At 64.1% G+C, this 56,695-nt stretch carries 56 protein-coding genes and 1 tRNA gene (1 of these 57 cut by a window edge); 19 read left to right on the top strand and 38 right to left on the bottom strand.

Annotated elements, in window-relative coordinates:
- The 3 genes in view from Q0O40_RS01955 to Q0O40_RS01945 are tightly spaced (at most 49 nt apart) and all read right to left on the bottom strand, a layout consistent with a single transcriptional unit that may run on beyond the window.
- A protein-coding gene (locus tag Q0O40_RS01955) for a DHA2 family efflux MFS transporter permease subunit (RefSeq protein ID WP_295525506.1) crosses the window boundary here: on the bottom strand, positions 1–728 show its 5' portion. 808 nt of this gene lie to the left of the window's left edge; only the first 728 of its 1,536 coding nucleotides appear in the window; its start codon is at positions 726–728; its stop codon lies off the left edge, out of view.
- 49 nt (positions 729–777) lie between these two features.
- Entirely contained in the window at positions 778–1,848 is a 1,071-nt protein-coding gene (locus tag Q0O40_RS01950) for an HlyD family secretion protein (protein WP_295525504.1), read from the bottom strand.
- Entirely contained in the window at positions 1,841–2,290 is a 450-nt protein-coding gene (locus Q0O40_RS01945; RefSeq protein WP_295525502.1) for a MarR family winged helix-turn-helix transcriptional regulator, read from the bottom strand. The genes Q0O40_RS01950 and Q0O40_RS01945 overlap by 8 nt, the downstream gene beginning before the upstream one ends.
- 169 nt (positions 2,291–2,459) lie before the next feature.
- On the opposite strand from Q0O40_RS01945, the gene Q0O40_RS01940 reads away from it, so the two are divergent.
- Positions 2,460–3,884, top strand: a complete 1,425-nt coding sequence (locus Q0O40_RS01940; protein WP_295525500.1) for an aldehyde dehydrogenase family protein — start codon at positions 2,460–2,462, stop codon at positions 3,882–3,884.
- A 198-nt stretch (positions 3,885–4,082) separates the two neighbouring features.
- Entirely contained in the window at positions 4,083–4,499 is a 417-nt protein-coding gene (locus tag Q0O40_RS01935) for a hypothetical protein (RefSeq protein WP_295525498.1), read from the top strand.
- Between the two features lie 4 nt (positions 4,500–4,503).
- On the opposite strand, the gene queF is transcribed toward Q0O40_RS01935, so the two are convergent.
- Positions 4,504–4,962, bottom strand: coding sequence for a preQ(1) synthase (gene queF / locus Q0O40_RS01930; RefSeq protein ID WP_295525496.1), 459 nt, complete (start codon positions 4,960–4,962; stop codon positions 4,504–4,506).
- Between the two features lie 231 nt (positions 4,963–5,193).
- Here queF and sseA point away from each other — a divergent pair, with 231 nt between their 5' ends.
- The 10 genes from sseA (at position 5,194) to Q0O40_RS01880 (ending at position 14,044) form a co-directional block, all read left to right on the top strand.
- Positions 5,194–6,039 carry a 3-mercaptopyruvate sulfurtransferase gene (sseA, locus tag Q0O40_RS01925; protein WP_295525494.1) on the top strand — a complete coding sequence of 282 codons (846 nt, stop codon included), beginning with the start codon at positions 5,194–5,196 and terminating at the stop codon, positions 6,037–6,039.
- Positions 6,040–6,096: 57 nt separating this feature from the next.
- Positions 6,097–7,326 (top strand): cystathionine beta-lyase, encoded by a 1,230-nt coding sequence (gene metC, locus Q0O40_RS01920; RefSeq protein ID WP_295525492.1) that lies wholly within the window; start codon positions 6,097–6,099, stop codon positions 7,324–7,326.
- Positions 7,323–8,279, top strand: a complete 957-nt coding sequence (locus tag Q0O40_RS01915) for a mechanosensitive ion channel domain-containing protein (protein WP_295525491.1) — start codon at positions 7,323–7,325, stop codon at positions 8,277–8,279. The genes metC and Q0O40_RS01915 overlap by 4 nt, the downstream gene beginning before the upstream one ends.
- 68 nt (positions 8,280–8,347) lie before the next feature.
- Positions 8,348–9,118, top strand: coding sequence for a uroporphyrinogen-III C-methyltransferase (cobA, locus tag Q0O40_RS01910; protein ID WP_295525488.1), 771 nt, complete (start codon positions 8,348–8,350; stop codon positions 9,116–9,118).
- Positions 9,115–9,411: a DUF2849 domain-containing protein gene (locus Q0O40_RS01905; RefSeq protein WP_295525486.1), complete on the top strand. Its 297-nt coding sequence runs from the start codon at positions 9,115–9,117 to the stop codon at positions 9,409–9,411. The genes cobA and Q0O40_RS01905 overlap by 4 nt, the downstream gene beginning before the upstream one ends.
- Position 9,412: 1 nt before the next feature.
- Entirely contained in the window at positions 9,413–11,047 is a 1,635-nt protein-coding gene (locus tag Q0O40_RS01900; RefSeq protein WP_295525484.1) for a nitrite/sulfite reductase, read from the top strand.
- The gene (locus tag Q0O40_RS01895) at positions 11,040–11,483 is read left to right on the top strand and encodes a DUF934 domain-containing protein (protein WP_295525482.1); all 444 of its coding nucleotides are present in this window, start codon (positions 11,040–11,042) and stop codon (positions 11,481–11,483) included. The genes Q0O40_RS01900 and Q0O40_RS01895 overlap by 8 nt, the downstream gene beginning before the upstream one ends.
- Positions 11,476–12,279: a phosphoadenylyl-sulfate reductase gene (locus tag Q0O40_RS01890; RefSeq protein ID WP_295525481.1), complete on the top strand. Its 804-nt coding sequence runs from the start codon at positions 11,476–11,478 to the stop codon at positions 12,277–12,279. The genes Q0O40_RS01895 and Q0O40_RS01890 overlap by 8 nt, the downstream gene beginning before the upstream one ends.
- A 95-nt stretch (positions 12,280–12,374) precedes the next feature.
- A complete protein-coding gene (locus tag Q0O40_RS01885; protein WP_295525479.1) occupies positions 12,375–12,722 on the top strand; it encodes a thiol-disulfide oxidoreductase DCC family protein in 348 nt (115 codons plus the stop codon).
- Entirely contained in the window at positions 12,719–14,044 is a 1,326-nt protein-coding gene (locus Q0O40_RS01880) for an AarF/ABC1/UbiB kinase family protein (protein ID WP_295525478.1), read from the top strand. The genes Q0O40_RS01885 and Q0O40_RS01880 overlap by 4 nt, the downstream gene beginning before the upstream one ends.
- Here the strand turns inward: Q0O40_RS01880 and Q0O40_RS01875 are convergent.
- From Q0O40_RS01875 to ccmA, 30 genes are all read right to left on the bottom strand, one after another.
- A complete protein-coding gene (locus Q0O40_RS01875) occupies positions 14,037–14,972 on the bottom strand; it encodes an NAD(P)-dependent oxidoreductase (RefSeq protein ID WP_295525476.1) in 936 nt (311 codons plus the stop codon). The two genes, Q0O40_RS01880 and Q0O40_RS01875, sit on opposite strands and share 8 nt — an antisense overlap.
- Complete coding sequence (gene proB / locus Q0O40_RS01870) at positions 14,972–16,105, bottom strand: glutamate 5-kinase (RefSeq protein ID WP_295525474.1); 1,134 nt, start codon at positions 16,103–16,105, stop codon at positions 14,972–14,974. Before proB ends, Q0O40_RS01875 begins: the two co-directional genes overlap by 1 nt.
- An 84-nt stretch (positions 16,106–16,189) precedes the next feature.
- A complete protein-coding gene (obgE, locus tag Q0O40_RS01865) occupies positions 16,190–17,245 on the bottom strand; it encodes a GTPase ObgE (RefSeq protein WP_295525472.1) in 1,056 nt (351 codons plus the stop codon).
- 116 nt (positions 17,246–17,361) lie between these two features.
- Positions 17,362–17,437: transfer RNA gene (locus Q0O40_RS01860), tRNA-Ala, on the bottom strand.
- 103 nt (positions 17,438–17,540) lie between these two features.
- A complete protein-coding gene (locus tag Q0O40_RS01855) occupies positions 17,541–18,242 on the bottom strand; it encodes a hypothetical protein (protein ID WP_295525470.1) in 702 nt (233 codons plus the stop codon).
- Between the two features lie 183 nt (positions 18,243–18,425).
- Entirely contained in the window at positions 18,426–19,187 is a 762-nt protein-coding gene (locus tag Q0O40_RS01850) for a Bax inhibitor-1/YccA family protein (RefSeq protein WP_295525467.1), read from the bottom strand.
- Positions 19,188–19,337: 150 nt separating this feature from the next.
- On the bottom strand, positions 19,338–20,147 hold the full coding sequence (locus tag Q0O40_RS01845) for a pyrroline-5-carboxylate reductase (protein ID WP_295525464.1): 810 nt from the start codon (positions 20,145–20,147) through the stop codon (positions 19,338–19,340).
- Positions 20,144–20,647 carry a YbjN domain-containing protein gene (locus tag Q0O40_RS01840; RefSeq protein WP_295525463.1) on the bottom strand — a complete coding sequence of 168 codons (504 nt, stop codon included), beginning with the start codon at positions 20,645–20,647 and terminating at the stop codon, positions 20,144–20,146. Before Q0O40_RS01840 ends, Q0O40_RS01845 begins: the two co-directional genes overlap by 4 nt.
- 173 nt (positions 20,648–20,820) lie before the next feature.
- Positions 20,821–22,953 carry a hypothetical protein gene (locus Q0O40_RS01835; RefSeq protein ID WP_295525461.1) on the bottom strand — a complete coding sequence of 711 codons (2,133 nt, stop codon included), beginning with the start codon at positions 22,951–22,953 and terminating at the stop codon, positions 20,821–20,823.
- Positions 22,954–23,128: 175 nt separating this feature from the next.
- A complete protein-coding gene (ftsZ, locus tag Q0O40_RS01830; RefSeq protein WP_295525458.1) occupies positions 23,129–24,652 on the bottom strand; it encodes a cell division protein FtsZ in 1,524 nt (507 codons plus the stop codon).
- A 178-nt stretch (positions 24,653–24,830) separates the two neighbouring features.
- Positions 24,831–26,114, bottom strand: coding sequence for a cell division protein FtsA (gene ftsA, locus Q0O40_RS01825; protein ID WP_295525456.1), 1,284 nt, complete (start codon positions 26,112–26,114; stop codon positions 24,831–24,833).
- Between the two features lie 4 nt (positions 26,115–26,118).
- Entirely contained in the window at positions 26,119–27,111 is a 993-nt protein-coding gene (locus Q0O40_RS01820; RefSeq protein ID WP_295525454.1) for an FtsQ-type POTRA domain-containing protein, read from the bottom strand.
- Positions 27,112–27,113: 2 nt separating this feature from the next.
- Positions 27,114–28,085, bottom strand: a complete 972-nt coding sequence (locus Q0O40_RS01815) for a D-alanine--D-alanine ligase (RefSeq protein WP_295525451.1) — start codon at positions 28,083–28,085, stop codon at positions 27,114–27,116.
- Positions 28,082–28,975 (bottom strand): UDP-N-acetylmuramate dehydrogenase, encoded by an 894-nt coding sequence (murB, locus tag Q0O40_RS01810; protein WP_295525449.1) that lies wholly within the window; start codon positions 28,973–28,975, stop codon positions 28,082–28,084. Before murB ends, Q0O40_RS01815 begins: the two co-directional genes overlap by 4 nt.
- The gene (murC, locus tag Q0O40_RS01805) at positions 28,972–30,384 is read right to left on the bottom strand and encodes a UDP-N-acetylmuramate--L-alanine ligase (protein ID WP_295525447.1); all 1,413 of its coding nucleotides are present in this window, start codon (positions 30,382–30,384) and stop codon (positions 28,972–28,974) included. Before murC ends, murB begins: the two co-directional genes overlap by 4 nt.
- A complete protein-coding gene (gene murG / locus Q0O40_RS01800; RefSeq protein ID WP_295525445.1) occupies positions 30,381–31,565 on the bottom strand; it encodes an undecaprenyldiphospho-muramoylpentapeptide beta-N-acetylglucosaminyltransferase in 1,185 nt (394 codons plus the stop codon). Before murG ends, murC begins: the two co-directional genes overlap by 4 nt.
- On the bottom strand, positions 31,562–32,773 hold the full coding sequence (locus Q0O40_RS01795) for an FtsW/RodA/SpoVE family cell cycle protein (protein WP_295525443.1): 1,212 nt from the start codon (positions 32,771–32,773) through the stop codon (positions 31,562–31,564). Before Q0O40_RS01795 ends, murG begins: the two co-directional genes overlap by 4 nt.
- A gap of 2 nt (positions 32,774–32,775) precedes the next feature.
- A complete protein-coding gene (gene murD / locus Q0O40_RS01790) occupies positions 32,776–34,110 on the bottom strand; it encodes a UDP-N-acetylmuramoyl-L-alanine--D-glutamate ligase (RefSeq protein ID WP_295525441.1) in 1,335 nt (444 codons plus the stop codon).
- Positions 34,111–34,117: 7 nt separating this feature from the next.
- The gene (gene mraY / locus Q0O40_RS01785) at positions 34,118–35,182 is read right to left on the bottom strand and encodes a phospho-N-acetylmuramoyl-pentapeptide-transferase (protein ID WP_295525438.1); all 1,065 of its coding nucleotides are present in this window, start codon (positions 35,180–35,182) and stop codon (positions 34,118–34,120) included.
- Positions 35,183–36,679: a UDP-N-acetylmuramoyl-tripeptide--D-alanyl-D-alanine ligase gene (gene murF / locus Q0O40_RS01780; protein ID WP_295525436.1), complete on the bottom strand. Its 1,497-nt coding sequence runs from the start codon at positions 36,677–36,679 to the stop codon at positions 35,183–35,185.
- The gene (locus tag Q0O40_RS01775; protein ID WP_295525433.1) at positions 36,676–38,127 is read right to left on the bottom strand and encodes a UDP-N-acetylmuramoyl-L-alanyl-D-glutamate--2,6-diaminopimelate ligase; all 1,452 of its coding nucleotides are present in this window, start codon (positions 38,125–38,127) and stop codon (positions 36,676–36,678) included. Before Q0O40_RS01775 ends, murF begins: the two co-directional genes overlap by 4 nt.
- Positions 38,124–39,863, bottom strand: coding sequence for a penicillin-binding protein 2 (locus Q0O40_RS01770; RefSeq protein ID WP_295525430.1), 1,740 nt, complete (start codon positions 39,861–39,863; stop codon positions 38,124–38,126). Before Q0O40_RS01770 ends, Q0O40_RS01775 begins: the two co-directional genes overlap by 4 nt.
- Positions 39,860–40,531, bottom strand: a complete 672-nt coding sequence (locus Q0O40_RS01765; RefSeq protein WP_295525428.1) for a hypothetical protein — start codon at positions 40,529–40,531, stop codon at positions 39,860–39,862. Before Q0O40_RS01765 ends, Q0O40_RS01770 begins: the two co-directional genes overlap by 4 nt.
- Positions 40,528–41,499, bottom strand: a complete 972-nt coding sequence (gene rsmH, locus Q0O40_RS01760) for a 16S rRNA (cytosine(1402)-N(4))-methyltransferase RsmH (protein WP_295525425.1) — start codon at positions 41,497–41,499, stop codon at positions 40,528–40,530. Before rsmH ends, Q0O40_RS01765 begins: the two co-directional genes overlap by 4 nt.
- Positions 41,496–41,996, bottom strand: a complete 501-nt coding sequence (locus tag Q0O40_RS01755; protein ID WP_295525422.1) for a division/cell wall cluster transcriptional repressor MraZ — start codon at positions 41,994–41,996, stop codon at positions 41,496–41,498. Before Q0O40_RS01755 ends, rsmH begins: the two co-directional genes overlap by 4 nt.
- Positions 41,997–42,330: 334 nt before the next feature.
- Positions 42,331–43,023 carry an ABC transporter gene (locus Q0O40_RS01750; RefSeq protein ID WP_295525419.1) on the bottom strand — a complete coding sequence of 231 codons (693 nt, stop codon included), beginning with the start codon at positions 43,021–43,023 and terminating at the stop codon, positions 42,331–42,333.
- Positions 43,024–43,076: 53 nt separating this feature from the next.
- Complete coding sequence (locus Q0O40_RS01745; RefSeq protein ID WP_295525416.1) at positions 43,077–43,481, bottom strand: hypothetical protein; 405 nt, start codon at positions 43,479–43,481, stop codon at positions 43,077–43,079.
- Positions 43,482–43,502: 21 nt separating this feature from the next.
- On the bottom strand, positions 43,503–44,513 hold the full coding sequence (locus tag Q0O40_RS01740; protein ID WP_295525414.1) for a cysteine synthase A: 1,011 nt from the start codon (positions 44,511–44,513) through the stop codon (positions 43,503–43,505).
- A gap of 78 nt (positions 44,514–44,591) precedes the next feature.
- On the bottom strand, positions 44,592–45,254 hold the full coding sequence (gene ccmB, locus Q0O40_RS01735) for a heme exporter protein CcmB (protein ID WP_295525412.1): 663 nt from the start codon (positions 45,252–45,254) through the stop codon (positions 44,592–44,594).
- Entirely contained in the window at positions 45,251–45,826 is a 576-nt protein-coding gene (gene ccmA, locus Q0O40_RS01730; protein ID WP_295525410.1) for a heme ABC exporter ATP-binding protein CcmA, read from the bottom strand. Before ccmA ends, ccmB begins: the two co-directional genes overlap by 4 nt.
- Before the next feature lie 49 nt (positions 45,827–45,875).
- Between ccmA and Q0O40_RS01725 the strand changes: the two genes are divergently transcribed.
- On the top strand, positions 45,876–46,169 hold the full coding sequence (locus Q0O40_RS01725) for a 4a-hydroxytetrahydrobiopterin dehydratase (RefSeq protein WP_295525408.1): 294 nt from the start codon (positions 45,876–45,878) through the stop codon (positions 46,167–46,169).
- 34 nt (positions 46,170–46,203) lie between these two features.
- Here Q0O40_RS01725 and Q0O40_RS01720 read toward each other — a convergent pair whose 3' ends face one another.
- A complete protein-coding gene (locus tag Q0O40_RS01720; RefSeq protein ID WP_295525405.1) occupies positions 46,204–46,821 on the bottom strand; it encodes a DNA-3-methyladenine glycosylase 2 family protein in 618 nt (205 codons plus the stop codon).
- 135 nt (positions 46,822–46,956) lie between these two features.
- Between Q0O40_RS01720 and Q0O40_RS01715 the strand changes: the two genes are divergently transcribed.
- From Q0O40_RS01715 to Q0O40_RS01705, 3 genes are all read left to right on the top strand, one after another.
- A complete protein-coding gene (locus tag Q0O40_RS01715; RefSeq protein WP_295525403.1) occupies positions 46,957–47,274 on the top strand; it encodes a 2Fe-2S iron-sulfur cluster-binding protein in 318 nt (105 codons plus the stop codon).
- A gap of 213 nt (positions 47,275–47,487) precedes the next feature.
- On the top strand, positions 47,488–49,779 hold the full coding sequence (locus Q0O40_RS01710) for a TonB-dependent receptor (RefSeq protein ID WP_295525400.1): 2,292 nt from the start codon (positions 47,488–47,490) through the stop codon (positions 49,777–49,779).
- A 65-nt stretch (positions 49,780–49,844) separates the two neighbouring features.
- Entirely contained in the window at positions 49,845–51,176 is a 1,332-nt protein-coding gene (locus Q0O40_RS01705; protein WP_295525529.1) for an alkaline phosphatase family protein, read from the top strand.
- Here the strand turns inward: Q0O40_RS01705 and argC are convergent, their stop codons facing one another.
- The 3 genes from argC to Q0O40_RS01690 form a co-directional block, all read right to left on the bottom strand.
- Positions 51,177–52,115 (bottom strand): N-acetyl-gamma-glutamyl-phosphate reductase, encoded by a 939-nt coding sequence (argC, locus tag Q0O40_RS01700; RefSeq protein WP_295525397.1) that lies wholly within the window; start codon positions 52,113–52,115, stop codon positions 51,177–51,179.
- A complete protein-coding gene (locus Q0O40_RS01695; RefSeq protein WP_295525394.1) occupies positions 52,112–52,477 on the bottom strand; it encodes an SH3 domain-containing protein in 366 nt (121 codons plus the stop codon). Before Q0O40_RS01695 ends, argC begins: the two co-directional genes overlap by 4 nt.
- A gap of 82 nt (positions 52,478–52,559) precedes the next feature.
- Complete coding sequence (locus Q0O40_RS01690) at positions 52,560–53,942, bottom strand: M17 family metallopeptidase (RefSeq protein ID WP_295525526.1); 1,383 nt, start codon at positions 53,940–53,942, stop codon at positions 52,560–52,562.
- Between the two features lie 98 nt (positions 53,943–54,040).
- On the opposite strand from Q0O40_RS01690, the gene map reads away from it, so the two are divergent.
- The 3 genes from map to glnA form a co-directional block, all read left to right on the top strand.
- Entirely contained in the window at positions 54,041–54,874 is an 834-nt protein-coding gene (map, locus tag Q0O40_RS01685; protein ID WP_295525392.1) for a type I methionyl aminopeptidase, read from the top strand.
- A gap of 252 nt (positions 54,875–55,126) precedes the next feature.
- On the top strand, positions 55,127–55,465 hold the full coding sequence (locus Q0O40_RS01680; protein ID WP_295525390.1) for a P-II family nitrogen regulator: 339 nt from the start codon (positions 55,127–55,129) through the stop codon (positions 55,463–55,465).
- A 124-nt stretch (positions 55,466–55,589) separates the two neighbouring features.
- Positions 55,590–56,695 (top strand): type I glutamate--ammonia ligase (gene glnA / locus Q0O40_RS01675; protein WP_295525388.1); only part of this gene is annotated, 1,106 nt, incomplete at its 3' end.

Below are 56,695 nucleotides of genomic sequence, written 5' to 3'. Positions count from 1 at the left end.
GCAAAGTGCACCACCCCCATCCAGAAGCAACTGAGCGAGAGAACCAGGTAAGACACCACCTCACCCGACTCGAACCAATCCTGCGAAGGTCCGCGATCAAGCAACAGTTGCAAACCCGAGACCGCCCCAGCGACCAGCGCCCAGCCCAACAAGTCGATCTTGCGCGCGGGTCCCACTGTCCGGGGCATGCACAGTGCGATGATGACCAGACACGCAATGCCAAGGGGGATGTTAACGAAAAAGACCCAGCGCCAATCGAGATTCTCAGTGAGATAACCACCGAGCATCGGACCGGCGATCGGACCAAGCATGACCCCTTGGGTGAACAGCGCCATCATTTTGGGCCGCTCCGACGGCGTGCTCGTATCGATTGTAACGGTCTGTGCCAGTGGCCCGAGAAAGGCACCGGCAAGCCCTTGGAGCACACGAAACAGCACCATTTGCTCCAGGCTCTGCGCCAATCCGCAAAGGATCGAGGCCAGCGTGAACAAAGTCACCGAACCCAGCAGCATGGTCCGCGTGCCCAGTCTGCTGACCAGCCAGCCCACGAGAGGCAGCGCGACCGCCGAGGCCAATACGTAGCTCGTGAGCACCCAGGTGACCGTATCCTGCGTGGCCGAGAGCGATGACTGCATATGTGGCAGCGCCACATTGGCAATCGTCGTATCGAGCACTTGCATGACCATGGCGCCCATCACGCCGACAAGCAGCCAACCGCGATGCTTCACTACCAACGCCGGCACTTCAACGTTGACCGGTGTTTTGCGGGCCGGGGAATCAGCGCTTGCCGACATGCACCTTTACCTTGGCGCTAAGCCCGGCGATCAGCGGGCGATCAGCCTTCCCATCGATCGTGATGCGCACGGGCACCCGCTGGATCACCTTGACCCAATTGCCGGTGGCGTTTTGCGCAGGCAGCACCGAAAATTCCGAGCCAGTCCCCGCGCCGATGCTCTCGACATGCCCTTTGAGCTTCATGCCCGGGTATGCGTCGATGCTGATGTCCGCCGGTTGCCCCGGCTGCATCCGGCCCAAGTCGGTTTCCTTGAAATTGGCATCGATCCGTGCGCTGCCCGCGCGCACAATGCTCACCATTGGCACGCCGGGAAACACCATCTGCCCGGCCATCATGCGCCCCGATTGCGCGATCCGGCCCGATGCTGGCGCACGCACGACGGTGCGCTCAAGATTGAGCGCGGCGGTGGCGCGCTGCGATTGCGCTGCCGCGATTGCGGGATTGAGGCCGGGAACCTGACTGCCGTTGGCCAACTGGGCGCGCGCCTTGACGACTTCTGCTTCGACCGAGGCCAGCCGGTCGCGCGCCGAGGCGACCGCATGCTCGGCTATATCCATTCGCGCGCGGGTGTTGAAGCCGCGGTCGAGCAGCGCCTTCTCGCGCGCGAGGGTGGATTGCGCGAGCACGAGATCGTCGCGCGCGCCCGCCAGCTCGGCCGCATTCGCGCCCACTTCCGCTTGAAGCCCGGTTATCCGGGCCTGTGCGGCCGCGATCTGTGCGTCGGCCTGTGCCACCGCCACCCGGTAAGGCGAAGGATTGATGGTGAACAACACATCGCCTGCGTTAACCTGCTGGTTTTCCCGCACATTGGCGGATTCAACCAGTCCGGTAACTTCGCCCGCTACCGCCACAATGTCCGCCTTGATGTAGGCATTGTCGGTCGAAACCACGTCCGGACTGCTGAACCAGTACCACAAGCCGCCGCCAACGATCAGTACCGGGCCGATCAGCATCAGCCCGGGCCGCAGCCGGCGGGCCAGAGGTTGGTTCCTAGCTTTCATGGCGGGCGCAGGCGCCGCATTGATCACGGATACGGGATCGGCCTCAGCCATGCGCCTGCTTCCCTTCCAATGGCAGATCGTCTGAGAGATTGCTGCGCAGGCGGCCAAGGAGATCGAGCAACTGGGTGTGCTCGGCCTCGCTAAAGCCATGCAGGACTTCGGCAAACACCTCGTCCGCGCAGCCCCTGAGGCGGTCCATCAAAAGCCCGGCGGCGGGAGTCACATAAAGCAGCCAGGCGCGGCGGTCGGCCGGATCCGATTGGCGCTCGACCAGCCCTGCCTTTTCCAACCGGTCGATCATCCGGCCTGTCGTGATGGTTTCAACCTCAAGCCAGGCGGCCAGCGCCACTTGATTGAGGCCCGGCGTGCGGGTGAGCGCCACGAGCACCCGCCATTGCGGGCCGGTGACGCCAAATCTTCGCGCGGCGATGTCAAAGCGCTTGCGAAACAAGCGCCCAACGTCAGCGGCAATGAACGCGATGTTATCCTGCATTGCAGCAATTTATCTACCATGCTTACTAAATGCAAGATTGTTATAAGCTGCGCGTCCTAAGGGGCAAACACGCGCAATCGATCGATGACTTTCGCCCTCCCAAATTCGCTGCTTGCGGGGGGCCGCCCGGACGGGTTAAGCTATCGGTTAAACACATGGGAGAACCAAAATGGATAGCTACCTGAAGCACTACATCAATGGCAAATGGGTCGACAGCATCGGCGGCACGCGTCACGAAGTGATTTCGCCATCGACCGAAGAGGCCTGCACCGAAATCACGCTCGGCACGAAGGCCGATGTCGATGCCGCCGTTGCCGCCGCGCGCGAAGCGTTCAAGACCTTTCGCAAGACCTCCCGCGAAGAGCGCCTTGCGCTGCTGACGCGGATCGTGGAAGAAATGCAGAAGCGCGCCCCCGATCTGGCCCGCTCGATGGCCAACGAAATGGGCGCGCCGGTCAGCTTTGCCCAAGCAGCGCAAGTAGGCGCGGGCATCAGCGGCTTCCTCGGCACGATTTCCGCGCTCAAGGACTTTTCGTTCAGCGAGCGCATGGGGCCAAACATGGTGGTCTACGAGCCAATGGGCGTGGTCGGCATGATCACCCCGTGGAACTGGCCGCTGAACCAGATCGCACTCAAGGTTGCCCCTTCGATCGCCAGCGGCAATACGATGGTCTTGAAGCCTTCGGAAGAATGCCCCGGCAACGCCGCGATCTTCGCTGAAATCCTCGATGCGGCAGGCGTGCCCCCCGGCGTGTTCAATCTCGTGCAGGGTGATGGCGTCGGGGTCGGTACAGCCATCTCGTCGCACCCTGACATCGAAATGGTGAGCTTCACCGGATCGACCCGCGCCGGCATTCTGGTCGCCAAAGCAGCTGCCGATACGGTCAAGCGCGTCCATCAGGAACTGGGCGGTAAATCGCCCAACATCGTTCTGCCCGATGCCCGCTTTGAAGAAGTTCTGCCGCCCACCGTGCAGGGCGTGCTCATCAACACCGGGCAAAGCTGCATCGCGCCGACCCGCATCCTCGTCCAGAAAGAGCGCACGACCGAAGCTGCCGGGTTCATCAAAGCGATGTTCGAAGGCACCAAGGTCGGCGATCCGATGCTCGAAGGCATGCACATCGGGCCGGTTGTCAACAAGGCTCAGTACGAGAAGATCCAGGGGCTGATCCAGTCCGCCATCGATGAAGGCGCAACGCTTGAAACCGGCGGTACCGATCGCCCAGCCGATCTCAACCGCGGCTTTTACATCAAGCCTACGGTGTTCTCCGGCGTGACGCCCGACATGCGCATCGCGCAAGAGGAAATCTTCGGTCCCGTTGCCACGATCATGGCCTATGACACGATCGAGGAAGCGATCGATATCGCCAATGACACTGCCTACGGTTTGTCGGCGGTGATCTCGGGCGATCCGGCCAAGGCAGCGGAAATCGCACCGGAGCTGCGCGCGGGCATGGTAGCGATCAACAACTGGGGCCCTTCGGCAGGAATGCCGTTTGGCGGATACAAGCAATCGGGCAACGGACGCGAAGGCGGCCTGTTCGGTCTCAAGGACTTCATGGAAATCAAGGCTGTCAGCGGCGCTCCCGCCTGACACCCGAAGGCTGCGCGGTCAGGCGGGGTTGCCCCCTGACCGCCAGCACTTTCACTTTCATTCATAATATAGCCTATAAATCTGAACGACAGCCAACTGTCTATTCAGGCTAAAGCCAGCGCGAATCGCGCATTCTTTGCTCATCGGCCCGTGCTGACCCGCACCGCGCCGACCAACCCCAGAGCAAAGGACATGGCTATGAAGACTTATCTTAAAGCGATCACCAGCGGACTGGTAATGGGCGCGGCGCTGATGATCGGCCCTGCGGCAATCGCTCATGACGAGAGCATCTATGGCGGCTACGGCTTTCGCGGCGATGTGATCGGCGGCGACCGGTGGGGCCAGCGCGCAGGATATCTCGTGCAATCCACCTGTTCGGGCGAGCGCGGCCTTCAGGTCCAAAGGCGCCTCAATCGCGAAATCCGCTTTGGCAACCTCGATCGCTGGAACGCCCGGCGCATTCAAAACGATATTGATCGCCTGCGGTTTCAGGAAGCACGAGAATGCCGCCAGGGCGATTTTCGCTCAGCGCGCAGGATCGGGCGGGAATACAGCCGCATCGATGCGCGGATCGATTCTGTCAGCGGCCACCTCGATCGCGGATGGCACCATTGAGCGCTTACCCGCGACCGCGATACGAAGCGACGCCCTGCTCGGGAAGCCACAGGCCCTCGGGCGGGGCGCCGGATTGCCAGAAAACATCGATCGGGATGCCCCCGCGCGGATACCAGTAACCGCCGATCCGCAGCCAGCGCGGGCTCATTTCGCCAAACAGGCGCTGCCCGATGCCGACCGTCACATCTTCGTGAAACCCGGCGTGATTGCGAAAGGCGCCCAAAAACAGCTTGAGCGCCTTTGATTCGACAATCGTCTCGCCCGGGGCATAATCAATTACGATGTGCGCGAAATCGGGCTGACCGGTGACAGGGCAGAGCGAGGTAAACTCAGGCACGGCAAAGCGCACCAGATAGAGCGCTCCAGGGCGGGGATTGGGCACATAATCAAGCACCGCCGCCTCGGGCGAGGCCGGCATTGCGCTGGCCTTGCCAAGGTAACGCGGGCCGCCAGTATCAGTCATGGACGCAGCACTCCTGCAGAAAATCGGGCCCATGCACCCGCCGCGCGCGCAGGGCAAGACGGTGCGGTGGGCCAGCACGCGCTGGTCAATAGCGCACCGCCTCGCCTGCTCAATCTTTCTAATCGGCATGAGGCGCATTAGGGGGTGACGCCCGCTCAACGGAGGGTTAATCAGGACCGCAAGCGAGCCACGCAAAGCCGGGCCGCACCAAAACGGCAGGAGCTTGATTGCATGGATTTGCTGGTCTCGACGAATTGGCTTGCCCAGGAAATGGGCGCGAGCGATTTGCGCATCGTCGATGCGAGTGCTTTTCTTCCCGAGCATGCCCGCGACGCCGCCCTCGAATATGAGGCATGCCACATCCCGGGCGCGGTATTCATGGATATCGCCAATCTCACCGATCCCGCGCAGCCGGGAATGAATATGCTCCCCTCGCCGGAGAAATTCGCCAGCCGCATGCAAAGCCTCGGTCTTGGCGATGGCAGCCGGATCGTTGTCTATGATGACAGCCCGATCAAGTCGGCGGCGCGCGGGTGGTTCATGCTGACCATGTTCGGTGCAACCAATGTCGCGCTGCTCGATGGCGGTATCGCCAAGTGGAAGGCCGAGGGGCGGCCTTGCGCGCAAGGCAAGCATACCCTGCGTCACCGCCATTTCACCGTCTGGAGCGACAACCGCAGCGTGCGCACCAAGGCGCAGATGCTGGCCAATCTGGCTTCGCGCGACGAGCAAGTGGTCGATGCGCGCGGGGCCGGCCGGTTCACTGGCGATGTCGCGGAAACCAAGCCCGGCCTTGCCAGCGGCCACATCCCCGGCGCGCGCAATGTGCCTTATTCCAGCCTGTTTGAACCCGATGGCACCTGGAAAAAGCCCGAAGCGCTGCGTGCCGCTTTTGGCGAGGCGGGTGTCGACCTTGAAAAGCCGCTTGTGGCTAGCTGCGGATCGGGCATGACCGCCAACGTGCTAATCTTCGCGCTTCATCTGATAGGCAAGGAGGACGTCGCGCTTTATGACGGCAGCTGGAGCGAATGGGGTGCTGATCCCGACGCGCCAAAGGAACTGGGCGCCGCAAGGTAGGCTAAGCGGCCGAACAACGGCTTGCGAGAGCGCGGAAATCCTGCTTTTCCGTCTGGCATGAAAGATCCGCACAACAAAGCGTTGGGCATCGGCACCCGTCTTGTCGGTGCCGGGCGGCGGTCGGCGTGGACCGGCACCGCCGACCATCCGGGTGCCGTGGTCAACCCGCCGGTCTACCGTGCGAGCACGCATCTTTATCCCGACATGGCGGCGTTGCGGGCTCATCCAGCGAATGTCGACGGCCTGTTTTACTATGGCCGGCGCGGCGCTCCCACCCAATGGGCGCTCGCCGAAGCGCTGACCGCGCTGGAGCCCGGCGCAGAGGGAACCGTGCTCTATCCATCTGGCGTTGCCGCAATCATGGGTGCGCTGCTCGCCGTTCTGCGCCCGGGCGACGTTCTGTTGATGACTGACAACGCCTATGAACCCAGCCGCGCGATGGGGCGCGGGCTGCTGCGCGATTTCGGGGTGGAAACGCGCTGGTTCGATCCTCTCGATGCCGCCGCGTTCGAGGCCGCGATCTGCCCGCGTACCAAGGCGGTACTGCTCGAATCGCCCGGTAGCCTGACGATGGAAGTCTGCGATGTTCCCGCTTTTGCAGCGCTCGCCCATGCGCACGGCCTCACTGTGTTGCTCGATAACACCTGGGCTTCGCCGCTGGGCTTCCCGGCGCTGCAAATGGGGGCCGATATCGCGGTGATGAGCCTGACCAAGCATGTCGGCGGACACAGCGATGCGATGATGGGAAGCGCCAGCGCAGGCCCCGCATGGCACCGCAGATTGCGCCTGCGCGCGCAAGGGCTAGGTCAGGTCACTTCGCCCGATGACGCATCGCTGATGCTGCGCGGCCTGCGCACGATGGCGCTGCGGCTGGCGCAGGAAACCGCATCGGCGCTGGCGATTGCCGAGTGGCTGAGCGCGCGGCCCGAAGTGGCGCGGGTGCTGTGCCCGATGCTGCAGGGATCGCCCGGGCATGCGCTATGGCAGCGCGATTTCTCCGGGGGCTGCGGATTGTTCAGCTTTGTGCTGAAAGGCGGCACATCGGCGGCGCGCGATGCGCTTATCGATGCGCTGAAACTGTTCGGGATCGGCTTTTCGTGGGGCGGGTTCGAAAGCCTTGCCACCCCGGTCGATCCTGCTGCTATCCGCACCGCGAGCGTCTGGCCGCTGCCGGGGGCAGACCCAGATGACCGGTTCGCCGTGCGGCTGTCGATCGGGCTGGAGGATCCTGCGGACCTGATCGCTGATCTGGAGCGCGGGCTCGCCGTGTGGGGCGCTGCAGCGTGAGCACCTGGTCGAAGCTGCTCCGGCAGGTAAACACGCAGATCAACGAATGGGCAAGTTCACTCGACGATGTCGGCTTCGATATCGGCCGCACGCATATCTCGCTGTTTAATGCAGTGTGGATGATACTGGTGGTTATCGCGGTGTTCGTCTTCGGCCGCGTGGTGAGCCGGGTCGGACGGCGGCTGGTGCGCAGCATGAAAGGCCTCGACGGAACGCAGCGCGCGCTCGGCGAAAAGCTGATGACGGTGACGGTGTGGAGCATCGCGGTGCTGGTCGGCATCGATGCGATGGGCATTAACCTGACCACCTTGACGGTGTTTTCGGGCGCGTTTGGCCTCGCGGTCGGCTTTGGCCTGCAAAAGACCTTTGGCAACCTGATTGCAGGCGTGATCCTGCTCATGGATCGTTCGATCAAGCCGGGCGACGTGATCGCCTTGACCGATACCAAGGGCAGCACCATCGGCGAAGTGCGGACCATCGGGGTGCGCGCAGTTTCAGTGACAACGCTCGATAACCGCGAGATCCTGATCCCCAACGAGATCTTGATGACCACGCAAGTGGAAAACTGGTCTTACGCCTCGCGCATGGTGGGGATCACCATTCCGATCAACGTCGCCTATGGCAGCGATATTGCGCTGGCCGAGCGGCTGCTGGTGGAAGCCGCGCGGACCGTGCCGCGTGTGCTGGCAGAGCCTCAGCCTTCGGTGCTGCTCCACGCCTTCGGAGCGAGCGGGATCGAGCTCTTGATCTATGTCACGATCGAGGACCCGGAGAACGGCATCGCCAATGTGCGCTCGGATGTGCTCAAAGCAGCATGGCACAGCCTGAAAGCCCACAGCGTGGAAATCCCCCTGCCCCAATCCGACGTGGCCCTGCGCGATTCAGATGGCCTCAAGCGGCTTGCGGCGGCGCTGGCGGAGCGCGGAGTGGGCGAACCTTCCGCCCCGCGCTAAAGTTGATCTAGCCCGCCCCCTAGCTTTCCTCGCTGGCGATTGATGGGCCAAACGACCATCTGCCAGCCATGGACACTACGCCTACCCATATCGGAACAGTCTTCCTTGTCGGCGCGGGTCCGGGCGATCCGGACTTGCTCACGCTGCGCGCGGCACGGCTGGTGATGGGCGCGAAGCTCATCATCCATGATGGTCTGGTTGATCCCGCGATCCTCGCGATGGCGCCTCCCGGCGCGCGGTATATCTCGGTGGCCAAGAGCCGTGCGCGCCATACCTTGCAGCAGGACGATATCAACGCGCTGCTGGTGCGCGAGGCGCGCATGGGGCGCGATGTCGTGCGCCTCAAAGGCGGCGATCCGTTCATTTTCGGTCGCGGCGGTGAAGAGGCTGAGGCATGCCGCGCGGCAGGGGTTCCGGTGGAGATCATTCCCGGCGTCAGCGCCGCGCTGGGTGCTGCCGCCGCCGCGCAGATCCCCCTCACCCACCGCGATAGCGCCTCGATCGTCTCGTTCGTGGCCGGGCAGTGCAAGGGTCTGGCCGAGCAGAACTGGGCCGGTCTGGCCGGAGCTGGCCGCACGCTGGTGATCTACATGGGCGTCGCCACCGGCGATGCGATCGCCGAGAAGCTGATCGCCGATGGCCTTGCCCCCGATATGCCGCTGGCGGTGATCGAAAACGCCTCGCGCCCGCAAATGCGCGTGCTGCGTGGCCCGCTGGCCGGGCTAGGTGCGTTGATCGCGCGCGAGAAGGTTAAGAGCCCGGCGCTGATCGTGATCGGTGACGTAACGGCGCGGGAGGACGCCAAAGCGCTCCTCCAGCTGGCGGAGAACGCGGCATGAAAATTCTCACCGGCAACGACCTCAAAACCGGCGATGTGGTGTGGTGGGACGGCCAAGACTGGTCGCGCGATGTCAACGACGCGGTCGACGTTGGCGCAGAGGCTGACGCCATTCTAGCCCGCGAAGACGCCGCCCTGCGCGTGAACGCAGGCTATGCGATCGATGCCCAGCGCACGGCCGATGGCGTGCGCCCGGCGCATATCAAAGACCGTATTCGTGCGCTCGGCCCTACTGTCCGGCTCGATTTCTCTCTCAAACCCGCTGACACCGACATTAGCGGATGGGTGCTCTGACATGTATCAATATGACCACTATGATCAGGCGATGGTCGATGCGCGCGTCGCGGAATTTCGCGGGCAAGTGGAACGCCGTCTTTCAGGCGAGCTGACCGAAGACCAGTTCAAGCCGCTGCGGCTGAAGAACGGGCTCTATCTTCAATTGCATGCCTATATGCTGCGGGTAGCGATACCATACGGCACACTTAGCAGCCGCCAGATGCGTTTGCTCGGCGATATCGCCGACAAGTATGATCGCGGCTATGGTCACTTCACCACGCGCCAAAATCTCCAGTACAACTGGATAAAGCTGGAACAAACGCCTGATATCCTTGCTGATTTGGCGACTGTTGAGATGCATGCGATCCAGACCAGTGGCAATTGCATCCGCAATATCAGCTCCGATCAGTATGCCGGGGCCGCCGCCGACGAACTCGTCGATCCGCGTCCTTATGCCGAATTGCTGCGCCAATGGTCGAGTTTTCACCCGGAATTCGATTATCTGCCGCGTAAGTTCAAATTCGCGGTGATCGCCAGCGAAACCGACCGCGCAGCGATGCGGCTCCACGATATCGGCATCCAGATCGTCGCCAACGCAGCGGGCGAGATCGGCGCGAAGTTCCATGTCGGCGGCGGCATGGGCCGCACCCCGATGATCGCGCCGGTGATCCGCGAATTTGTGCCCGCGCTGCAGATGATCAGCTACGCCGAGGCGTGCCTGCGCGTTTACAACCGCTACGGCCGCCGCGACAACAAGTACAAGGCGCGCATCAAGATCTTGATCCACGAGATCGGCGCGGACGAATATCGCCGCCAGGTCGAGGAAGAGTTTGCGCACATCCTGACCCTCGGCCTTGAGCCGCCAGCAGCAGAACTCGCCCGCATCCAGAGCTTCTTTGCCGATCCCAGCTTTGAAGCCGAACTGCCGGAGGCCATCGACCGCAGCGACCCCGATTTCGCGGTCTGGCTCGATCAGAACACAGTCGCGCACAAGCATCCGGGCTACACTGTCGTCACGATCAGCCTCAAGCCGATCGGCGGCATCCCGGGCGATGCAAGCGCAGACCAGATGCGGCTGATGGCTGATCTGGCGCGCGATTACAGCTTCGACGAGCTGCGTGTGACCCACACGCAGAACATCGTGCTGCCGCATGTCAAAAAGGCCGATCTCTATGCGCTTTGGCAAATGCTGGAAGGCGCGGGTCTCGGCAGTGCCAATCTCGATCTGATCAGCGATATCATCGCCTGCCCTGGCCTTGATTATTGCAGCCTTGCCAATGCGCGCTCGATCCCGCTGGCGCAGAAAATTTCGGCGCGCTTTGCCGATATGGACCGTCAGCGCGATCTGGGCGAGCTGAAGGTCAAGATTTCAGGTTGCATCAATGCCTGCGGGCATCATCACGCAGGCCACATCGGCATCCTCGGGGTCGACCGCAAAGGCACCGAGAACTACCAACTGTCGTTTGGCGGCTCGGAAGCGGCAGACACATCGCTCGCGCAGATCACTGGCCCCGGCTTCAGCGAAGACGGCGTGGTCGATGCGCTGGAGAAAGCGACCGAAGTCTATCTGGCGCAGCGCAGCGATGGCGAACGCTTCCTCGATACTTACCGCCGCATCGGTATGGCCCCGTTCAAGGAGGCAATCTATGGTTGAGACCCTGCTGCGGTATCGCGGCGATGAAGCCTCGGCCGCCCCGGCGGTAAGCTTCGCCGCATTTGCCGATGCCGGCAATGCCGCGGCGGTGCGGATCGAGCCCGGCGACGACGCGCGCGCGCTCCTGCCGCATCTGTCCCAGCTTGCGCGCATCGACATCGCGTTCCCGTCCTTTGGCGATGGCCGCGGCTATTCGGCGGCGCGCATCTTGCGCGAGAATGGCTATACGGGGGAATTGCGCGCGGTCGGTGATGTGCTGATCGATCAGCTAAGCCACATGCGCCGCTGCGGCTTCGATGCCTTCGCGCCCGACCGGCCGATCAGCGCCGATGCTGCGGCAAAGGCATTCGCCACCTGGCCCGAGGTCTATCAAAAGACCGTCGACGGCCGCACGCCTATCTGGGCGCTTCGTCATCGCGAGACCGACCATGGCTGAAACATCCATCAGGAATGTCGACCGGATCGATGCGACCGCGCGCTTCTCGGAAAGCGACGCAATCCGGCTCAACAACATGTTTCGCGGCACCGAAACGCTCGAAATGCTCCGTTCCGTGCTCCGCGACAGCCTCGCGGGCGAAGTTGCGGTCGTTTCCAGCTTTGGTGCGGAAAGCGCGGTGTTGCTGCATCTGGTGGCCGCAATCGACCCGGCCACGCCGGTCATCTTCCTCGAAACGCACAAACACTTTGCCGAAACGATTGCGTATCGCGACGCATTGATGGCGCGCCTTGGCCTCACCCATCTGATGATCGTTGAGCCCGATGCCGAAGTTTTGGCCAAGAAGGACGACAAGGGCTTGCGCTGGTCGTGGGACCCTGATGGCTGCTGCGAGATCCGCAAGGTCATTCCGCTAGCCATAACGCTGGCGCGCTTCGATGCCTCGATCACCGGGCGCAAGGGCTTTCAATCGGCCACCCGCACTGGCCTGCCGCGCTTCGAGATCGACCGTTCCGATCCGCATGGCCGCCTCAAGATCAACCCGCTGGCCAGCTGGTCGAAGCAGGATATCGAGGCCTATATGGTGCACCACGATCTGCCCCGCCATCCGCTGGTGGCAGAGGGCTATCCCTCCATCGGCTGCGCACCCTGCACCACCAAAGTGGCGCCGGGTGAAGACCCCCGTTCGGGCCGCTGGAAGGGCTGGGACAAAGTCGAGTGCGGCATTCATGCGCCGACCGGCGAGACCAAGGACGGCCCGGGCGAACTCCCCCCGGGATACGATCCGGTTTTCTGACCTGAGCAATGCATAGCCCTGCGCCCCTAAAGCCAGATTGCGTGCCGCGAAGGCGGGGTGAACAGGGGTGGGATGGTTATTCAAAAAGTTTGCCCGTGACCGCAAATCTCACCGTCTGGTTCGATGGCGCATGCCCGCTTTGCACGCGGGAGATCAGCCTCATGCGCAAACTTGACCGGGCGCGGCGCATCGATTTTATCGATGTGGGCGATCCGGGAGCGGCATGTCCGATCGATCGCGCCGCGCTGCTGGCGCGCTTTCATGCCCGCGAGAATGGCCAACTGCTATCGGGCGCAGCGGCCTTTGCCGCAATGTGGCGGGCGATCCCCGTGCTGCGCCCGCTAGGCCTTGCTGCACGCAACCGGCTGGTACTGCGCGTGCTTGAGGCGGCATACTTGCGCTTTCTACGCCTGCGGCCCACTCTTCAAAGGCTCGTCCGATGAGCGACCGCTATCGCAAGGTTCCCTCGGGCCGCCTCGCCCGGCTAGCTTCGTTCGGGCAACTGGCGGGCGGTGTGGCGGGCGGGGTCCTGACCGAAGGCGCGCGCCGCCTTGCACGCGGCGAGCGTCCGCAGATGTCCGAGCTTTTGCTGACACCAGGCAATGCGCTGCGCGTAACCGAGCAGTTATCGAAGCTGCGCGGCGCGGCAATGAAAATGGGGCAGATGATGTCGCTCGATGGCGGCGATCTGCTGCCAGCCGAGCTCACCGCCATTCTTGCGCGGCTGCGGGATTCCGCGCATTTCATGCCGCCACCGCAACTGCAAAAAGTGCTTAGTTCGCAATGGGGTAGCGATTGGCGCCGCCGATTTGCGCAGTTTGACCCGGTGCCGATTGCGGCCGCCTCCATCGGCCAGGTGCACCGGGCCAAGCTGCCCGATGGCCGGTTGGTCGCAGTCAAAGTGCAGTATCCCGGCATTGCCGCCAGCATCGATGCCGATGTCGATAATGTCGCAACATTGCTGCGCGTTTCGGGCCTGCTACCCGGCGATTTCGATATCTCGCCGCTGCTGGACGAGGCCAAACGCCAGCTGCACGAAGAAGCCGATTATGTGCGCGAGGCCGAACAGATGCGCCGCTACGGCCAAATGCTGGCGGGCGAAGGCGCGTTCCTCGTCCCCGCCCCGGTCGATGAGCTGACCGGCGCGCAAGTGCTGACGATGGATTTCATCGCCGCGCGCCCGATCGAGGAACTGGCAAGCGCTACGCAAGAGGTCCGCGATCAGACCATGGGCGCGCTGATGGATCTGGTACTGCGCGAATTGTTCGTGTTCGGCTTCATGCAGACCGATCCCAATTTCGCCAATTACCGCTGGCAGCCCGAAACCGGGCGGATCGTCCTGCTCGATTTCGGGGCGGCGCGGCCCGTGCCCCCGGCCACGATCGCAGCCTATCGTACCTTGATGCGCGCAGGTCTGGAGCAAGACCGTCCCGCCATGCGCAATGCGCTGGTGGAAGTCGGCTTCATTTCGCAAGGCCTGCTCGAAAGCCATGGCCCGGCATTCGATGGCATCATCGAGATCATCCTCGCCCACGGCAACAAGCCGGGCTTATTCAACTTTTCCGATCGCAGCTTTGTCGAGGGCATTCGCGAACTGACCAAACCCATCGCCAAAGACCGCAGCAACTGGCATCTTCCGCCGATGGATACCTTGTTCGTGCAGCGCAAAGTAAGCGGAACCGCGCTGCTGGCGATCAAGATGCAGGCCAGATTGCCGCTGCTCGCCATGGTCGCGGCCCGCCTCACCGAAGCACCAGCTATTTGAGCCAGCCCGCCTCGCGGTACCACGCCGCCGTTGCGCGCAGGCCCAGGCCGGTTTCCACTTGCGCGCGCCACAGCCCCGGCGGCGGAGCCATGCCCAGTTCGGCCATCCAATCGGGATGGCACATATAGTCGACCCGGTCCGGCGTAAGCTTCGCGCCCGCCCCGCGAAACGCCTTGTCGGCCCATGCGATCCAATGGAGCGCGCGCTGCGGCAGCGGCACCAGCGTCACACTGCGACCAACCGCTAGGCCGATCGCTTTGGCCAAAGTCACGTGAGTCCAGCCGCCCGGTTCGCCGTCATCGGGCTCGAAGATGCGGTGTGTCACCTCTTCTCCGCCGGGCATCAGCGCCAGCAGCAACCGGGCGAGATCGACGACATGAATGATCGACAATTGCCCGCGCGGCGGCAGCAGCATCACCCCGCGCTGCGCCAGCTTGAACAGTTCGAACATCTCTGTATCGCGCGGACCATAGACGGCGGGCGGGCGCACCACTGTCCAATCGAGGCTGGACGCTTTGACGATCTGCTCGCCCTTGCGCTTGGAAGCGCCATAGAGCGACAGGCCGGGTTCCCGCGCCGCCAGCGACGAGACATGCACAAGCCGCCCCACGCCCGAAGCCAGCGCGGCATTGACCACATTGAGCGTGCCACGCACATTGCCCTCGTCAAATCCCTCCGCATCGGGCGCATTCACCACCCCGGCGATATGGATCACCACGCTGGCGCGCCCCACCAGCCGTTTCAGCGCGCGTTCGTCGCCCAGATCGCCGCGCACCCATTCCACGCCGGCGCGCGCGCGCTGCGGCCGCCGCGCCAGCGCGCGCACTTCCATCCCGCGCCGCAGCGCCTCATCGAGCACCGCCTGCCCGACAAAGCCGGTCGCGCCGGTAATCGCCAACAAATCGCCGCTGCCATTTTCTTCAAACATCACAGCAATACGAGCTGGTCGCGGTGGATCAGCGCCGAACGAGGGGCATACCCGAGCAATTCCTCATGCGCGCGCGATGGATGCCCCATCAGCCGAGCGCACTCATCGGCATCATACTCGCTAAGCCCACGCGCCAGCACCGCGCCATCGGGTCCGACCACGGCAACCGCATCGCCGCGCGCGAACGCACCTTCGACTTGCGTTACCCCGGCAGCGAGCAAGCTGGACCCCCGCGCCAGCGCCGACGCCGCGCCGGCATCGATATGAACCGCGCCGCGCATGCGCATCCGCCCGCCCAGCCAGGCCTTGCGCGCCGGCTTGCGCCCGCGCGGCAGAAACAGCGTGCCGCGATCCGCTTCGAGCGCGCAGGCGATTGGTGCGCTGGGCCTGCCATCAATGATGCCAAGCGCCATTCCCGCCATTTCTGCGATTTCGGCTGCCTGCAGCTTGGAGGTCATTCCGCCCGAACCGAGCCCTGAGGAAGAACCGCCCGTGGCCATGGCATGTATCGCCGGGGTAACGCCCCTGACCACCGGAATGCGCTGCGCACCTGCCTCGCGCGGATCGCGGTCGTAGAGTCCGTCGATGTCCGAAAGCAGCAACACGCCGCTTGCGCCCGCCGCCTGACCCACCCGCGCGGCCAGCCGGTCGTTGTCGCCAAAGCGGATTTCCTCGGTTGCCACGGTATCGTTCTCGTTGATCACCGGAACAGCGCCTGCCCCCAGCAAAGTGCCCAGCGTGGCGGCGGCATTAAGGTAGCGGCGGCGATCTTCGAGGTCTTCGAGCGTCAGCAAGACTTGCGCAGCAGTCAGGCCGTGGGTGCCGAGCAGCTCAGCCCAAAGCCCGGCCAGTGCGATCTGGCCAACTGCCGCCGCCGCCTGCGCATCGGCCAGACTGCCGCGCCCGCCCTTGGTCAGCCCCAGCTTGCGCGCGCCCAGCGCAATGGCGCCGGATGAAACCACAATGATATCTTGCCCGCGCCCGCGCGCACTGGCGATCTCGCCAACCAGCGCGGCCAGCCAATCGCGCCGTGGCGCGCCATCTGCGCCCACAAGCAGCGCCGATCCGACCTTGATCACCAGCCGCGGGCACAGCGCGGGTTCAGACAGGCTGGAAAGGCGAGTGATCTTCATGGTCCGCGCCGCTTAGGGGAAATACCATGAAACGGGAAGGCCGAGCGGAGTGCTAACCACGCAGATATGCCCCCCGATCGCCGATCAGTAGGGCGACCACGGCTTCTGATCTTCGGCATCCTCAACCTCGCCGGTCGGGCGCTCGGTGATCGTGGCGGCGGGCAAATGATCCAGCACCGCATCAAGCAGCGCATCCATGCCCTTGCCGGTCGCGCCAGAGATCGGGAATACCCGCGTCGCCCCGGCCTCCAGCAGTTCGCGGCTGAACGCGCGAACCAGCTCGGCATCGACCAGATCGATCTTGTTGAGCGCGATCAGGCGCGGCTTGGCATCGAGCCCAGCGCCATATGCGGCCAGTTCATCCTCGACGATCTCCATCGCTTCGACAGGATCGGTGCCATGGATATCGACCAGATGGATCAGCACCCGGCATCGTTCGATATGGCCGAGAAAGCGGTCGCCCACCCCTGCCCCTTCGGCAGCGCCTGCGATCAGGCCAGGAATATCGGCCAGCACGAACTCGCGCGTGCGGTGACGCACCACGCCCAGCTGCGGGCGCAAAGTGGTGAAGGCATAATCCCCCACTTTGGCCTTGGTGTTGGTGATCTTGTTGATAAACGTCGATTTTCCAGCATTGGGCAGACCGACAAGGCCCGCATCGGCCAAAAGTTTCAGCCGCAGCCAGACATACATTTCCTCGCCCGGCCAGCCCGGCCCGGATTGGCGCGGCGCGCGATTGGTCGATGACTTATACGACATGTTTCCGCGTCCACCGTCGCCGCCGCGCAGCAAAACCACCCGCTGGCCCGGCTCGGTCAGATCGAGCAGCACGGTTTCGCGGTCGTCGTCGAGCACCTGCGTGCCAATCGGCACTTTGACCACCAGGTCGTTGCCGCCTGCCCCGGTGCGGTTCTTGCCCATGCCGCCAATGCCGCGCTGCGCCCGGAAATGCTGCGTATAGCGAAAATCGATCAGCGTATTGAGCCCGGTCACCGCCTCGAACACAATGTCTCCGCCCTTGCCGCCATCGCCGCCATCGGGGCCGCCGTATTCCTCATACTTTTCGCGCCGAAAACTGACCGCACCCGGGCCGCCGGCACCGGAGCGAATGAAGATCTTGGCTTGGTCGAGAAAATGCATGTGTTGAGTCCGGCGGTAATGATGGCGTGCGCTTGGCCGCACTGTTCGCTCTGCGCGAGCGAGGATCGACTCCTAAGCCCCGGCCGTCAGACGCCCGTCTTAAAGGATCGCTGAGTTGGTGGAGCCGAGGGGGATCGAACCCCTGACCTCGTCATTGCGAACGACGCGCTCTCCCATCTGAGCTACGGCCCCGATCCCGAACCGTTCCGGCCCGATAAACCGAATATCGCGCCCGCTCGGGATATTTTGCATAGCGCAGCCGCACCGCGGATGCAAAGCGTGAATTGATCGGTTGCTATCCCGCCGGAACGATCTGCGCCTGCGCGGATTGCGGCTGCAACTCGCTTGGCTTGTAGAGAGCCTGCCATGCGGCCAGATCCGCCTGATAGGCCGCATAGCGGCGATAGAAATCGTCAAACACCACCTCGACGCTGGGCAGACTGCGCACCGCGAAGGCCTCAAGCTCGGCAGACTTTACGCCCTGCAAATCGCGCATCACCGCCATCGTGGCATCGCAGAAATGCGTCCGCGTGGGCGGGAGAGCGAAGTGATTGTAGACCGTGGTCATGTAAACATCGCGCGGCCCGGCATAGCGCGCGCCATGCTGCTTCTTGAACTCTGTATCGACTTGCTTGTTCGCCGCTGAGAGCTTCTTACCGTAGGTTTTGAGGAAAGAGCGGTAAGCGGGCACAATTCCGTCGTGCTTTGGCGCGTTGCAATTGAGCGCCGCGACATTGAATGCCGAGCGCAAGTTCCACAACATCTGATTAGGAGAGATTTCGCGGTTGACCGAACGGCGCAGCCCGGTAGCGTCAGCGGGCGGGATCATCAAACCGGCTGCTGCGCCATCGGGCGGCGTAGGCCGCGGCGGGATCGCCACCACCTTGGGCGGCGGCGGGGGCGGCGGCGGCAACTGCTTTGCGGCGCAAGCAGCAATCGTCATGGCGAGCGCCGAAACCACAAGGCGGCGCGGGGCCAAACCCCAGATACGGTGCAACACTCTTTCCCTCCCGAAAATGCTTCGGCCTTCGCTGGCTGCGCTCAGGCTCGGCATAGTGCAACCGACATTAGCTGAGTTAGTTTCATCGGTTCGTCAATAAAATACCCGGCGGGCCAGATGGCCCGCCGGGCAGTGTGATGTGTTCAAGCGCCGCAACAAGCGCCGGAAGAAAATCGCAAGTTAGCGACGATCACCCATGAATTGCAGCAGGAAGGTGAACATGTTGATGAAATCAAGATAGAGCGTCAGCGCGCCAAGCACGACCGCCTTGCCGGCAAAGTCGGTCCCCGCAACATAGGAATACTGCTCTTTGAGCTTCTGCGTGTCATAAGCGGTGAGCCCTGCGAAAATCAGCACACCAAGGAAGCTGATGCCCCAACCGAGGCCCGGCGACTGCAGGAAGATGTTGATCACCGACGCGATCAGGATGCCGACAAGGCCCATGATCAGGAATGTGCCCATGCCCGACAGGTTCTTCTGCGTGGTGTAGCCAAAGAGGCTGAGGCCCGCAAAAGCACCCGCCGTGGCAAAGAAGGTCGCCGCGATCGAAGGGCCGGTGTAGACGAAAAAGATCGACGAGAGCGACAGGCCCATCGCCGCGCTGAATGCCCAGAACATCCCCTGCATCGCCGAGGTGGAGAGCCGGTTCGTGCCAAAGCTCATGATCATCACGAACGCCAGCGGGGCCAGCGCGATCACCCAGCGAAGCGGGGTGCCGAACACCGCTTCGGCCATGCCGCTGCTGGCAAAGCCGAGCGCAATGAGGCCCGAGAGCAATACGCCCGAGGCCATGTAGTTATAAATCGAAAGCATGTGCTGCCGCAGGCCGGCATCAAAGACTTCGCCGCGGCGCGCGTTCGCGCCGCCAAGACCAAGGCCGACAGGGCTTGCAGAGCCACCGAAGCCCCGGTTGGTGGGCTGAGGGTCGTTCCAGTTTGCCATGACTTACCAAACTCCGCTTACGGCCCGGAACGGGCCATGTAGTGCCACTATTGCGCTTGCGACGCGCAGTTTCAAGCAGGATCGCTATAATCGATCTGTCGCAAATTGTAACGCGGCGAATTTGCGGTCAATCCCTACGCGCCAGCGCGTTCAATCCTTGCGCGCCAGCGCGGTCATCTCCGCGCTGCGATCGCGCGCGCCCCGCAGTGTATCTTCCATCAGCCGCACCAATCGGCGCTCTGCATCCAGCACATCGATGCCCACTTGCGTCACCCCGCCCGGGCTCGCCACCCGGCGCGCCAGCTCGCCTGGGGCATGCGGTGATGCTGCCGCCAGTGCCGCTGCGCCCTCCACCATGCTCAGCGCCAGCCGGTCGGCCTGTGCGCGTGGCAGGCCAAGCTTAGCTGCTGCCTCCGCAAGCGCGTCGATAAACCGGTAGACAAACGCAGGGCCGGACCCGGCAAGCGCGGTTACCAGATCCATGTCGGCCTCGTCCGCCAGCCATTCGGCAATGCCCAAAGGCGCCATGAGCCTTTCGGTCAGTTGCCGGGCCTCAACTGCCGCATCGCCGAACAGTGCAATGGGGGATTTGCCGAGCGCAGCGGCCAGATTGGGCATCACCCGCACGATCGCCGCAGCACCGGGAAAGTAGCCGCGCAACGTCCCTAGATCAGCCCCGGCAAGGATCGACAGGACCAAAGTCTGCGGGCCGACATGCAGACCGACAGCGGCAGCGGCGTCGGCCAGCTGCTGCGGCTTGAAACCGAGCATCACCACCTGCGCGGGCGCTTCGCCAATAGGCCCCTCGCGCAGCAACCGCACCCCCGGCGGGGCCGATGCCAGAAACGGATCGACCACCGTAAACGCCGCAGGCGCAAATCCGCCCGCGAGCCATCCGGTGAGCATGGCCCCGCCCATATTGCCGCAGCCAAACTGAAGAACGGAGCCGGGCTGGATCATGCTTCGCCAGCTGCATCCACCAGGGCGCTGGCCAGCGCCTCGGCCGGGCTTTTGTCGCCCCACAGGATGAACTGGAATGCGGGATAGAACCGGTCGCATTCATCGATCGCGGCCTCGATCGTGGATTGCGCCTGCGCCAGGCTGAGCAAGCCATCATCGCCGAGCATCATCCCGTGCCGATAGAGCAGCACCAGCCCATTTGACCACACATCGAAGTGGCCAATCCAAACCTGCTCGTTGATCAGCGCCATTAACTCAAAAACAGACGCCTTCTTGTCGTCGGTGATGCGCACATCGGGCAGACACAAGATTTGCAGGACATGATCCTCGGCACGCCAGATACAACGCAGCTGATAATTGGCCCAGCTGCCTTGAATCTCGCCCTGAATCTCGTCTTCCGAAACAAACTCGCAAGGCCAACGCCGCGCTTCGAACAGCGAGGCGAGCATATCGACGGGCGCTGCATCGTCGCGTTCGCCGTCGTCGTGACCGGTCCGCATCGCAGATCCCCTTAGCACGGTTGGATGATCCTTCCCGTCTGGCTGGGCAGAGCCATCGCGGAGCCAGCGCCATCGGACAATCGAACGAGCGCGCACCGCTGGGCAAAACTCGACAAGCCTGTGCAAAAGCTGTGGAAAGGTACCCTGCCGACCCGCCCGTCTCGCGCCCGAGCCTATTTCAATTGCAGTGTATCGATCGCTTGCCCCGCCGGGCTTGTCCACTGGAACCCGCTGACGCCATCCTTGCGCAGCCCGTTTATGAAGTCCTGCGCAGCAGCGCCGCTCTCGAACGGTCCTGTCAAAAGCCGGAAGTTGCTCCGCCACGCCGTCGTGTAAGGCTTGCGTCCTTTAAGGCCCCCAGCCTCGCGCAACATGGTGCGCCATTCCTTGACCATGACATCGCGATTGGCCCCGGTCAGCACCTGCACCCAGATCCGGCTGGGATGGGTCAATCTCGGCTTGGCATTCTTTCCGCCCTTGGCATCTTTGGAATCCTTGGCGTCTTTGGCGTCCTTGCGGTCCTTCTCGCCTTTTGCGCCTTTGGTGACCTTGACCGTGCGGGCATCGCTCTGATCCTTTTCGGCATCGCTGATGCGCGCCACAGACGTTGGACCATCGGGCCGCTCGCCGCGCGCCGCGCCTTTGGAATTGCTCTTCACATCTGCTGCATCTTTTGCACTTTTGGCCGCTTTGCCGCTCGCAGTCTTGCCATCCTTGGCCGGTACTTCGGTTGTAACTGCCGCTACCTGCGCCGATTTTGCCGAACGCGGCCGGACCGGGTTGATACTGGTGATGTCAACGGCGGCAACTTGGGTTTGCTGCTCCTCGGCTGGCGGCTTGAAGTCCGTAAACGCGCTCATGAACCCGTCCGCTTGCGCGGGCGTTGAAGTGGCTGGCGCCACTAGCTGCGCTGGCGGCAATGAAAGCGTTTGCAGCGGCGCGGCCTGTGGGGGGATCAGTTCGAGCTGGGCCGCGCTGGTTGCGGGCAGCAAGGCAATCGGCGGGCTCGCAACCTCCGCTGTGCGCGGTCCGGCAGGCGGCGCCTGGGTCAATGTCTGCAAGGGCAAAACGGCGACTGGCGCAGGCACCAGAGCGGGCAACGGGGCGACCGGCGCTGCGTTCGCAATCCGGGTCTCGGGCAGCGGCGATGTGACTGGCGGCGGTTTGGGCAAAGCCCGCTCCGCACTGGCCGCACGCGGCGCAGCAGGCGGCAAGTCAAGCTTTGAAAGAACAGTGGGCCGTGCCGCAGAAACCGATGGCGGCGCGCCCGGTGCCGACGTTGCAGCCGTTGCGGCCGGCCGAGGTTGCAGGCCCCACGGCGTCGTCACCATCAGCGGGCTCGGCGCGGGAGACGGCGTAACCGCCGCAATCTGCTTATCTGAGCCGCGCCGCCCTCTTGCCCGATTGGAACGGCTCTCGCGCTCGTTCTGCCGTCCGCGGCCGCCGAGCGCTTCGCCTGCCGGAATAAGCCCGCTATCCATCCGCGGCGCGCGGGGATGAAGCAGCGCATACTGCGCCACGCGCGGCTCATCTCGGCCGATATCGGCCGCACGGGGAAACCTGCCCAGATTGGCCGCAGCGGCCTGCTGTGCCGGCGTCAGGCGGGGCAGGTAGCGCAAATAGGGCGTTATGCCTTGCGCCATCGCGGGCGGCATCGAAGCGTTGGCAATCCCGACGGCTTCATCCGTATCGCCCAGAATGGCCACGATAAACGTGCGCACCCGCCAGGCCGGGCGGTCCTGTCGCTGGATCTGCGGCGCGAGGATCGCTTCGGCACCCCGCCGATCGCCAGCGATGGCGAGACTGAGCGCGTAGCGCCGGGTTGCCTCCTCATCACCGCCCCGGCTGAGCGCGCGCTGGTATTGGCGCTGCGCGGCGGCGTTGTCGCCGATCAAATCATAGGCGAGCCCGCGGTCGCTGGCCATCGCGGCCGCGTCCGCACCCGTCGCCTCTGCCTGATCAAACCAGCCGATGGCTTCAAACGGTTGGCCAGCTTGCAGCATGGCGCGCCCGATCTGCGCCTTGACTGGCCCGTTGCTCGGCGTAACCTGATCGGCGCGCGTAAAAAAACCGACTGCGGCATCGGTATCGCCCAATTGCAGCGCCGCATTGCCAGCATCGACCAACGCCGCCGTGTTTTGCGGATCACGCGAGAGACGCGCCAGCGCGGCGTTCAGGCTTTGCCCGGCGCTTGGCCCGGTCGTCTGAACCGTGGCTTGCGTCCCCGAACTGCCTGCCGATGCGCCGCTGCTTGGGGATGCGCTTTGCTTCGCGGCGTGCGCCGCTGGCACGACAAGCCCGAACACCACCGCTGCTCGCAAAGTTGCAAGCGCAAGCAAGCGTGTTTTCAGCAGTAAACTGCCATGGAGCATAGACCTTGGGGGCTTCATCAAGCCGTCCCTATAGTGGCAAGGTTCCTGCCCGTCGACAGCCAGCGCGGCGGCCCGGCCCATATAGCGAGCCGGACGACCCGAATTGTTGCTACTGGTTGTTCTGCCGGCCCAGAAAACGAGGAATGTTCAGCGCGCTGCCGTCATCGCCATCGTCCGCCGGATCCGCATTGGGTGCGCCGCCGCCGCGCGAGAGATTGGCCATGCGTTCGAACAAGGTGCTTCCGGTGGCTGGAGCCGGCGTTGTCGGCGCGGGCGGATCGCCTGCGCCGGTCTGGATGCGGCCAAAGCGAGGCGGCATCAGCGGCGCGGGGGCGCTATCGGCTTCGTCGTCAACATCTGCAAACGGCTCAGGCGCGCCTTCGCCTTTGCTGAGATGAGGAGTCAGATCGAGCTCGTCCTCCTCAGGCGCAGTCCCCTGGCCGGCTGCGGCAACCGATGCCCCGGCCGCTGAGTGATCAAACTGCCCGCTCGTGTCCGGCGCGTCTGGGCTTTTGCCAAGATTGACGGTCATGGCCGGTTCAGGTGCTGCGGTTGCCGGAGGCGGCGTGAACGGGGGCGCTGACCGGGCATTGCCTGCGCCGGGAAACTGTGGACCACGCGCCGAACCCATGCTGGCCGGACGCTGGATCATTTCGACCATTTCGCCTGCCTGCTCGATCCCGGTGGCGACCACGGAAACGCGGATTTTGCCGCCAAGGTCGGGATTGAACGCCGAACCCCAGATGATGTTGGCATTGGGATCAACCAGTTCGCGGATATGATTGGCCGCCTCATCGACTTCGAGCAGCTTCATGTCGTCGCCGCCGATGATCGAGATGATCACACCCTTGGCCCCCTGCATCGAAACACCATCGAGCAGCGGGTTGGCAATCGCGCGTTCGGCCGCTTCGAGTGCGCGGTTCGGGCCTTCGCCTTCGCCGGTCCCCATCATCGCCTTGCCCATCTCGCCCATTACCGATCGCACATCGGCAAAATCGAGATTGATCAGGCCCGGCATCACCATCAGATCGGTGATCGAACGAACACCTTGCTGCAGCACCTCGTCGGCCAGCTGGAACGCTTCCTTGAAGGTGGTTTCGGCCTTGGCGACGAGGAACAGGTTCTGGTTGGGAATCACGATCAGGGTATCGACATGCTTTTGCAGCTCTTCGATGCCCGCGTCTGCGGCGCGCATGCGGCGCGTGCCTTCAAACAGGAAGGGCTTGGTCACCACGCCCACTGTCAGCACACCTTTGCGGCGCGCGGCCTCGGCAATCACTGGCGCAGCGCCAGTGCCGGTGCCGCCGCCCATGCCCGCCGCGATAAAGCACATGTGCACGCCCTCAAGCGCGCGCTCCAGCTCTGCCAGCGTTTCCTCGGCAGCCGCCCGGCCAACCTCAGCGCGCGCGCCCGCGCCCAGACCTTGCGTGATGTCGGGCCCTAGCTGGATGCGGTTTTCCGCGATCGAATTGTTCAGCGCCTGCGCGTCGGTGTTGACGACAACGAACTCGACACCCTCGATCTTGGCGTTGATCATGTTGCCGATGGCGTTGCCACCTGCTCCGCCAACCCCGATGACCGTGATGCGCGGTCGCAATTCGTCAATTGCCGGCGGTCCGATGTTGATGCTCATGTCGCTCTCCCGTCAGGGTGTGCTTGGGCGCGGATGCGTCCGCCGCAAAATGAATATCTGCAATGCTTTGGCACGGATCGTTTCACCGAATCAAAGGCAAACTGCGCTTTTCCACAGGTTGAGTCCGAGACAGCGCGTGGTTTGCGCGCATCCATCGAGCTACGGGCGATCGGCATGATCAGAAATACTCCCGTACGGCCCGGCAAACCCTGTTGACGAGGCCGAGCCCGGTGTAGGGCCGCCCCGGATCATGCGCCGGACCGATCGAGCGAATATCGATCGGATCGGCTGCGGCATAAAGCACCAGCCCCACCAGCGTGGATGAGCTCGGCGTCGCATGGCCGGGCGGAAGCCCCAGCATCGTGGGCGGGGCGCCGATCCGCACCGGCCGGGCGAGCGCGGCCTGCACATAATCGGCCAGCCCCGGCAATTGCGCGCCGCCGCCGGTCAGCACCACCTGCTGGCCGCGCGTTCCGGCAAAGTTCATGCCTTTGAGCGCCTTGGCCACTTCTTCGGTAAAGTGGCCAAGCTGCTGTGTGATCACCGAAATCAATTCGGCGCGGGGGACCCGGTTCTTGTCATCGGCGTGGCGCGCCATCGGCCCCGCGCCTTCAAGATCGCCGGGGGCGTTCACCGGGATCATCTCGCGGTGATCGGCCGGGCTGGCAATCGCCGAGCCTGACATGCATTTGAGCCGCTCCGCCTGATAGCGGCGAATGCCAAATGCCGAAGCAATCGCATCGGTGATATCGCCAGAGCCATAAGCGATCACCTTCATGCCGCGCAGCATACCTGCAGCATAGAGCGAAACCGTGGTGACCTCGGCCCCGAATTCGACCAGCGTGACGCCCAGTTCACGCTCCTCGGGCGTCAGGCAGGCAAGGCCCGCCGCGATCGGCGAACAGACCACGGCCTCTACCCGCAGATGCGCATTTTCAACCGTTTCCGTAATGTTGCGCAGCGGCGCACCGTCTGCCAGCATGACATGGATGTCGACTGCGAGCCGTTCGGCATGGAGCCCGCGCGGATTGGGGACACCATGCGCGCCGTCCAGCGTATAGTGCGCAGGCTGCGCGTGCAGCACAATCCTTCCATCGGGCTGGATCACCTCGCGGCCTGCCATGAGCAGTTGCTCGATATCGTCCTGTTCGATCCTTCGCCCGCCGATATCAACCTCGACTTGCGCGGTGCTGCTGGCGAGCCCCGCGCCGGCGCAGCCGATCCACACGCTCTGCACGCTGGCATTGGCCATCTTCTCCGCGCGCTCGATCGCATCGCGCACGGAGTGCGTGGCGGCCTGCATATCGGTGACGTAGCCGCGCTTGATGCCCTGCGCCGCGCGGTGGCCAGAGCCCAGCACCAATACTTCGCCGTTTTCAGATAGCCCGGCGATCATCGCCGAGACGCGAAACGAGCCGAGATTGACGGCTGCAAAAACTTTGGTGATGCGCGCAGGTGCCATGCCGTCATTGATCTTTCGCGGCTTTGCCGGAAGGGCTTTCGCTGCGCGTCTTGCTGGTCGCAACTTTGGCTTGCGCAGCCTTGGCATCGGCGATTTCCTGTTGCCGCGCGCCAGCCGCAGCCGCCCGGCCGGGCACCAGCATATAGGTGCGGTCGCGCGCGCGCATGTCGAAACTGGCGACTTTGCCGCCAATCAGCCGGTCGACCCCGTCCATCCGCGCAAAAGTGAGGAGCGCCGCCGCCGCAGTATCCGCGCCTTCGGGCAGCGCGAGGATCTGGCCGGTTTTGAAGGTCAGGTTCCAGCGGCGATGGCCAATCCATTCGGCCTGCGCGACCTGCGGCTTCAGCGCCGGGGCCGCTTCCAACAGCGCGCCCAGATCCTTTGAGCGGGCCCCTGCGCCATCACCGGTCAGGACCAGCATGCCGCGCGCGCGCTTTTCGCTCACCGCTTCGAGTGGATGCCCGGTGTTGTCGATCAGCGTAAACTTATCGCCGGTGCGCAGCACCGCATGCGGTTCGCGCTCGACCACATCGACCACCAGCGTATCGGGAAGCTGGCGCGAGACCCGCGCATCCTTGACCCATGGCAAATCAAGCAGCGTGGTCCGCAACGCCGCCAGATCGAGCCGCGACATCGCTTGATCGCGCTCGCTCAGCACTTTCTCGTAGATCTTGAGCTCGTTCATCCGATTGAGCCCGCGCACTTCCACGCGCTTGACCTCAAATCCCGTTTGCCCAGCCACCACGGCGAGTTGCGCCTCGGCCAGCGCCGGCAGGCCAGCCATGCTCGCGACGATCCATGTCAGAACCGCCGCGCCCGCCAAGATCGCCATCATCAAAACGCGATAGAGCGTATCCTCGCTCACCGGCAGCCACCGCACGGTGGTGTCGATCATCGTGCCCGTTTGCTTGCGCGCGGTATCCATTTTGCGGCGCGTACCGCTCGCCGCCGCTGCGCGGCGCACGCTCTTGCCCCCGCGGCGGATGGTCTGCGCCATGGCTATGCCCCCCCTTGCGCAAGCGCACTGGCGCTGCGGGGATTCCGGCACGCCAGCGCATCGGCGATAATCGCCTCGACAAGATCGCCATAATCCATGCCCAGCGCCTTCGCCTGTTCGGGCACCAGGCTGAGCGGGGTCATCCCCGGCTGGGTGTTGACCTCGAGCAGGAAAAGGCCCTCGACGCCTTGCTCATCATCCCAGCGAAAGTCCGAACGGCTGGTGCCCCGGCAGCCGAGCAGCTGGTGCGCGCGCAGCGCGATGTCCTTGCACGCCTCGGTGATTTCGTCGGGAATCTGCGCCGGGCAGACGTGCTCGGTCATCCCGTCGGTATATTTGGCGTCAAAATCGTAAAAGCCCGACTTGGGGCGCAGTTCGGTCACGAGCAGCGCCCGGTCTCCCAACACGGCCGTGGTCAGCTCGCGCCCCCGAATGAAAGGCTCGGCCAGGAGCGAGGCAAATTCCTGCCAAGGCCCGATGCTGTCGCGGCTGATCGGGTGGCCATAATTGCCCTCGGCGGTCACAATCGCGACGCCCACCGACGATCCTTCGTTGACCGGTTTCAGCACATAGGGGCGCGGCAGCGGATCGCGCAGGTAAAGTTCCTCGCTCGCCACCATACGCCCGCCGGGCATCGGGATGCCGCGCGGCACCAGCGTCTGCTTGGTCAATTCCTTGTCGATCGCGATCACCGAGGTGGCGAGGCCCGAATGCGTGTACGTCAGCCCCATCAAGTCCATCAGGCCCTGCACCGTGCCGTCTTCACCCGGCGTACCGTGCAGCGCGTTGAACACCACGTCGGGCGCGGCCTCCGCCAGCCGCAGCGCCACGTCGCGGCCCATGTCGATCCGCGTGACTCGGTGGCCCTTGGCCTCAAGCGCATCGGCGACACCATTGCCGGACATGAGCGACACAGGCCGCTCGCTCGACCAGCCGCCCATCAAGACGGCGATATGGAGTTTGGGGAGTGTCATGGCTGGCCCACCCGCTGGATTTCCCATTGCAGATCGACGCCCGAAGTCTGGCGCACCTTATCACGGACCATCTCGCCCAGCGCTTCGATGTCGCTGCTGATGGCGGTGCCGGTGTTGATCAGGAAATTGGTGTGCTTTTCGCTCACTTGCGCGCCGCCGAGCGTCATGCCCCGGCATCCGGCGCGATCGACCAGTTCCCACGCCTTATGGCCATCCGGGTTCTTGAAGGTCGAGCCGCCGGTCTTGGAGCGCAAGGGCTGCGAAGCCTCGCGGGCGGCCGCGATGCGGTCCATCTCGGCCTGAATGGACGGCGGATCGCCCGCGCGGCCGCGAAAACGCGCCGCCACCACGATTGCGCCTTCGGGCAGCGCCGAATGGCGATAAGTGTAGCCCATTTCGGCCACCGGCAGGGTCACAAGCTCGCCCGAGCGCAGCACCACATCGCAATCGGTCATCACATCCTTGACCTCAGCGCCATAGGCCCCGCCGTTCATGCGCGCAAAACCGCCGACCGTGCCGGGGATCGAGCGCAGGAACTCCATCCCCGCAATGCCATTGTCGCGCGCGGTGGAAGAAACGAGGATGCCCGAAGCACCCCCACCGCAGGCCAATATCAGATCATCCGCCTTGTCCACTTGCGCAAACGCCTTGCCCAGCCGCACCACCACGCCCGGCACCCCGCCATCGCGCACGATCAGATTGGACCCGAGGCCGAGCGCCATCACCGGCACAGAAGGACCGAGGTCGCGCAGAAAGTCCTGCAAATCAGCCAGATCGGCCGGCTCGAACAGCCACTCAGCGTTGCCGCCGGACTTGAACCACACCAACGGAGCCAATGGCGCGTTAGCCGTGAGTTTGCCGCGAACCCGAGGCATTGTGGCTGTCGTCATGCCGCAGCCCTTCGCGCCGCAATCGCACCGGCCAGCCCGGCGGCCCACTTGGTAATGTCGCCCGCGCCCAGACACACCACCATGTCACCCGGCTCGATCAATCCTGCCAGTTCCTGCGCCAGAGGCTCCGGTCCGGCGATCAGCTGCGCCGAACGGTGCCCGCGTGCTTTCATCCCCTCGACCATCGCGGCGCTGTCGATCCCCGCAATCGGCGCTTCGCCAGCGGGATAGACCGGCGCGGCAAAGACCACGTCGGCATCGTTGAACGCGCCCTGAAACGCTTCAAGATGATCGCGCAGGCGGGTGAAACGATGCGGCTGCACCACGGCAATCACCCGGCCCTTCACCCCTTCGCGCGCGGCAGCGAGCACTGCGCGGATTTCGACCGGGTGGTGGCCATAGTCATCGATGATCTGCGCGCCGCCCACCTCGCCCACTTTGGTAAAGCGCCGCTTGACCCCGCCAAAGCCGCCAAAGCCCGCGCGGATCTGGTCATCGCTGCACCGCAATTCGCGCGCCACGGCAATCGCGGCGAGCGCATTTTGCACATTGTGACGGCCGGGCATCGGCAGCACGATATCCTCAATGCGCCGGAAAGAGCCATCGCGGCGGCGCAGCACGGCGGTGAACCGATTGCCGCCGGGGATCGGCGTGACCCCCTCGCCGCGCACGTCGGCCTGCGCCGAAAAGCCATAGGTCACCACGCGCCGGTCGCGCACTTTGGGGATGATCGCCTGCACTTCGGGATGATCGATGCACAGGATCGCCGCGCCGTAGAACGGCACATTCTCGATGAACTCGACGAACGATTCCTTCACCCGCTCGAACGAGCCATAATGATCGAGATGCTCGGGATCGATATTGGTGACGACCGCAATCGTGCCATCGAGCCGCAGAAAAGACCCGTCGCTTTCGTCCGCCTCGACCACCATCCAATCGCTGTCGCCCAGCCGCGCGTTCGAGCCATAGGAATTGATGATGCCACCGTTGATCACCGTAGGATCAATGCCGCCTGCATCGAGCAGGCAGGCCACCATGGATGTCGTCGTTGTCTTCCCATGCGTGCCCGCCACCGCGACGGTATTCTTGAGCCGCATCAGCTCGGCCAGCATTTCCGCGCGGCGCACCACCGGAACGCGTGCCTCGAGCGCGGCGACAACTTCGGGATTATCGCGCTTCACCGCCGTCGACGTGACCACGACCGAAACGCCTTCGACGTTCTCGGCGCGCTGGCCGATCATCACGGTGATCCCGCGCGACCGCAGGCCCTCAACGACATAACTATCTGCCATGTCAGAGCCTTGGACGGCATAGCCCATATTGTGCATCACCTCGGCAATGCCCGACATGCCGATGCCGCCGATCCCGACAAAGTGGATCGTGCCGATGTCGATGCCCACGCCCCTCATTCGGCGTTTTCCCTTGCCAGCGCCTGCTTCGTCGCAGCCGCGGCAGCAGGCGCGCCGTCCATGCGGATGACATCCATCAGCGGCTCACCGCCAAAGCTCTCCACCAGATCGGCCAGATCGGACACGGCATTGGGCAATCCGCAATTCCACGCCGCGTGGGCAGCATTGGTCAGCGCCTTGGGATGCAGCGACATCGCCTGAATCTGCTTGGCCAGTTCCTTGGCGTTGAAACCATCCTGACGGATGGCGCGCGCGCCGCCGGCTTTGACCATCTCCGCGGTATTGGCCGCCTGATGATCATCGGTCGCTATCGGCAGCGGCACGAGTATCGCCGGGCGGCCCACCGCCGTCAGTTCGGCAATGGTCGATGCGCCGGCGCGGCCGACAAACAGGTGCGCCTCAGCCAGCCGCTCGGCCATGTTCTCGAAATATGCGCCCAGTTCCGCCGTTATTTGATGCCCCGCATAGCGCGCGCGCACCGCGTCAAGGTCTTCGGGCCGGCATTGCTGCGTCACTTGCAAACGGTGGCGAAGCGCCGGGGGCAGCATAGCAAGACCGTCGGGCACGACCTCGGACAAGATCGAGGCCCCCTGGCTTCCCCCGGTCACAAGCACACGAAACAGGCTGTCTTCGGTAAACTCGGGAAATGGCTCGCCGCGCAGCGCCAGCACTTCCGCGCGCACCGGATTGCCGACAAGGCGCACCTTTCCCCACAGTTTGGGATCGAGCCGTTCAACTTCGTGATACGATGTCGCGATCAGATCAACGCGCCCCGCCAGCAGGCGGTTGACCCTGCCCAGCACTGCGTTCTGCTCATGAATGATGGTGGGCACCCCCGCCGCCCGCGCGCCCAGCAGTGCGGGAAGCGCCGGATAGCCGCCGAACCCCACAACGCACGAAGGCTCGAAGCTCTCAAACAGGCGCATCGCCATCGCGCGGCCCTGAACAATTGCTCGCACTGCCCGGACCAATCCAATCGGGTTCTTGCTCATCCGCCCGGCTGGCAGGACATGCGCAGGCAGAAACGCAGGCTTGCCCGGAATGCGCGCACCGCGCTCGTCGGTGACCAGCGCCACGTGATGGCCGCGCCGCTCCAGCTCGATCGCCAATGCAAACGCGGGGATCAGATGCCCGCCGGTTCCCCCAGCCGCGAGGACATAATGCCGCGAAACCGCACTCATGGCCGCCAAGGCTCCCTGAAATCGAATGTCTCGCGGCTGAGATAGGGGTTCCTGCGCGTGATAGCGAGCAGGAAGCCGACACCTAGCAGCAGCGCAATGGTCGAAGATCCGCCATAGCTGATCAGCGGCAGCGTCATGCCCTTCGACGGAAACAGTTGCAGATTGACCAGCACATTGATGAACGCCTGGCCCGCCAATTGGGCCGTGAGGCCGGCCGCCGCCAGGATCGTGAACAGATCATCTTCGTCCATTAGCCGCAGCAGCACGCGCAGCACGATCGCGGCATAGATGACGACAGTCAGCGCGCACGCGACCAACCCGAATTCCTCGCCGATCACCGAGAAGATATAGTCGGTATGCGCCTCGGGCAGCGCCATCTTGCGGCTGCCGAGCCATAACCCCGTGCCGCTCCAGCCGCCATTGAGCAATGTGCGCATGGCCAGGTCGACCTGATCGAATTCGCTGCCGCCCGAAATGAACGCGTCGATGCGGTTGGTCGCGTTCGGGTAAAACAAATACGCCAGCGCGACGATCACGATCCCGACGCCAAGGCTCCAGCCGATGCGCGCCAGCGACAGGCCCGAAAGCAGCACCAAGACAAACCATACCGCGCAAAACAGCACGGTCGAGCCAAAATCAGGCTGCGCCATCAGCAAGGCAGCGACCAGCCCGACGAGCGCAATGCTGATCGAGATGACCGGAATTCCGGGATCGCGCACACGCCACGACAAAATCCACGCCACCGCGATTGCAAACCCGGGTTTGAGAAACTCGGAAGGTTGCAGGCTGAAGCCGATCCACAACCAGCGCCGCGCGCCGTTCACTTCGCCGCCGACCAGCGGCACCAGCATCAACGCGCCAACCATGGCCGCCGCCAGCAGAATCCCCAGGCGGCGGCTGGTTTCCTTGGGCAGCAGCGAGGCGATGAACATCGCGATCAGGCCGACGGTCAACCAGCGCAAGTGCAACCAGAAAAAGTGCAGATCGCTGGTTCCATATTTCTTGGCGCCGGCCGGCGCAGCTGCGGCCACGGCGACTGCCCCGACCAGCACCAGCAGCAGGATCAGACCGAGCAAAACCCGGTCGATCTCGCGCCACCAGATCAGCAGCTCGCTGCGCCTGCTGCGGCGAGGACGGTTCGCGCGCCCGGAAACGACGACGCCGCCATCGCGTGTCGGATTGGCCACAAGCCGCGTGGGGCTGGTCATGCTCATGTGCCCTGCCCGGCTGGCGCAGCCGATGCGCCGCGTTCGGCGAGCAGCGCCGCAACGATGGCGCGAAAGCTGTCACCGCGCGCTTCGAAATCGCGGAACTGATCAAAGCTGGCGCAGGCGGGCGAGAACATTACCACATCCCCCGGCATGGCGGCGTCCATCGCCTGCCGCACTGCATTGGGCAGCATCTCGCTGCGCACCACCGGCATGAAGGGTTCGAGCAATTCGGCAAAGCGCGGCCCCGCCTCGCCTATGGTGTAGGCCTGCACGACATGCCCGTAATAGGGTACGCAAGGATCCAGATCATCGCCTTTCGGCAAGCCGCCGACGATCCAGTGGATGCGCGGATAAGCGCCCAACGCGGGCGCTGTCGAGGCGGGATTGGTCGCTTTGCTGTCGTTGATGTAAAAGACGCCGCCTGCATCGGCCACCCGTTCCATCCGGTGGGGCAAGCCAACGAAGCTGGCCATTGCTCCGCGCCAGACATCCTCGCCGATGCCCAGCATCCGCGCGATCTCAGCCGCAATCGCCGCGTTTTGAAGATTGTGGGGGCCTTGCAGCGAGGGCCAATCCGCCTGCCCCGCCAAACCCGCAGGATCGACCACTTGCACTCGGTTTGAAGGTTTTCGCGCCTGTTCGCGGCGGGCAAACTCCAGCGTCACCGCATCACCGCAGCCAAACACCGCATCCTGGTCCTCCGCCTGCATGGCAAAAAGGCGTGCCTTGGCCTCGGCATATTGCGCAAAGCCATCATACCGGTCGAGGTGATCGGGGCTCACGTTGATCAGCGCGGCCACATCCGCCGCCAGACTGTAGGTCAGATCGATCTGGTAGCTCGACAGCTCGAGCACATAAATCCCGCCCGGCGGCAAGGGATCCTGCTCCAACACCGGCAGGCCGATGTTGCCGCCCATCCGCGATGGCAGGCCTGCGGCAAGGCAGATGTGGTGAACCAGCTTGGTCGTCGTCGATTTGCCGTTGGTCCCGGTGATCGCGACCACGCGGTGCGGCGGCAGGCTTGGCCTCGCCTGCGCGAAAAGCTCGATGTCGCCGATCAGGGGCACGCCAAACCCGCGCGCATAATCGGCAATCGGATGCCGATTAAGTGGAACGCCGGGGGACACCACCACGCCGTCGAACCCCGCCAGATCAATCGTCAGCGGATCGGCGATCACCGCGCGTCCGTCCAACGCCTCGCGCGCTTCTTCGCGCGTATCCCACGCGGTCACAGCAGATCCGCTCGCCAGCAAAGTCTGCGCCGCGCTCATCCCCGAGCGCGCCAACCCAAGAACCGCGTAACGCTTACCGGCAAAGGCGGGGGAGACGATCACGCTAGGCTCACCGCACCTTGAGCGTAGCGAGCCCGAGCAGCGCAAGCACGATCGAAACGATCCAGAAACGGATCACCACGGTCGATTCTTTCCAGCCCAGTTGTTCGAAATGATGATGGATCGGGGCCATCAGAAACACCCGCTTGCCCGTCCGCTTGTAAACAGCCACCTGGATGATCACCGAGACCGCCTCCATCACAAACAGTCCGCCCACGATGCCGAGCACGATCTCGTGGTGAATCGAAACCGCGATCACCCCCAGCGTGCCGCCCAAAGCTAGGCTGCCGGTATCGCCCATGAACACCGCGGCCGGCGGCGCATTGAACCACAGGAAAGCAAGGCCTGCGCCCATCACCGCGGCGCAATAGATCGCCAGCTCGCCCGCGCGCGGCACATGCGGAATGCCAAGGTATGCGGCAAAGTCGGCCCGTCCGGCCAGATAGGCGATGATCGCAAAAGTGCCCGCAGCGACGATCACCGGCATGGTCGCCAGCCCGTCCAGCCCATCGGTCAGGTTCACCGCATTGCCCGCCCCCACGATCACAAACGCGGCAAACAGATAGTAGGCAGGCCCCATCGGAATATAGAGATTGCTGAACACCGGCACATAAAGGTTGGTATCGGTAACCACGATGGCGGTGGCGATCCCTGCAACCGCAAATTCCGCAAGCAGGCGCACCCGCGCGGAAACGCCTTTGTGCGCATATTTGGTGACTTTGTCATAATCGTCGAGAAATCCGATCAAGCCAAAGCCCAAGGTGACGGTGAGGCAGGCCCAGATGAACCGGCTTTGCACATCCACCCAAAGCGATAGCGAGCCGATCAGCGCGATCACGATCATCAGGCCGCCCATCGTCGGCGTGCCCCGCTTGGCGAGGTGGCTTTGCGGCCCGTCTTCGCGGATCGGCTGGCCTTTGCCCTGGCGCACGCGCAGCATGTTGATGAAGCGGGGGCCGATGATCAGCCCGATGGCAAGCGCCGTCAGCAGCGCCGCGCCCGACCGGAACGACTGGTAGCGGATGAGGTTGGCAAAGCCCTCAAAATGCAGCCACTTCGCCAAAAGATAGAGCATTCAGCGTTCCCGTGCCCCGTTTTCCCTGATCGTCAAGGCCCGCACAAGCGCGCCCAGCCCGACCGAATTGGACCCTTTCACAAGAATGGCGTCGCCACCCTGCGGACCATCCGAAGCGAGGCATTCTGCGGCTTCGGCGGTGGTCTGGACATGGTCGAGTTCGATTCTGCCCGCAAGCACGGCATCGCCGCTTTTCCCCAGCGCGCTAGCCAGCGCTGCCATTTCCGCTCCCACCAGCACGATCCGCTCGATCCCGGCGGCCAGCAACGGCTCGGCCAGCGCGGCATGATATTGCGCCTCGGCAGCGCCCAGCTCCTTCATCGCGCCCAGCACCGCCACGCGCCGCACCGCAGGGGTTGCCCCCAGTTGCTCGATCGTGACCTTCATCGAGGCCGGATTGGCATTATAGCTTTCATCGATCAGCAGCGCCTTGCCCGATCCATCGCCGCCGATCGCGGGTACTTCGTGGCGCACGCCCCGGCCGGCCAGGCCCGGCATTTCCGCGAGCGCCAGGCCCGCCGCGCCCAGATCGCCGCCAACTGCGGCGACAGCGGCCATCACGGCCAGCGAGTTGGCAACCCAATGCGTGCCTGGCTGGGCCACGACATAGCAGATCTTGCGCGGTCCCAGTTCACCTGAAAACTCGGCGCAGACCATCGTCCCGCCGCCCATGGCAGGCACCGCATCGAGCAGCCGCACAGCGGCATGCGCGCTGCGGCCAAAGCCGATCACCGCCCCGGCGTGGCGCTCCGCCTTGGCGCGCAGCCGCTCGAAATGCGGATTATCTGCCGGGATGATCGCGGTGCCGCCGACTTGCAGCCCTTCGAAAATTTCCGCCTTGGCATCGGCGATGGCATCCTCGCCTGAAAAGTGGCCGATGTGCGCAGGCGCGATCGTCGTCACCACGGCGACATGCGGGCGTACAAGCTGCGTGAGAGCGGCCAATTCCCCTGCATGGTTCATGCCCATTTCAAACACGCCAAACCGGCTGCGCGCGGGCATCCGCGCGAGGCTGAGCGGCACCCCGACATGATTATTGAAGCTCTTGACCGAGCGGTGCGCCAGGCCCCTGCTGCCCCGGTCGAGCGCGGCAAAGAGCGCCTCCTTGACCCCGGTTTTTCCGGCCGAACCGGTCACGCCAATGATCGCCGCGTCAACCCGGGCGCGCGCCTCTGCGCCGAGATCGTGCAAGGCCTTGGCGGTGTCCTTAACCAGCACGTGCGGCTGCGCAATGGGCCGGTCGACAATCGCCGCCGAAGCGCCCCGCGCAAAAGCGCCGTCCAGAAACCTGTGGCCATCGGCCTGCTCGCCGCTCAAGGCGAAGAACAGATCGCCCTCCATCACCTCACGGCTGTCGATCGCGCAGCCTGAAACTTCGAACCGGCCGGACGCCGTGCCCCCGGTGGCCGCCGCGATCGCTTCGGCGCTCCACAGCGCAAGGCCGCGCGCGTCGCCGGGTTCGGCGGGCCAGCTAAGCAGGGCTGGATGGGCATTCATACAGAGCACTCCCGGGCAACCTGAACATCATCGAACGGCAGGACGCGAACATCTGCGCCGCGTCCGATAATCTGGCCTTGCTCATGGCCTTTCCCTGCCACCAGCACGATATCGCCTGCGTCCGCCATGGCAATCGCGGCGGCAATGGCGGCGCGGCGCTCGGCGATTTCGCGGGCTTTTTCGTTGCATCCGGCCAAAACCGCCGCGCGGATCATGGCGGGATCCTCGCCGCGGGGGTTGTCGTCGGTGACGATCACCACGTCCGATCCGGCGCAGGCCGCGCGGCCCATGTCCGGGCGCTTGCCTTCATCGCGGTCGCCGCCAGCGCCGAAAACCGTTATCAAACGCGCGCTGACATGCGGGCGCAGCGCCGTAATCGCCGCCACCAGAGCATCGGCGGTATGGGCATAATCGACGTAAACCGGCGCTCCGGCACGGTTGATGGCCGCGCGCTCAAGCCGGCCGCGAACCGGCTGAAGGCGCGAGAGGCTGTCGAACGTGCGCGCCGCTTCGCCGCCCGTCGCCAACACCAGCGCGGCCGCAACAAGTGCATTAGCAGCCTGATAGGAGCCGATTAGCGGCAAGGTAAGCTTGGTAATGATGTTTTCATGAACCAGTTCGAGCACTTGCCCTAGCTGGGTCGGGGTGCGGCTGATCAGGCGCAAATCCTTGCCTTGCGCACCCACGCCGAGCACGCGGAGGCCCCGGCGCGCCGCATGTTCGGCGGCGCGGGCTGACCATTCGTCGTCGGCCCAGATCACAGCGACGCCATCTGCCGCGACAACTTCATCAAAAAGACGCATCTTGGCGCTGAAATAATGCTCCATCGTGCCATGATAATCGAGATGATCGCGGCTGAGATTGGTGAATGCGCCCGCGCTCACGCGCAGCCCTTCGTTGCGATACTGGTCGAGACCGTGGCTCGATGCCTCGTAGGCGACGTGGGTAACGCCCTCGCGCGCAAGACCGGTCATGTTCGATAGAAACGTGACGATGTCGGGCGTGGTGAGCCCGGTCGACACGCTTTCATCGGCGGTAGTTACGCCCAGCGTGCCGATCGAGGCGGCCGAATGCCCTGCCATCCGCCAAAGCTGTCTGGTCATTTCGGCAACCGACGTCTTGCCATTGGTGCCCGTGACTGCGGCAATCGTGGCGGGCACGGGGGCGAAGAAACCGGCTGCCAGCCGCGCAAAGGCCCGGCGCGGCAGCGGATCGGCCAAGTGCACCGCGCCGACCACACGCGCCTCTGCGCGGGCGACGATGGCCACTGCTCCTGCCGCGATCGCCGCGTCGATAAAGTCCTCGCCGTTGAAGCTGGCGCCCACAAACGCGCCAAACACGGTGCCGGGGGCCACTTTGCGGTGGTCGATTGCAAACCCGGTCACATTCGCGTCGCCGAGGCCTTCGCAGACCAAGCCCGCCGCCTGCACCAACGCATCCAGCCTCATTCGCCCTCTCCGCTTCTGACGAGCGGGCTTATATCCGAGATATCGACATCGCGCGTGCTATCAGGAACCACCCCCAGCATCGGCCCGATGCGCGGCACCACCCGCTTGACAATCGGCGCCACATTATAGGCCGCCGTGCGCTGGCCTGAAGTGGTCTGCGTGGCCTGCGGCTCATCGAGCATCGCGATCACGACATAGCGCGGCTTATCCATTGGGAAGGCTGCGGCAAATGTCGCGATCAACGAGGTCTTGCGATAGCCGCCCCCGCCGGACTTTTCCGCAGAACCTGTCTTTCCGCCCACCCGGAAACCGGCCGCATTGGCCCGCCGGCCTGTGCCGCCAGCCACGATCATGCGCAAAAGCTGGCGCATCCGCGCGCTGGTTGAGGCTTTAAAGACCCGGCGGCCAGCGGGCACATGCGCCGGATCCAGCTTGTAAAGCGTGGCCGGACGCCAGATGCCCCCATTGACCAGCGCGGCATAAGCCGCCGCGAGATGCAGCGGGGTGACGGCGATGCCATGGCCATAGCTGACCGTCATCGTGGTGATCTGCGACCAATCGCCCGCAGCATTGACACCGCGCGGCCAGAGCGGAAAGCCCCGCGCCGGCAGTTCGATCGTCGGGCGTTCATTCATTCCGAGCTGCATCATGGTGCGCCGCAGCGCCCCTGCGCCCAATTTGTCCGCCACTTGGGCGGTTACGACGTTCGATGAATGGATCAGCGCCTCGGGCACATTGAGAAAGGCGCCGAAATCATGGCTGTCGTGAATGGTGAACCCGCCGATCTTGAACGGGGCCGTCGGATAGCGCACCGCAAGATCGGTGATCACCCCGGCGTCGATGGCGGCAGCAATCGTGATCGGCTTGAAGGTCGAGCCAAGCTCAAACACCCGGGTGGAAACGCGATTGGAGACCAGTTCGTTAAACGCCAGATCGGAACGATTGGGGTTGAACGCAGGAAGCGAGGCGAGCGCGATCACTTCGCCGGTATCGACATCAAGGATGAGCCCGGCCGCCGCCTTCGCGCTGGTTTCCAGCATACCATGCATCAGCTCGTCTTCGAGCGCGCCCTGCACGCGCGCGTCTATCGCCAGCGGCGTAGGCGCGCCGCGCCGCGCCGGATCGAGCAGCCGCTGCTCCAGAACGCTTTCCATGCCAACTTTGCCTTTGCCTTCTTGATCGACATAGCCGAGCACATGGGCGGCAAGCGAGCCTTGCGGATAGAAACGCTGCTCCTCGCGCGGAAACTCCAGCGCAGGCTCGCCCAGGGCAAAGACCCGGTTGGCTTCTTCGGGTAGGACGCGGCGATGCAGATAGCTGCCGTTCTTGGCTTTCAGCCGCTTGACCAGATCGGCAAAATTGGCGTCCGGAAAGATCTCGAGCAAAGCGCGCGCGATTTCCTCGGGCGTTTTGACCAGAGGCGAACCCTCCGCGCCGAGCGCTTTGGGATTGTACCACAGCGAATAGGACGCAAACGCGCGGGCCAGCGCCAGACCGTTGCGATCAGCGATCTCGCCGCGCGAAGGGAGCAGCGCCTGCGCCATCGAGGTGCGTTCGGGCGCAACTTCGGAAATGCCCAGCTGGCCGATGCGAATGATCGCGACAAAGGTCATGAACACAAACCCGCCGAGCACCCACAGCACGCGCATCTTGGCCGTGACCAGCGAGATCTGCCGCACATTGGCGAGCCTGACCCGGCCCGAGGCCAAGGCAGCAGAGGCGGTCATCCCGTTCATTTGTAGCTCCGCGTTTCGGTCGCCATGCGCGCGGGCTTCATGCCAGCCGATTTAGCGTCAGCCAGCACTTTGGGCTTTGCCGCCGCAGCCAGCGCGCGCGCAGGCTTGTCCTTCGCCGGGCGGGCGGCCGGTTCCGCCGCATCGTCCGCCCCCGGCAACGCAGAAACCCTCGCCAATCGCGCGCCCAGCGCTGCTTTTGCAGCACCGTGATCGCGAGGTGCCGCCTCGCCCTCGCCGACTTCTCCCGCAGGCGCTTCAGCGGCCGCCGGTTTGCCCGTCAGCGGGGAGACCAACGCCGGAAATGCCGCGTTTGCGGCCACGGTATCATCGAGGCTGGCAACCCGGATCGGCACCGGCGCGCCCGGCGCATCGGGCCGGGCAAATTGCGCCAGCTGCCGCTCGTTTTCCAGATATTGCCCTGCCGTGGGCGCGGCATATCCAAATTCGAGCGTATTCCAGTCTCTGAGTTGCTGCTGGCTGGCGCGGGTTTGAAATTCGAGTTGGAGGTAGCTTTGCTCAAGCCGCAGCGCGATGATCTTGTCTTCGGTCCGTTTCACCTGGCTGCGCAGTGCGTTCACCCGAAACGCCAGCACCATCACCAATGCGATGCACACCGCCAGCAATGCCATCCAGCCAATCGAGCGAAAGCTTTGCGCCTTGGTAATCATGCGCCCGCCGCTCCGCTCTCAGCGCGCGCAGCGGTGCTCGTACGCATCGCCCAGCGCAGCGTGGCCGACCGGGCGCGCGGATTGCGCGCTTCTTCCTCGGCACTGGGCCGGATCGCAGCAGAAGGCTTTTCAAACACCGGCGCACCGGCCGCCGCACGCACCGGCAAATGCCGTGATCCTGCGGGCACAGCGCCCGAGGCTTCACGCAGGAACTGCTTCACGATCCGGTCTTCCAGGCTGTGGAAGCTGACCACGGCGAGCTTTCCGCTCGGCTCCAGCACGTGTTCGGCGGCGGCCAGCCCAGCCGCAAGCTCGTCAAGCTCGCCATTGACATGGATGCGAACGGCCTGAAAACTGCGGGTTGCAGGGTCTTTTTGCGCGCCTGCCCCTTTGGCATTGGCGCGATATCCCAGCGCTTTGCGCACCACATGGGCAAACTCGCCAGTGCTCGACAGCGGGCGCGCGGCCACGATGGCGCGGGCCAGACGGCGCGACTGGCGCTCATCGCCGAAAGTATAGAGCACATCGGCGATCGTTTCTTCGGCGGCTTCGTTTAGGAAATCGGCGGCGCTTGGACCGTCTTGCGACATGCGCATATCGAGCGGACCGTCGCTGGAAAAAGCAAAGCCGCGCGCCGCCTGATCGAGCTGCATCGAGCTCACCCCGATATCGAACACCACGCCCTGCACCCGGGCAAGGCCAGCTTCGGCCAGCGAGGCGACAATCTCGGAAAAGCGGCGCGCGTGAAGCACCAGCCGAGCAGGCTCGCAGGCCGCCTCGGCCCAGCCTCGTCCGGCGGCAATCGCGTCGGGATCGCGGTCAAAGGCATGGACCGTGGCCCCGGCATCGAGCAGGCGGCGGGTATAGCCGCCCGCGCCGAACGTGGCATCGACCACGATATCGCCGGGCTGCGGGTTCAGCGCGCTGATCACCTCTTCGAGGAGCACGGGGATGTGCGGCGCGCTCATTTGCGCTTCGCCTTGGCAGCCGCCTCACTCATCAACGCGCGGCACTTGGCCTTGGCGCTGTCCCACCCGGCGTCCATTTTGAACAGCTCTTCGGGCGCCCAGATCGTGATCAGCTCGCCGCCGCCGTTGAAATAGAGCGCATCGGTGATTTTCGCCTGCTCGGCGATGGAATCGCCCAAGATGAAGCGGCCCGAATCGTCGAACCCGACGTCGTAATAAGCATAGAGCTGGCCGCTGCGCGTATCGCGGTCGAAAGGTGTGCCTTGCTTGATCGCATTGACCTCTTCGCGATCGAGCACATCGGCAAATGTATCGACGCGCGACAGCCCGAAGCCGACGAGGCAATTGAAATTGTGATGCTTATCAAGGCACAGGATCGGCTGGCCGCCCGAAGCTTCGCGGATGGCGGAGCGGAACGCAGTGGGCAGGACAAAGCGGTTCTTGTCGCCGCGCGGCGAGAACCCCTGACCCCGATAATTTGACGGCGTTCCCGTCACCCCAGCACCCCAAGTGAACGGACAAAAGCCTTCCATCCCGGCGCGCGCATCGCGCTCGCCGACTCATCCCCTGTGGATGCGACATGAAGTTCGTCTCGATGATTTTGGTGTTAACGCGGGAAAGCGCGGGTGAAAAGGGGGAAAGTATGGGAATTGATCCCCAATCAGCGCATAATTGCGGACAATTGAAGATTTTCAGAGCTTATCTCTGCTGCCACGAAGCGCGGATCAGCGGAAAAATATCTTTGATTCAATGTCATGCAGGTCAGCACCACCGCGCTCCGGCGCATTGCCACTCTTTCCCGTGCAAAACGCGATCTTCGCGCAATTCGCGTCAGCGCGTGAACGCTTTTGTCGCCAGTGTGTGCAGCAGTCCGGCTTGCGCCGCCGGATCGGGCGCGGCTTCAAACAGCGCCGCATCGGCCACCATCAGCGCGCGGCCCGCGCCAATCCGGCAGTTTGCGACCAGCCCAGCCTGCTCGATTCGGCAGTCCGCCTCTCCGCCCGGCCGCTTTGTCCAATGCCCCGCAAGGTTAATTGGCAGGGTGCTTCCCGCAATTTCCCGCAAACCTAGGGGCTGCGCCTCATCATAATTGAGCGACAGCCCCCAATGCTTCAGGATCGGCGAGAGCAGCGCGATATCTTGCGGGCGGCGCGGATCGCCAATCGCGAACCGGCTCGGCGCGGTGAGCATCGGATCGGCAAACAGCAGCAGATGGCCGCCCCGGCGCACCCAGCGATCCAGCGCGACGTTTTCTTGGGGCGCCAGCGGGCGCGGCTGCGCGATCAACAGGTCGCCAAGCCGATCAAGCTTGAGCAAGGTATCGAGCGGGACGAGGCGAAAGCGGGTTTCGAGCGCAGTGCGCGGCCATGGCGGCGCGGCATGCGTGCCGATCATCTCGGCGGGCCCGGTTGTTTCGTTCCAGATGAGCGGCAAGCTGGTAAAAACGCCCAGGGGCGTTCGCGCGCCGGATCGAAGCGGAAGCGACGCTGCGATCAGCGCCGCCGCCGCCAGAGCCGCGACCACGGCAATGATGCGCCAGCGGCGATGACCCCAAGAGCGGATCAGGGGCAAGCGCGCTATGGGTTGGCAGGCTTGCGCGCGGCAGGCGGGGCCTTGGCTGGTTCGCCGCTAACCGGCAATTCAGGAGCGACGCCCATGTCCACCAGCGGATCGCTGGCGGGGGAGGCGCTGGCGCTGATTGCGGCGGGGTTGGTCCGGCTGAGCAGACCGGCATCGGCGCTCTGCGCCCGGTCCATGATCACATTGGCAAGGCTGACCAGCAGCAACATACCCGCCAGCCCGAACATGCCGACCTGCAGCCGGTGGACCGCCTGCGCCCGCAACTCACGCTGGGTGGCGGCGCTGCGCAGCGAGGCATCGAGCGATGATGCGGTGGGCGAGCCGCCAGCCGGGCCATTCTTGGCCAGAGGCAAAGACGTTGCCGACGTCTTGCGGGCGAATATCGTGCCAAACAATGCCATCGGAGGGATATTAGCCGATCACTAGAGCCAAGGGAAGACCGGCAAACCCTTTGCGGCAAGCCATTCGGCATTGTAAAGCGATGAAAGGTAACGAAAGCCGGTGTCGCACAGGATGGTGACGACGCGCGCGCGCGGCCCCCGCTGTTGGCTGAGCTGCCTGCCCAGCGCGACCGCGCCCGCGACATTGATCCCGCTGGAAAGGCCCAGACACAGCCCCTCTTCGGCGAGCAGCCGGGTTACCCAGACGAGCCCTTCCTCGTCGGAGATGCGAAATTGCGTATCGATCGGCGCGCCTTCGAGATTGGCAGTGATGCGCCCCTGCCCGATCCCTTCCGCGACCGACGACCCTTCGGACTTGAGCTCGCCATTGGCGTAGTAATTATAGAGCGCGGCACCGTGCGGGTCGGTCAGCGCGATGGTCACGTTCTCATCGACGCCTTTAAGGCCAAGGCCAACCCCGGCAATGGTCCCGCCCGTGCCGGCCGCGCACGTGAAGCCATCGATGCGCCCTTCCATCTGCGCCCAGATTTCGGGCGCGGTGCCTTCGACATGCGCGCGGCGATTGGCAACGTTATCAAACTGGTTGGCCCAGATCGCGCCCGGTGTTTCCTCGGCAATGCGGCGCGAGGTGTGGACGAAATGGCCCGGATTGGAAAACGGCGCGGCGGGCACGAGCACCAGTTCGGCGCGAAGCGCGCGCAAGGTGTCCATCTTCTCGCGCGACTGGGTTTCGGGCATGACGATCACGGTCTTGTAGCCCAGCGCATTGGCCACGAGCGCAAGGCCGATCCCGGTATTTCCCGCCGTGCCTTCGACAATCGTGCCCCCCGGCTGCAGGATGCCGCGTTCCTCGGCATCGCGCACGATCCACAAGGCGGCGCGGTCCTTAACCGAAGCACCGGGATTGGCAAATTCGCACTTGCCATAGATTTCGCAGCCGGCGGCCTCGCTCGGCCCCTTGAGCAGGACCAGCGGCGTGTTGCCGATGAGCGAGAGGGTATCGAGGGCGGGCGCGGGCGGAATGGCTGTCATACGATCCGAAATAGGCAGCGCGCGTCTCTCCGGCAATGCATTTACGCTTTGGCGCACACAAGCCCTGCTCCCAGTATGCTATTCGCGCCCCGCTCGGATGGCGGCCGCTCCGGCAAAAGGGGCGATGGCCAGCGCCGCCATCGAAGCGGCGGCGAGGAGGTATAATCCGCCCGCGCCCTGCGGCTGGAGCGAGCCTGCGCCGAAAATGAGCAGCGGCACGGCCAGCGGTATGGCGAGCAGCCCGCCCAGCGCGGTGCCGGCGCGCAGCCCTGCGGTGATCGCGGCAATGGTCACGCCGATGGCGGCGAGCCCAGGCGTGCCCAGCAGCAGTCCAATCTCGATCACGCGCAATTGCTCGCCTGTGAGCGAGAGCAGGCCCGCCGAAATCGGCGCGGCGAGCATCAGCGGCAGGCCGAAACTGAGCCAGTGCGCCAGAATGCGCACCAGCAGCAGCACTTCTTCGCTGAGGCCGCGCAAGGCCCATTGATCGAACATGCCCGCCTCGACATCGGGCTCCACCAGCCGGTCGAGCGGCAGGATCGCCGCAAGCAGCGCCGCGACCCAGATCACCCCGGCCCCGGTGCGCGCGAGCAGCTTGGCATCCGGCCCCACCGCGAAGGGATAAAGCATTGCGACCACCACGAAAAACAGCAGCGGGAGAAGCGCCCCGCCCCGGCCCAGCGAGCCGCGCACCAGCAGGCCGAGATCACGGCAGAAGATCGCCCAGATCGCCCCGCTCATGGCTGGTAATCAAGCAGATGGATGGTCCGCAACCGTTTGAGATCGAGCGGCTGGTGCGAGGCGATGACCGCGATCCCGCCGGCCGCGCGGTGCGCCTCGATCGCCGCCTGAGCGCTCGCGCCCCAATGCGTGTCCAGCCCGTTCAGCGGCTCGTCGAGCAACCACACTTGCGCGCCGCTGCCCGCCAGCCGCGCCAGCGCGGCGCGTTTGCGCTGCCCAGTCGAAAGAAACCGCACTGGCACATCGAGCAGATCCTCCAGCCCGAAATCGGCGGTGGGCGGGCCAGCCCCATCGATCCGCCGCCAGAAGTCCAGCGCTTCGCCAAGCGGCCGATGCGCATCGAGCGCGGCCCGTTCATCGGATAGCGCCAGCCCGCCGCTATGTTCGACATGGCCATGAAAGGGCCGCAGCAGCCCGGCGAGCATGCGGATCAGGCTGGATTTGCCGATCCCGTTCGGCCCGCCCAATTGCAGCGCCTCGCCGGGCGCCAGCTCGAACGACAGGCCGCGCAGCAAAACGCGGTCGCCCCGGCGGCAGGCAAGATCAAAGGCAGCGAGACGGCAGGGTTGCATCGCAGCGAGCGATAGGGGAAAGCGGACAAGCTGCCAAGGAGAGCGAAAAATGGCGATTGCCCGCCTCACCCCTGCCGAAATCGACACTGCCCTTGCGGCGATGCCCCAATGGGCTTTGCGCGAAGATGGCGCGGCCGTCGTGCGCACCTTCCGGTTTGGCGATTTTGCCGAGGCGTTCGGTTTCATGACCCGGGTGGCGATTCTGGCGGAAAAGGCCGATCACCATCCCGAATGGTTCAATGTCTACAACCGAGTCGAAATCACGCTGACGACGCACGATGCGGGCGGGCTGAGCGCGCGCGATGTGGCGCTGGCGGCTGCGATTGATGGGTTTGCGGGGTAAGCGCGGGGCGCACACCGGTCTACGCCGGGGCGCGCTACATCGCCGGATTGTTGTAGCAGTGCCATGTGAAGATCGCCGCTGCGCCCCGGTGCGGGCGCCAGCTTTCCGCCAGTGCGCGCGCCTCTTTCTCGCTCGGCCGCTCTTCCAAGCCCAGCAGCTTGGCCATGCCCGCTTGCACTGCCAGATCGCCCGCCGGCCAGATATCGGCGCGGCCTTCGGCAAACAGCAGGTAGATTCCCGCCGACCAGCGCCCGATCCCCTTGATCCGGGTGAGCTGGAGAATCGCTTCCTCGTCATCGGCGGGAAGCGCGGTGAGATCGAGTTCGCCCGAGACCACCAGATCGCACAGCGAGCGCGCATAGCCTTGCTTCTGGCGCGAAAGGCCGCAGGCGCGCAGCGCGTCGAAATCGGCGGCGAGCAGATCGGGTGCAGGCGTATCCTCGCCAAGAAGGGCCTCAAGCTTGCCCCAGACCGAAGCGGCGGCGGCAACGCTCACCTGCTGGCCGACAATCGTGCGCAGCAAAGTCCGGTAGCCGGTGGGGCGGATGCGCGGTTCGGGATAGCCGACACGCTCCAGCGCCGCGCCCATCGCAGGCGTGAGGGAGGCAATGTGATCCAGCCCTTGTGCGATCTGCTCCGCGCTCAGCCCCATGTGCCCGGCTCTTCCCTTTTCCTTAGGTCGCAGCGGCAGTCTTGCCAAAGCGCAGCCCACGCGATAGCAGCCCGCAGGAGTGGCTGACAGGCCAAACGTGAACCGGGCACCGCGCCCCACCAGGAGATTGGGAAAATGCCGAAACTTGTAGTGGTACACCGGTCGGGCGAAGAATCCACCGTCGAGGCGGGCGAAGGCCTCTCCGTGATGGAAGCGATCCGCGACAATGGCTTTGACGAGCTGCTTGCGCTGTGCGGCGGCTGCTGCTCTTGCGCCACATGCCATATCTTCGTCGATCCCGCGTTCGCCGACAAATTGCCGCCGATGAGCGAAGACGAGAACGATCTGCTGGAAAGCTCGGACCACCGCGGCGCGACCTCGCGCCTCTCGTGCCAGGTCCAGCTCACGTCGGATCTCGACGGGCTGCGCGTGACCATCGCACCGGAAGACTGATCGCCTTAAGTTACTGAGCCCATTGGGCCATAAGCCCGCCTCCCGGCAAAGGGGGGCGGGCTTTTTGCGCGCTAATCCTGAGGGTTAATACTGCTGCGTTGCACAATTATCACGGCTTCACATGACTTTATTTGTAACAAATTCAACCTAAAGTTGCAATAACTCGCTCCTAGCAGGTGCAGTATTACCACCGCATCCTGAGGGAGATTTTCGATGCGTCTTGCTACTGTCCTGTTGGCTTCGGCCGCCATTTTTGCTGCGCACCCAGCGTTTGCCGCCGATGACGCGATTCCTGCCGATGCACCCGCCGCAGCGGATGCCGCCGAAGCTGGCGAAGCCCCGGCCATCATCGTCTATGGCACCGGCAAGACCCGCCAGGTGCAGGAAATTTCCGGCGCCCAGCTCGCCATCGCGGTAACGGGCACCAGCCCGCTCAAAGCGATTGCCAAGCTGCCGGGCGTCAACTTCCAGTCGGCCGATGCATTCGGCACCTATGAATGGTCGACGCGCATCACGATCCGCGGGTTCAACCAGAACCAGCTGGGCTTCAACCTTGACGGCATCCCGCTAGGCGACATGTCGTATGGCAACACCAACGGTCTGCACATTTCGCGCGCGATCTCGGCCGAAAACATCCGCTCGACCGTCGTTTCGCAGGGTTCGGGCTCGATCGACACGCAAGCGACCAATAACCTCGGCGGCACATTGCTGTTCAACTCGATCGATCCGCGCGATGCGCTGGGCGTCGATGCCAGCGGCACGTATGGTTCGAACAACACCTATCGCGGCTTCCTGCGCGCCGGGATCGGCTCGCGCGATGGCGCCCGCGTCTTCGGCTCGGTCGCTTATGCCAGCACCGACAAGTGGAAGGGCGACGGCAAGCAGCGCCAGCTCAACATCAATGGCAAGGCAATCCTGCCGATCGGCGATGTGATCCTTGACGGCTTCATCAGCTATTCCGACCGCGCGGAGCAGGATTATCAGGATCTCTCGCTCGGCCAGATTGCCCGGCTTGGCTTTAACGCAGACAACTTCGGCCCGTCGAACTATGTCCTCGCCGTCCGCGTTGCCGACATCGCCGCCAACCGCGGCGATACTCCTGTGACGCCACTTAACCCGGCTGCGGGCACAATCTATCCGGCCCCCATCGGCACGGCTGACGACTCGTACTACGACGCCTCGGGCCTGCGCCGCGATACACTGGCATCGCTGGGCATCACCGCGCCACTTGGCGAGAACGTGACGGTCAAGCTCAAGGGCTATTACCACCGCAACTCTGGCCAAGGTACGTGGGGCACGCCCTATGTCGCCAGCCCGAGCGGCGTGCCGATGGCGCTGCGCACCACCGAATATGGCATCAACCGCAAGGGCCTGTTCGGCAGCGTCAATGCCGATCTGGGGATGAACAACATCACCGTCGGCGGATGGTATGAGAACAACGACTTCCGTCAGGCGCGCCGGTTCTACGGCTATGAAAGCCGCACCCAGCCGGGCCGCGATCATCTGAAATTCCAGAACGATCCGTTCTTCACGCAGTGGGACTTCCAGTTCAACACCAAGACCTTGCAGTACTATGTCGAAGACCAGATCAAGCTGGGCGACGCCACCATCAGCCTCGGCTGGAAGGGCTTCAAGGTTGACAACAAGTCCACGCCCATCGTCAGCGGCGGGCGCACCTCGGGCACGATTTCGGTGCAGGACTGGTTTCAGCCGCATGCCGGCGTGAACTACAAGTTTGCCGATGGCCTGGAAGCCTTCGCCGGCTTTACCCAAGTGACGCGCGCCTTCACCTCCGCTTCCACATCCGGCCCATTCTCGGGGACCCAGGTCGGGTTCGACGCGATCAAGCCGATCCTGAAGCCGGAAGCCTCGGACACGTATGAAGCAGGCCTTCGCTTTGGCACCGGCCCGCTGCGCGGCGTGCTGGCAGGATATCTGGTCAATTTCCGCAACCGCCTGCTCGGCATTCCGACCACGGTCGGCATTGTCGGCGGTCCGGCAGCGCTGCAGAATGTCGGCGGCGTGCGCTCGGCAGGTGTTGAACTCAGCGCCGAATACCAGATCGGTGAAGGCTGGTCGGTGCAAGGCTCCTACAGCTACAACGACAACACCATCCGCAACGATCTGGTCGTCGCCGGCACTGTCGTTCCGCTCAAGGGCAAGACCGTGCCGGACTCGCCCAAGCATCTGGTGCACCTCGAATGGAACTATGATAAGGGTCCATTCTTCGGCAATCTGGCGGTGAACTATATGTCCAAGCGCTTCTTCTCGTTCACTAACGACCAGTCTGTGCCAGACCGCGCCATCATCGACGGCGCGATCGGTTACCGGATGGATGTCGGCATGCGCAAGCCGGTCGAACTCCAGATCAATGTCACCAATCTGTTCGACAAGTCCTATATCTCGACCATCGGCTCGAACGGCTTTGGCAACAGCGGCGACAACCAGACGCTGCTGACCGGTGCCCCGCGGCAGGTGTTCGTTACATTAAAGGCTGGTTTCTGATGCAAAGCGCGCTTTCCTCTGCCCTCTCCGTTGTTCTCGCCTTCGGCATCGCTGCGGTGCCGGGCATGGGGGAAGCGCGCGCGCCTTCCAAAGCTGCCATTCTTAAACAACCGGGGCGTCCGGTCCTGCTGATCTCGATCGACGGACTGCGCCCTGCTGATGTGATCGAAGCGGCGCAGCGCGGGCTTAAAGTGCCCAACTTGCGTTCTTTCGTGACCAAGGGTGCTTATGCCTCGGGTGTGGTCGGTGTGGTTCCCACGGTGACCTATCCCAGCCACACCACCTTGCTCACCGGGGTTTCCCCCGCGCGGCATGGCATTGTGGGAAACACCACGTTCGATCCGCTGGCGATCAATCACGGTGGCTGGTTCTGGTATGCCGAGGACAACAAGGCGCGCACGCTATGGGATGCGGCGCACGATGCCGGGCTGACCACGAGCAACATCCACTGGCCGGTCACGGTCGGCGCTCGCAATGTAACGTGGAACCTGCCGCAGATCTGGCGCACCGGCCATGCCGACGATGCCAAGGAACTGCGCGCGCTATCGACCCCCGGCCTGACCCGCGAACTCGAAGCCGACGCCGGAACCGCCTACGCCGATGGCAAGGACGAGAGCCTGGACAGCGACCGGAACCGCGCCCGCTTTGGCGTGAAGCTGATCGAGCGCCACCATCCGGGGTTTGTCACCTCTTATCTCACCGCGCTGGACCATGAGCAGCACGGCGCTGGGCCCGGTTCGGCCGAGGCGCATGCCACGCTGGAAGTGATCGACGGTCTGGTTGGCGACCTTGTCGCTGCCGAACTGAAGGCGCATCCCGATGCGGTGATCGCGGTGGTGAGCGATCATGGCTTTGCGGCAGTCGATACCGGGATCAACCTGTTTCGTGCCTTCATTGATGCAGGGCTGGTCAAAACCGATGGCGCCGGCAAAATCACCGGGTGGGACGCTGAGCCATGGGCTTCGGGCGGCTCCTTTGCGATTGTTCTCGCCCGCCCCGATGATGCGGCATTGAAAGCCAAAGTGGCCGATCTGCTGGTGAAGCTGCAAGCCGATCCCGCCGCCAAGATCGACCAGATCCTGACCGGCCCGGCCATTGTGGCGGCAGGAGCCAATCCCCAAGCCAGCTTTTACGTGAACCTGCAGCGAAGCGCGATTGCGGTACCCTATGTCAACGACAAGCTGCCGCTGGTTATCCCCTCCCCGGTCAAAGGGATGCACGGCTACTTCCCGGCCGCTCCCGAAATGCGCTCCACCTTCATGATCATGGGCAAGGGCGTGGCGCAGGCCAGGAATCTGGGCGAGATCGATATGCGCGCGATTGCGCCGACGCTGGCGCAAGTGATGGGCGGCAACCTGCCCGACGCCGAGAAAGCACCGCTCGCCATCAGCGAGTGATCAGACGCGCAGGCCAGCCGTTTCTTCGAGGCCGCTCATCAGATTGAGCGTCTGGACTGCTGCCCCGCTCGCGCCCTTGCCCAGATTATCGAGCACGGCAATGAGCCGCGCCTGCGCGCCGTCGGCCGCGCCGAAAACATAAAGATCGAGCCCGTCCCACGCCGGCATGGCCGCCTGCAAGAGCAGCTCAGCGGGACTTTCCTGATGGACCCGGACCAGCGGCGCGTCGGCAAAAAACCGGGTCAGCGCGCCGCGCAGCGCATCGGGCGCGGCGGCACTGGGCATGGCGGCGCCGGGCATGGCGGCGAGCGGTAGCGGAACTTCGACAACCATACCGCGATAGGCCGGGATCACGGCAGGCGCGAACAGCGGGACATGTTTCAGCCCGGCAAACTGCTGCATTTCGGCCAAATGCTTGTGATCAAGGCCCAGCCCATAGCTGCGAAAGGCGATATCGGGCTCGGCTTCAAAACGCGCGATCAGCGCTTTGCCGCCGCCCGAAAAGCCCGACACCGCGTTCACCGTATAGGGCCAGTCGGCCGGGAGCAGACCGGCGTGGACGAGCGGCGCGACCAGCGCAAGAAAGCCGGTGGGATAACATCCCGGATTGGAAACGCGCTTGGCCGCCGCCACCGCATCGCGCCCGATCAGTTCGGGAAAGCCATACGTCCAACCCGGCGCCACCCGGTGCGCGGTAGAGGCATCGATCACACAGGTGCGCGCGTTGGCGATCATCGCCACTGCGACGCGCGCGGCATCATCGGGCAGGCACAGGATCACCACGTCGGCGTCGTTGATCGCCTGCGCGCGGGCGCGATCCTGCTTGCGCTGCTCATCGTCCAACGTGATCAGCGCAAATTCGCTGCGCTCGGCCAGCCGCTGCGCGATTTCGAGGCCGGTTGTGCCAGCCGCGCCATCGATGAACACGCTGACGCTCATGCCAGCGCGCCTTGCGGCACATAGCCGACCAGCCCGTCTTCGTCATCCGGCCCGCCGACCTGGCCCCAGACCCAGCCGCCCGCAATATCGAGCGCCTGAAACGCGCTGCCCCCGGCCAACGCGGCAAGCACCTGGCTCCCCGCATTGCCGGCAAGATGGAGCGATGCGCCGTCCGGCCCCACCACGAACGGCATGGGCACCGCATAATGCGGCACGAACACGTCCCCGGCGCAGCGGATGTGCGCCAGGTCTCCGCGCACCGGGCGGCGCAAGGGATCGACTCGGGTGCTGGGCACGGACAGCGTAAACTTGCGCAAGGCTGGCAGCGAAGGATCGACGATAAGCTCAGTTTCTCGGGTCAATGCGTTCGGTTCCATAAAGAACAAGCCCGTGCGCTTAGAGGCAGAGGGCGAGGGGTTCAAGACCTCCACCGTTTCGCCCGGTTCATCCGAACCTCTCCTGCAACAATCCCCACGCCGCCCGCAGGCCCAGCGCCTCGCCGCCCTTGGGCCGCCCCGGCTTTGCCACCGGACGCCAGGCGAACGTATCGAAATGCGCCCAATCGATCCCGTCGCCCACGAACCGATCGAGAAACAGCGCCGCCGCGCTCGCCCCGGCAAAGCCGTTGGCCGGGCTGTTTTGCAAGTCGGCAACATCGGATTTGACGTATTCGCGGTAAGCTTCGTGCAGCGGCAGACGCCAGCACGGATCATCGCTCGCTAACCCTGCGCGCAGCAGCGCCTCTGCGGTCGCATCGCAGCGGGTGAACAGCGCGGGCAGATCGGGGCCGAGCGCGACGCGCGCCGCGCCGGTCAATGTCGCAAAATCAAGGATCAGCGCAGGGGGCGTCTCGCAGGCGCGGGTGAGCGCATCGCCCAGCACCAGCCGCCCTTCGGCATCGGTGTTGGTGATCTCGACACTGAGGCCCGAACGCGCGCGCAGAATGTCGCCGGGGCGAAAGGCATTGCCCGCAATCGCATTTTCGACCGCCGGGATCAGCAGGTGCAGCCGCACTTTCAGCCCCCCGGCCATGATCAGCCCGGCCAGCGCCAGCGCATGCGCCGCGCCGCCCATATCCTTTTTCATCAGCGCCATGCCCGAGGATGGCTTGATATCCAGCCCGCCCGAATCGAAACACACCCCTTTGCCCACCACGGCAATGCGCGGGTGATCGGGATCGCCCCATTCAAGCTCGATCAGGCGCGGCGCGTGGCTGCGCGCGGCGGCGCGGCCTACCGCGTGGATCATCGGGTAATCGCGCTCCAGCGCTTCTCCCGAAATCACATGGACGACGCCGTGGTGCTGCCTGGCGAGCATGCGGGCTTCGGCTTCAAGCTGCGCCGGCCCCATGTCTTCGGCCGGGGTATTGACCAGATCGCGCACCATGTTCACCGCTGCCGCTTCGGCCAGCGCAGGCGCAATCGCCGCTTCCGCCTTGCTCAGCAGTACACGCGGCGCGGCCGTGCTGGCGGCGGTGCGATAACGATCGAAACGATACTGCGCGGCGGTCCAGCCCAGCAGCGCGCGATCATCGTTGCCGCCAACCAGCCGGTAAGTGCCGCCGGGGAGCACTTCGGCAAGACGCGCGAGGCACCAGCCGCCCAGCGCCGCGGCGTCGGCAACACCGCCCGCAGCAAACCAGCCAGCGCCATCGGGCACGATCGCAGTCTCGCCCGCGCCGCCTTCAAACTTCTGCGCGGCCAGCACCGCCTGCTGCCCCGCGCTAAGGCCCGCCAGCCAATCGGCAAGCCCGGATTTATCAAGGATGTGGAGCGGAATGGCCGTCTGGCCAAGGTCGGGCTGGATCAGCGCTGCGGGGTCTGTCATCGTGTTGTTGTACATGGCGCAGCAGCGCGGCGAGCGCGAGCGGAAAATGAGGCGCGAGCGATCTCGCCATTCGCGCGCGCGCGCTCTATATGGTCGCCATGACTGACTATGTAATCGCTGACGATACCGGCCTGCTCCCGCGCGACGGGACGATCAAACTCCATGGCCCTGCCGGTTTTGACGGCATGCGCAAGGCTGGGCGGCTGGCTGCCGAAATCCTCGACGCGCTGGTGCCGCTGGTGCGCCCCGGCGTGACCACGGCGGCCATCGACGATGTGGTGCGCAAGATGACGCTGGACGGCGGCGCGGTGCCCGCCACGCTGGGCTACCGGGGCTACACCCATTCGTGCTGCATCTCGATCAATCACGTGGTGTGCCACGGTATCCCATCCGAAGGCCGCGCGCTGAAGGATGGCGACATCGTCAATATCGACGTTACCCCGCTGCTCGATGGCTGGCATGGCGATTCCAGCCGGATGTATCTGGTCGGCGATGTGCCGCTCAAGGCGCGGCGGCTGGTCGAGGTGACGTATGAATGCCTTATGCTGGGCATCGCAAAGGCCCAGCCCGGCGCGCGGCTGGGCGATATCGGCGCAGCCATTCAGGCGCATGCCGAACGCCAGCGCTACGGCGTGGTGCGCGAATTTTGCGGACACGGACTGGGGCGATTGTTCCACGATTCGCCCGAAGTGATCCACGCCGCAACCGCCGGGACCGGGCCGGAGCTGAAGCCCGGCATGTTCTTCACGATCGAGCCTATGATCAATCTGGGCAGGGCGGCGGTGAAGATCCTCGACGATGGCTGGACGGCCGTGACCCGCGATCGCTCGCTTTCCGCGCAGTTCGAACATTCGATCGGCATAACCGAGACGGGCCACGAGATTTTCACGACGAGCCCGGCCGGGCTGCATTGCCCGCCTTACGCTGGCTGAAAGACTGCCTAAAAATCAGGCACAGGATGCGCAAATAAGCAGCATTATTCAGCTCCCACTGCGCAACATGCGCAATGGCGCGCGCGCCAAAGCGGTTTCTTTGTTGCCGAATCCGCGCAATTGCGGCTTTCGCTGCAAGCGATCTTGGCTTATTGCATTGCAATAGGTAATGGCACGCTTCTTGGATGAACAAAGTCCAAGGGAACCACGCCGACTGATGCAGAACATCAGCCGGCCCTCAGGGGTGATCGAGTGAAAAAGGTCGAGGCGATCATCAAGCCCTTCAAGCTGGACGAAGTGAAGGAGGCGCTGCATGAAATCGGCGTTTCCGGGATCACCGTCACCGAAGCAAAAGGCTTCGGCCGGCAAAAGGGCCATACCGAGCTTTATCGCGGCGCCGAATATGTCGTCGATTTCCTGCCCAAGGTGAAACTTGAAGTGGTCTTGAACGACGCACTGGTCGACCGCGTGGTCGAAGCCATCGCGGCGGCGGCGCAAACCGGCCGGATCGGCGATGGCAAGATCTTCGTGATCCCGGTGGAGAGCGCACTGCGCATTCGCACCGGTGAACGCGATAACGATGCGATCTGACCTGCTGACTTGAGAAGCATCAAGATTTACCAGCGCTTTGCACTTGCCTTTGCGAATACCGAACGCTGCTGAATTGAACCGTTGATCGCTCCGGGTAGAGCTGGAGCAAAAAAAAGGACCAACAATGGCTACTGCAAAAGAAATCCTCGCCCGCATCGAAGAAGAGGAAATCGAGTGGGTCGATCTGCGCTTCACCGATCCCAAGGGCAAGTGGCAGCACCTGACGATGGTTTCAAGCGTGCTGGGCGAAGACGAGCTTGAGGACGGCCTGATGTTCGATGGCTCCTCGATCGAAGGCTGGAAGGCCATCAACGAAAGCGACATGATCCTGAAGCCCGATTTGAGCTCGGTGTTCATGGACCCGTTCTCGGCCACGCCGATGCTGATCATCTGCTGCGACATTGTCGAGCCTTCGACCGGCGAGCTCTATTCGCGCGATCCGCGCTCCACTGCCAAGCGCGCCGAAGCCTTCGTGATCGCCAGCGGCGTGGGCGACACGGTCTATGTCGGCCCGGAAGCCGAATTCTTCCTGTTCGACGATGTGAAGTTCTACGACGGCTATGACGGCAACGGCTTCCGCATCGACGATGTCGAGCTGCCGACCAACACCAACAAGGAATATGACGGCGGCAACCTGGGCCATCGCCCCGGCGTGAAGGGCGGCTATTTCCCCGTCGCCCCGATCGACAGCTGCGTCGACATCCGCGGCGAAATGGTCCGCACCATGATCGACATGGGCCTGCCTTGCGACAAGCATCACCACGAAGTGGCCGCAGCCCAGCACGAACTGGGCCTCACCTTCGGCACCCTGGTGCAAACGGCAGACCGCATGCAGGTCTACAAGTACGTCGTTCAGCAGGTCGCGCATGCTTATGGCAAGTCGGCCACCTTCATGCCCAAGCCGATCAAGGGCGACAACGGCTCGGGCATGCACACCCACATGTCGATCTGGGAAGGCGGCAAGCCGCTGTTCGCGGGCAACGGTTATGCCGGTCTGTCCGACATGTGCCTTTACTACATCGGCGGCGTGATCAAGCATGCCAAGGCGCTGAACGCCTTCACCAACCCGACCACCAACAGCTATAAGCGGCTTGTTCCGGGCTATGAAGCGCCAGTGCTGCTCGCCTATTCGGCGCGCAACCGTTCGGCTTCGTGCCGCATCCCCTATGGCGCGGGCACCAAGGCCAAGCGCGTCGAATTCCGCTTCCCCGACGCGATGGCCAACCCGTA

Origin of the sequence: Novosphingobium sp. Chol11, assembly GCF_945870625.1 — a bacterium.
In the GTDB taxonomy this organism is placed as follows: Bacteria; Pseudomonadota; Alphaproteobacteria; order Sphingomonadales; family Sphingomonadaceae; genus Novosphingobium.
Note: the sequence above shows the minus strand (reverse complement) of the source record. Positions and strands in the feature narration are given on the sequence as shown.

Bases quoted from the DNA above. Each gene is read 5' to 3' on its own strand.
- Q0O40_RS01950 (WP_295525504.1), bottom strand. From the start codon at position 1,848: ATGGCTGAGGCCGATCCCGTATCCGTGATCAATGCGGCGCCTGCGCCC.
- Q0O40_RS01945 (WP_295525502.1), bottom strand. From the start codon at position 2,290: ATGCAGGATAACATCGCGTTCATTGCCGCTGACGTTGGGCGCTTGTTT.
- Q0O40_RS01940 (WP_295525500.1), top strand. From the start codon at position 2,460: ATGGATAGCTACCTGAAGCACTACATCAATGGCAAATGGGTCGACAGC.
- Q0O40_RS01935 (WP_295525498.1), top strand. From the start codon at position 4,083: ATGAAGACTTATCTTAAAGCGATCACCAGCGGACTGGTAATGGGCGCG.
- queF (WP_295525496.1), bottom strand. From the start codon at position 4,962: ATGACTGATACTGGCGGCCCGCGTTACCTTGGCAAGGCCAGCGCAATG.
- sseA (WP_295525494.1), top strand. From the start codon at position 5,194: ATGGATTTGCTGGTCTCGACGAATTGGCTTGCCCAGGAAATGGGCGCG.
- metC (WP_295525492.1), top strand. From the start codon at position 6,097: ATGAAAGATCCGCACAACAAAGCGTTGGGCATCGGCACCCGTCTTGTC.
- cobA (WP_295525488.1), top strand. From the start codon at position 8,348: ATGGACACTACGCCTACCCATATCGGAACAGTCTTCCTTGTCGGCGCG.
- Q0O40_RS01905 (WP_295525486.1), top strand. From the start codon at position 9,115: ATGAAAATTCTCACCGGCAACGACCTCAAAACCGGCGATGTGGTGTGG.
- Q0O40_RS01900 (WP_295525484.1), top strand. From the start codon at position 9,413: ATGTATCAATATGACCACTATGATCAGGCGATGGTCGATGCGCGCGTC.
- Q0O40_RS01895 (WP_295525482.1), top strand. From the start codon at position 11,040: ATGGTTGAGACCCTGCTGCGGTATCGCGGCGATGAAGCCTCGGCCGCC.
- Q0O40_RS01890 (WP_295525481.1), top strand. From the start codon at position 11,476: ATGGCTGAAACATCCATCAGGAATGTCGACCGGATCGATGCGACCGCG.
- Q0O40_RS01880 (WP_295525478.1), top strand. From the start codon at position 12,719: ATGAGCGACCGCTATCGCAAGGTTCCCTCGGGCCGCCTCGCCCGGCTA.
- Q0O40_RS01875 (WP_295525476.1), bottom strand. From the start codon at position 14,972: ATGTTTGAAGAAAATGGCAGCGGCGATTTGTTGGCGATTACCGGCGCG.
- proB (WP_295525474.1), bottom strand. From the start codon at position 16,105: ATGAAGATCACTCGCCTTTCCAGCCTGTCTGAACCCGCGCTGTGCCCG.
- obgE (WP_295525472.1), bottom strand. From the start codon at position 17,245: ATGCATTTTCTCGACCAAGCCAAGATCTTCATTCGCTCCGGTGCCGGC.
- Q0O40_RS01850 (WP_295525467.1), bottom strand. From the start codon at position 19,187: ATGGCAAACTGGAACGACCCTCAGCCCACCAACCGGGGCTTCGGTGGC.
- Q0O40_RS01845 (WP_295525464.1), bottom strand. From the start codon at position 20,147: ATGATCCAGCCCGGCTCCGTTCTTCAGTTTGGCTGCGGCAATATGGGC.
- Q0O40_RS01840 (WP_295525463.1), bottom strand. From the start codon at position 20,647: ATGCGGACCGGTCACGACGACGGCGAACGCGACGATGCAGCGCCCGTC.
- ftsZ (WP_295525458.1), bottom strand. From the start codon at position 24,652: ATGAGCATCAACATCGGACCGCCGGCAATTGACGAATTGCGACCGCGC.
- ftsA (WP_295525456.1), bottom strand. From the start codon at position 26,114: ATGGCACCTGCGCGCATCACCAAAGTTTTTGCAGCCGTCAATCTCGGC.
- Q0O40_RS01820 (WP_295525454.1), bottom strand. From the start codon at position 27,111: ATGGCGCAGACCATCCGCCGCGGGGGCAAGAGCGTGCGCCGCGCAGCG.
- Q0O40_RS01815 (WP_295525451.1), bottom strand. From the start codon at position 28,085: ATGACACTCCCCAAACTCCATATCGCCGTCTTGATGGGCGGCTGGTCG.
- murB (WP_295525449.1), bottom strand. From the start codon at position 28,975: ATGACGACAGCCACAATGCCTCGGGTTCGCGGCAAACTCACGGCTAAC.
- murC (WP_295525447.1), bottom strand. From the start codon at position 30,384: ATGAGGGGCGTGGGCATCGACATCGGCACGATCCACTTTGTCGGGATC.
- murG (WP_295525445.1), bottom strand. From the start codon at position 31,565: ATGAGTGCGGTTTCGCGGCATTATGTCCTCGCGGCTGGGGGAACCGGC.
- Q0O40_RS01795 (WP_295525443.1), bottom strand. From the start codon at position 32,773: ATGACCAGCCCCACGCGGCTTGTGGCCAATCCGACACGCGATGGCGGC.
- mraY (WP_295525438.1), bottom strand. From the start codon at position 35,182: ATGCTCTATCTTTTGGCGAAGTGGCTGCATTTTGAGGGCTTTGCCAAC.
- murF (WP_295525436.1), bottom strand. From the start codon at position 36,679: ATGAATGCCCATCCAGCCCTGCTTAGCTGGCCCGCCGAACCCGGCGAC.
- Q0O40_RS01775 (WP_295525433.1), bottom strand. From the start codon at position 38,127: ATGAGGCTGGATGCGTTGGTGCAGGCGGCGGGCTTGGTCTGCGAAGGC.
- Q0O40_RS01770 (WP_295525430.1), bottom strand. From the start codon at position 39,863: ATGAACGGGATGACCGCCTCTGCTGCCTTGGCCTCGGGCCGGGTCAGG.
- Q0O40_RS01765 (WP_295525428.1), bottom strand. From the start codon at position 40,531: ATGATTACCAAGGCGCAAAGCTTTCGCTCGATTGGCTGGATGGCATTG.
- rsmH (WP_295525425.1), bottom strand. From the start codon at position 41,499: ATGAGCGCGCCGCACATCCCCGTGCTCCTCGAAGAGGTGATCAGCGCG.
- Q0O40_RS01745 (WP_295525416.1), bottom strand. From the start codon at position 43,481: ATGGCATTGTTTGGCACGATATTCGCCCGCAAGACGTCGGCAACGTCT.
- Q0O40_RS01740 (WP_295525414.1), bottom strand. From the start codon at position 44,513: ATGACAGCCATTCCGCCCGCGCCCGCCCTCGATACCCTCTCGCTCATC.
- ccmB (WP_295525412.1), bottom strand. From the start codon at position 45,254: ATGAGCGGGGCGATCTGGGCGATCTTCTGCCGTGATCTCGGCCTGCTG.
- ccmA (WP_295525410.1), bottom strand. From the start codon at position 45,826: ATGCAACCCTGCCGTCTCGCTGCCTTTGATCTTGCCTGCCGCCGGGGC.
- Q0O40_RS01725 (WP_295525408.1), top strand. From the start codon at position 45,876: ATGGCGATTGCCCGCCTCACCCCTGCCGAAATCGACACTGCCCTTGCG.
- Q0O40_RS01720 (WP_295525405.1), bottom strand. From the start codon at position 46,821: ATGGGGCTGAGCGCGGAGCAGATCGCACAAGGGCTGGATCACATTGCC.
- Q0O40_RS01715 (WP_295525403.1), top strand. From the start codon at position 46,957: ATGCCGAAACTTGTAGTGGTACACCGGTCGGGCGAAGAATCCACCGTC.
- Q0O40_RS01710 (WP_295525400.1), top strand. From the start codon at position 47,488: ATGCGTCTTGCTACTGTCCTGTTGGCTTCGGCCGCCATTTTTGCTGCG.
- Q0O40_RS01705 (WP_295525529.1), top strand. From the start codon at position 49,845: ATGGGGGAAGCGCGCGCGCCTTCCAAAGCTGCCATTCTTAAACAACCG.
- argC (WP_295525397.1), bottom strand. From the start codon at position 52,115: ATGAGCGTCAGCGTGTTCATCGATGGCGCGGCTGGCACAACCGGCCTC.
- Q0O40_RS01690 (WP_295525526.1), bottom strand. From the start codon at position 53,942: ATGACAGACCCCGCAGCGCTGATCCAGCCCGACCTTGGCCAGACGGCC.
- map (WP_295525392.1), top strand. From the start codon at position 54,041: ATGACTGACTATGTAATCGCTGACGATACCGGCCTGCTCCCGCGCGAC.